37 protein-coding genes (1 of these 37 running past the window's edge) are annotated in these 57,671 nt (G+C 72.7%); 17 read left to right on the top strand and 20 right to left on the bottom strand.

The features are described 5' to 3' along the window. The 4 genes in view from ACFRCG_RS17255 to ACFRCG_RS17240 are tightly spaced (at most 17 nt apart) and all read left to right on the top strand, a layout consistent with a single transcriptional unit that may run on beyond the window. Positions 1-2,014: the 3' portion of an amino acid adenylation domain-containing protein gene (locus tag ACFRCG_RS17255; RefSeq protein WP_380032317.1), read on the top strand. 1,280 nt of this gene lie to the left of the window's left edge; 2,014 of the gene's 3,294 nt are visible here — the last part of the coding sequence; the start codon falls outside the window, past its left edge; it ends in the stop codon at positions 2,012-2,014. Continuing rightward, a complete protein-coding gene (locus tag ACFRCG_RS17250; protein WP_380032315.1) occupies positions 2,007-3,038 on the top strand; it encodes an aldo/keto reductase in 1,032 nt (343 codons plus the stop codon). The genes ACFRCG_RS17255 and ACFRCG_RS17250 overlap by 8 nt, the downstream gene beginning before the upstream one ends. A gap of 17 nt (positions 3,039-3,055) precedes the next feature. Beyond that, the gene (locus ACFRCG_RS17245; protein ID WP_380032313.1) at positions 3,056-9,979 is read left to right on the top strand and encodes an amino acid adenylation domain-containing protein; all 6,924 of its coding nucleotides are present in this window, start codon (positions 3,056-3,058) and stop codon (positions 9,977-9,979) included. A gap of 12 nt (positions 9,980-9,991) precedes the next feature. Beyond that, complete coding sequence (locus ACFRCG_RS17240) at positions 9,992-10,903, top strand: pyridoxal-phosphate dependent enzyme (RefSeq protein WP_380032311.1); 912 nt, start codon at positions 9,992-9,994, stop codon at positions 10,901-10,903. Between the two features lie 38 nt (positions 10,904-10,941). On the opposite strand, the gene ACFRCG_RS17235 is transcribed toward ACFRCG_RS17240, so the two are convergent. Genes ACFRCG_RS17235 through ACFRCG_RS17200 form a run of 8 tightly spaced genes read right to left on the bottom strand, consistent with a single transcriptional unit; the run spans position 10,942 to position 20,543 of the window. Next, positions 10,942-11,814 (bottom strand): ABC transporter permease, encoded by an 873-nt coding sequence (locus ACFRCG_RS17235; protein WP_380032309.1) that lies wholly within the window; start codon positions 11,812-11,814, stop codon positions 10,942-10,944. After that, the gene (locus ACFRCG_RS17230; protein WP_380032308.1) at positions 11,811-12,812 is read right to left on the bottom strand and encodes an ATP-binding cassette domain-containing protein; all 1,002 of its coding nucleotides are present in this window, start codon (positions 12,810-12,812) and stop codon (positions 11,811-11,813) included. The genes ACFRCG_RS17235 and ACFRCG_RS17230 overlap by 4 nt, the downstream gene beginning before the upstream one ends. Further along, positions 12,788-13,582: a thioesterase II family protein gene (locus tag ACFRCG_RS17225; RefSeq protein ID WP_380032306.1), complete on the bottom strand. Its 795-nt coding sequence runs from the start codon at positions 13,580-13,582 to the stop codon at positions 12,788-12,790. Before ACFRCG_RS17225 ends, ACFRCG_RS17230 begins: the two co-directional genes overlap by 25 nt. After that, a complete protein-coding gene (locus tag ACFRCG_RS17220; RefSeq protein WP_380032304.1) occupies positions 13,579-15,147 on the bottom strand; it encodes a lyase family protein in 1,569 nt (522 codons plus the stop codon). The genes ACFRCG_RS17225 and ACFRCG_RS17220 overlap by 4 nt, the downstream gene beginning before the upstream one ends. Continuing rightward, positions 15,144-16,373: an ATP-grasp domain-containing protein gene (locus ACFRCG_RS17215; protein WP_380032302.1), complete on the bottom strand. Its 1,230-nt coding sequence runs from the start codon at positions 16,371-16,373 to the stop codon at positions 15,144-15,146. Before ACFRCG_RS17215 ends, ACFRCG_RS17220 begins: the two co-directional genes overlap by 4 nt. After that, positions 16,370-17,470: a cysteine synthase family protein gene (locus tag ACFRCG_RS17210; protein WP_380032300.1), complete on the bottom strand. Its 1,101-nt coding sequence runs from the start codon at positions 17,468-17,470 to the stop codon at positions 16,370-16,372. Before ACFRCG_RS17210 ends, ACFRCG_RS17215 begins: the two co-directional genes overlap by 4 nt. Further along, positions 17,467-18,720 (bottom strand): cytochrome P450, encoded by a 1,254-nt coding sequence (locus ACFRCG_RS17205; RefSeq protein WP_380032298.1) that lies wholly within the window; start codon positions 18,718-18,720, stop codon positions 17,467-17,469. Before ACFRCG_RS17205 ends, ACFRCG_RS17210 begins: the two co-directional genes overlap by 4 nt. After that, positions 18,720-20,543: an amino acid adenylation domain-containing protein gene (locus tag ACFRCG_RS17200; protein WP_380032296.1), complete on the bottom strand. Its 1,824-nt coding sequence runs from the start codon at positions 20,541-20,543 to the stop codon at positions 18,720-18,722. Before ACFRCG_RS17200 ends, ACFRCG_RS17205 begins: the two co-directional genes overlap by 1 nt. Before the next feature lie 257 nt (positions 20,544-20,800). On the opposite strand from ACFRCG_RS17200, the gene ACFRCG_RS17195 reads away from it, so the two are divergent. The 4 genes from ACFRCG_RS17195 to ACFRCG_RS17180 all read left to right on the top strand — a co-directional run bounded on the left by ACFRCG_RS17195 (position 20,801) and on the right by ACFRCG_RS17180 (position 24,801). Next, positions 20,801-21,592, top strand: a complete 792-nt coding sequence (locus ACFRCG_RS17195) for an SDR family NAD(P)-dependent oxidoreductase (protein WP_380032294.1) — start codon at positions 20,801-20,803, stop codon at positions 21,590-21,592. Between the two features lie 140 nt (positions 21,593-21,732). Continuing rightward, positions 21,733-22,614: a class I SAM-dependent methyltransferase gene (locus tag ACFRCG_RS17190; protein WP_380032293.1), complete on the top strand. Its 882-nt coding sequence runs from the start codon at positions 21,733-21,735 to the stop codon at positions 22,612-22,614. Positions 22,615-22,771: 157 nt separating this feature from the next. Continuing rightward, positions 22,772-24,025 carry a pyridoxal phosphate-dependent aminotransferase gene (locus ACFRCG_RS17185; RefSeq protein ID WP_380032291.1) on the top strand — a complete coding sequence of 418 codons (1,254 nt, stop codon included), beginning with the start codon at positions 22,772-22,774 and terminating at the stop codon, positions 24,023-24,025. Continuing rightward, positions 24,022-24,801, top strand: a complete 780-nt coding sequence (locus ACFRCG_RS17180) for a tryptophan 2,3-dioxygenase family protein (RefSeq protein ID WP_380032289.1) — start codon at positions 24,022-24,024, stop codon at positions 24,799-24,801. The genes ACFRCG_RS17185 and ACFRCG_RS17180 overlap by 4 nt, the downstream gene beginning before the upstream one ends. A 93-nt stretch (positions 24,802-24,894) precedes the next feature. On the opposite strand, the gene ACFRCG_RS17175 is transcribed toward ACFRCG_RS17180, so the two are convergent. Further along, a complete protein-coding gene (locus tag ACFRCG_RS17175) occupies positions 24,895-26,418 on the bottom strand; it encodes an alpha/beta hydrolase (RefSeq protein ID WP_380032287.1) in 1,524 nt (507 codons plus the stop codon). A 165-nt stretch (positions 26,419-26,583) separates the two neighbouring features. Beyond that, positions 26,584-27,753, bottom strand: a complete 1,170-nt coding sequence (locus ACFRCG_RS17170; RefSeq protein WP_380032286.1) for a winged helix DNA-binding domain-containing protein — start codon at positions 27,751-27,753, stop codon at positions 26,584-26,586. Positions 27,754-27,970: 217 nt separating this feature from the next. Between ACFRCG_RS17170 and ACFRCG_RS17165 the strand changes: the two genes are divergently transcribed. After that, positions 27,971-31,000: an amino acid adenylation domain-containing protein gene (locus tag ACFRCG_RS17165; RefSeq protein ID WP_380032284.1), complete on the top strand. Its 3,030-nt coding sequence runs from the start codon at positions 27,971-27,973 to the stop codon at positions 30,998-31,000. 73 nt (positions 31,001-31,073) lie between these two features. Here the strand turns inward: ACFRCG_RS17165 and ACFRCG_RS17160 are convergent, their stop codons facing one another. Genes ACFRCG_RS17160 through ACFRCG_RS17135 form a run of 6 tightly spaced genes read right to left on the bottom strand, consistent with a single transcriptional unit; the run spans position 31,074 to position 38,936 of the window. Continuing rightward, entirely contained in the window at positions 31,074-31,811 is a 738-nt protein-coding gene (locus ACFRCG_RS17160; protein ID WP_380032282.1) for a class I SAM-dependent DNA methyltransferase, read from the bottom strand. Then, positions 31,808-33,031: a thioester reductase domain-containing protein gene (locus ACFRCG_RS17155; protein WP_380032280.1), complete on the bottom strand. Its 1,224-nt coding sequence runs from the start codon at positions 33,029-33,031 to the stop codon at positions 31,808-31,810. Before ACFRCG_RS17155 ends, ACFRCG_RS17160 begins: the two co-directional genes overlap by 4 nt. After that, entirely contained in the window at positions 33,028-33,231 is a 204-nt protein-coding gene (locus ACFRCG_RS17150; protein WP_380032278.1) for a hypothetical protein, read from the bottom strand. The genes ACFRCG_RS17155 and ACFRCG_RS17150 overlap by 4 nt, the downstream gene beginning before the upstream one ends. Then, positions 33,228-34,241, bottom strand: a complete 1,014-nt coding sequence (locus ACFRCG_RS17145) for a hypothetical protein (RefSeq protein ID WP_380032276.1) — start codon at positions 34,239-34,241, stop codon at positions 33,228-33,230. The genes ACFRCG_RS17150 and ACFRCG_RS17145 overlap by 4 nt, the downstream gene beginning before the upstream one ends. 1 nt (position 34,242) lies before the next feature. After that, on the bottom strand, positions 34,243-37,611 hold the full coding sequence (locus ACFRCG_RS17140; protein WP_380032274.1) for a condensation domain-containing protein: 3,369 nt from the start codon (positions 37,609-37,611) through the stop codon (positions 34,243-34,245). Next, positions 37,608-38,936, bottom strand: coding sequence for a cytochrome P450 (locus tag ACFRCG_RS17135; RefSeq protein ID WP_380032272.1), 1,329 nt, complete (start codon positions 38,934-38,936; stop codon positions 37,608-37,610). The genes ACFRCG_RS17140 and ACFRCG_RS17135 overlap by 4 nt, the downstream gene beginning before the upstream one ends. A 155-nt stretch (positions 38,937-39,091) precedes the next feature. Between ACFRCG_RS17135 and ACFRCG_RS17130 the strand changes: the two genes are divergently transcribed. Further along, a complete protein-coding gene (locus ACFRCG_RS17130) occupies positions 39,092-39,859 on the top strand; it encodes a thioesterase II family protein (RefSeq protein ID WP_380032270.1) in 768 nt (255 codons plus the stop codon). Between the two features lie 136 nt (positions 39,860-39,995). Here ACFRCG_RS17130 and ACFRCG_RS17125 read toward each other — a convergent pair whose 3' ends face one another. Together ACFRCG_RS17125 and ACFRCG_RS17120 are read right to left on the bottom strand one after the other, a co-directional pair. Next, positions 39,996-42,587, bottom strand: coding sequence for an AMP-binding protein (locus ACFRCG_RS17125; protein WP_380032268.1), 2,592 nt, complete (start codon positions 42,585-42,587; stop codon positions 39,996-39,998). Positions 42,588-42,703: 116 nt separating this feature from the next. Continuing rightward, entirely contained in the window at positions 42,704-42,910 is a 207-nt protein-coding gene (locus ACFRCG_RS17120; RefSeq protein ID WP_380032267.1) for an MbtH family protein, read from the bottom strand. A 331-nt stretch (positions 42,911-43,241) separates the two neighbouring features. On the opposite strand from ACFRCG_RS17120, the gene ACFRCG_RS17115 reads away from it, so the two are divergent. Genes ACFRCG_RS17115 through ACFRCG_RS17095 form a run of 5 tightly spaced genes read left to right on the top strand, consistent with a single transcriptional unit; the run spans position 43,242 to position 53,445 of the window. Continuing rightward, positions 43,242-44,297 (top strand): threonine aldolase family protein, encoded by a 1,056-nt coding sequence (locus ACFRCG_RS17115; protein WP_380032265.1) that lies wholly within the window; start codon positions 43,242-43,244, stop codon positions 44,295-44,297. Next, complete coding sequence (locus ACFRCG_RS17110; RefSeq protein ID WP_380032263.1) at positions 44,294-45,709, top strand: condensation domain-containing protein; 1,416 nt, start codon at positions 44,294-44,296, stop codon at positions 45,707-45,709. The genes ACFRCG_RS17115 and ACFRCG_RS17110 overlap by 4 nt, the downstream gene beginning before the upstream one ends. Further along, positions 45,706-48,903 carry a phosphopantetheine-binding protein gene (locus ACFRCG_RS17105; protein WP_380032261.1) on the top strand — a complete coding sequence of 1,066 codons (3,198 nt, stop codon included), beginning with the start codon at positions 45,706-45,708 and terminating at the stop codon, positions 48,901-48,903. Before ACFRCG_RS17110 ends, ACFRCG_RS17105 begins: the two co-directional genes overlap by 4 nt. Before the next feature lie 13 nt (positions 48,904-48,916). Then, positions 48,917-52,063, top strand: coding sequence for an amino acid adenylation domain-containing protein (locus tag ACFRCG_RS17100; RefSeq protein ID WP_380032259.1), 3,147 nt, complete (start codon positions 48,917-48,919; stop codon positions 52,061-52,063). Beyond that, the gene (locus ACFRCG_RS17095; RefSeq protein WP_380032258.1) at positions 52,060-53,445 is read left to right on the top strand and encodes a condensation domain-containing protein; all 1,386 of its coding nucleotides are present in this window, start codon (positions 52,060-52,062) and stop codon (positions 53,443-53,445) included. Before ACFRCG_RS17100 ends, ACFRCG_RS17095 begins: the two co-directional genes overlap by 4 nt. A gap of 105 nt (positions 53,446-53,550) precedes the next feature. Here ACFRCG_RS17095 and ACFRCG_RS17090 read toward each other — a convergent pair whose 3' ends face one another. Together ACFRCG_RS17090 and ACFRCG_RS17085 are read right to left on the bottom strand one after the other, a co-directional pair. Beyond that, complete coding sequence (locus ACFRCG_RS17090) at positions 53,551-53,982, bottom strand: winged helix-turn-helix domain-containing protein (protein WP_380032256.1); 432 nt, start codon at positions 53,980-53,982, stop codon at positions 53,551-53,553. A gap of 1,009 nt (positions 53,983-54,991) precedes the next feature. After that, positions 54,992-55,510: an RICIN domain-containing protein gene (locus ACFRCG_RS17085; RefSeq protein ID WP_380032254.1), complete on the bottom strand. Its 519-nt coding sequence runs from the start codon at positions 55,508-55,510 to the stop codon at positions 54,992-54,994. Between the two features lie 696 nt (positions 55,511-56,206). Here ACFRCG_RS17085 and ACFRCG_RS17080 point away from each other — a divergent pair. Together ACFRCG_RS17080 and ACFRCG_RS17075 are read left to right on the top strand one after the other, a co-directional pair. Then, complete coding sequence (locus ACFRCG_RS17080; protein ID WP_380032252.1) at positions 56,207-56,965, top strand: DUF4328 domain-containing protein; 759 nt, start codon at positions 56,207-56,209, stop codon at positions 56,963-56,965. A 247-nt stretch (positions 56,966-57,212) separates the two neighbouring features. Beyond that, on the top strand, positions 57,213-57,611 hold the full coding sequence (locus ACFRCG_RS17075) for an LAETG motif-containing sortase-dependent surface protein (RefSeq protein ID WP_380032251.1): 399 nt from the start codon (positions 57,213-57,215) through the stop codon (positions 57,609-57,611). Positions 57,612-57,671: the final 60 nt, after the last annotated feature.

Raw genomic sequence — 57,671 nt, 5'->3', positions numbered from 1 at the left:
GTTGCTGCCGGGACTGCGGGTCAGCAACGCGTACGGACCCTCGGAGGCGTCGATCGGGATGATCTTCCACGAGGTGACGACCGAGGACGGCGACGACATCCCACTGGGCCGGCCGATCGACAACTGCGTCGCCGTCGTCGTCGATGTCGACGGGCGGCCCGTGCCCCCCGGAGCGACCGGTGAGATCGTCATCGGCGGCGCCTGTGTGGGCGCCGGCTACCACGGCGAACCGCACCGCACCGCGCGACGCTTCTTCGATTCCCCGACGTTCGGCCGGATGTACCGCACCGGTGACCTCGGGCACCTCGACGCCGAGGGCCGCTTCCACTTCGGCGGACGTGTCGATCATCAGATCAAGATCGGCGGAGTACGCGTCGAGCCGGGCGAGATCGAGAACGTGGCTCTGGCCTGCAAGGGAGTTCGCCAGGCCGTCGCGCTGGTCACCGGGTCCGCCGAGAACCGTGAGCGTGAGCTGTTGCTCGTCATCACCGGAACGGCGGCCGAGGAGGCGGTGCTTGCGCACCTGCGGGCCGGGCTGCCTCGCGCCGGCGTCCCGCAACGCGTCGTGGTCGTGGCGGAGATGCCTCTCACCGAGGCGGGGAAGATCGACCGGCGACGGCTGGCCCTTCGGGTCGAGCGGCCCGACGCGCCGCCCGCCGCCGTCGGTGCCGATCCCGTGCTGGCGATTCTCCGAACCGCCCTGCGGCGCCCGGACTTCGCGGCCGACGACGACTTCTTCGCCGCAGGAGGGAACTCGCTGCAGGCGGTCGCCGCCGTGGTGGAGCTGAGCGACCGGTTCGGCACGGACATCGGCGTCCGGGACATGGTCGAACATCCGACGGCAAGCGGCCTGCGCCGACTGATCACACAGCGCGGACACGACCGCATACCGTCCTCGGCCGACCTGGTCGCCACCGATCTCGCCGGCCTCGTGGCGAAGCCCGCACCCCGTCCCGCGCGGCGCGGCCGGGCCCCGCGCACGGCGCTGCTCACCGGCGGGACCGGGTTCGTCGGCACCCGACTGCTCCACGAACTCCTCGAACGCACCGACCTGACGGTGCTCTGCCTGACCCGCGCCACCGACGATGCCCACGCGCGGCAACGGCTCCTGGACGCCCTGTCCGCGCAGGGCCTGAACCACACCGGGTACGCCGGCCGGATCACCGCGGTCGCCGGGGACCTGGCCCTCCCCGACTTCGGGCTGACGCACGCCCGCCGGCGCCGGCTCGCCGAGGAGTGCGACCTGATCGTGCACGGCGGCGCCCTGGTCAACCTCCTGTACGACTACCGCATGCACCGCGAGCCCAACGTGCTGGGCACCGCGGAGCTGATCCGCCTGGCCCGCGAAGCCGGCGGCATCCCCCTGCACCACATCTCGACGCTCGGTGTCCTGCACGACCACGCGCTGGCCGTCGGCCACCCGGTGTCCGAGGACGTGGACATCACCGCCGTGACCCCGCCGTCGAGCGGCTACAGCCTGTCGAAGTGGGTGGCCGAGCGGCTCGTCCACGCCGCCGACGACCTGCCCGTGACGGTGCTGCGCCTGGGCGAGGTGATGCCCGCCGTCGATACCACCGCCGTACCCAACCCGACCGCGCTCACCCATCTGCTGCTCACCGCCTTCGAGCGGCTGGGCGTTGTGCCCCGGGCGAGGATCCGGTCGGACTACAGCCCGCTGGACACGATCGCCCGGGCCATCGTCGAGGCCATCCGGGATCCGGCGACGCACGGACGTGCCGTTCACCTCTTCAGCCCGGGCAGCGTGCACTTCGACGAACTGGCCGACGCGCACGCGGAGCGGGTGTCCTGCTCGCTGTTCCTGTCCCGGCTGCGCACCGCCGCGGCGGCCGGGGACGCCGAACTGGGCGCGCTGCTCGCCGTCTTCGAGCACCGCGCCGCCGGCCGCGGCAACGACGAGGCCGCTCTTCGCGACGTGCTCGAAAACCTTCTGCAGGACAACCCCGCCCTGTTCACCACATCGCACACCCGCCCGAAGGAGCCTGTCGGTGCATGACGAGGAGCGACCGATGGTCGTCAACGAGCAACAGACGCCGATGCGCCGGCGCACCATGGGACGCCTGGGCTGGAGGGTCGGCGAGGTCGGCTACGGCATGTGGGGAATCGGCGGCGGCCCGGGCGGATTCACCGGCTGGGACTACGACATCGCCCCGGACGCCCTCGATCTGGCCGTGGACATGGGCTGTACGTTCTTCGACACGGCCTGGGCCTACGGACGCGGCAAGTCCGAGGAACTGCTCGGCGAACTGCGCGACCGCCGCCCCGACGCGGGAATGCGGCTGGCCACCAAGGTTCCCCCGCTCAACCGCGAATGGCCACCGCGCCCGCAGGACACCATCGAGGACGTCTTCCCCCTCGATCACATCCTCGACTACACGCGGCGCAGCCTGGACAACCTCGGCGTCGACAGGATCGACCTTCTCCAGCTCCACGTCTGGGAGGACCGCTGGGCCGCGGATCCCACCTGGCAGAAGGCCGTCACCCTGCTCAAGGAGCAGGACCTGATCGACGGATTCGGCATCAGCGTCAACCGCTGGGAGCCGACGAACTGCTTCGCCGCGCTCGACACCGGGCTGGTCGACGCGATCCAGGTCATCTACAACGTCTTCGACCAGGCCCCCGAGGACGAGCTGTTCCCCCGAGCGATCGAGGAGGGCATCGCGATCATCGCCAGGGTCCCCTTCGACGAGGGTTCGCTGACCGGGAACCTGAGCGCCGACACCGTGTTTCCCCCCGAGGACTGGCGCGCCGTCTACTTCGGGCCGGAGAACCTGCCGCCCACCATCGAACGTGTCGACGCGCTGCGCGGCCTCGTCCCCGCCGAGCAGACCCTGCCGGAACTGGCACTGCGTTTCGCACTGCACCACCCCGCCGTCTCCGTGGTCATCCCGGGCATGCGCCGCCCCGAGCACGTGCGCTCGAACCTGCGCGTGTCCGGATCGGCGCCGCTGCCGGCGCAGTTGCTCGAAGCGCTGCGCGCCCACCGCTGGGACCGGCGGCCGACGCACTGGTCGATGTGAGCACCGAGGAGATCCGGGTGACCCGAACCCAAGACACGTCGCCCGCCGCCGTCGACGGCGACGTCTGGTCGTCCCTGGCCACGCAGGCCGCCCGCACGCCGCACGCGCCGGCACTGGCCGACGCGCACGGCGAACTGGACTACGCGGCCCTGTTCGCCCTGGTCGCCGACCTGGCGGACCGACTGGCCGACGCGGGCGTACGACCGGGTGATCTCGTCGGAATCCGGCTGCCGCGCGGCCGGGACGCGGTCGTGGCGATCCTGGCGGTCCTGCGTGCCGGGGCCGGATACGTGCCCCTCGACCCGGTGTACCCGGCGGCCCGCCTGGACCTGATGATCGAGGAGACCCGGCCGCGCGCGCTGATCACGGCCGACGGTGTGCTGCCACTGGACGAGAGCGTGCGCCGACGGGACCCGGCGTACGTCATCTTCACCTCCGGCTCGACGGGTCGGCCGAAGGGCGTCCTGGTCGGGCGTCGGCAACTGCGGGACTTCACCGCCGTGTTCGCGGACCGGTTCGGCTTCGCGACGGGCGACCGGATCCTGCAGTTCGCCTCGTTGAGCTTCGATACGAGTGTCGAGGAGATCTTCTGTCCGCTGCTCCGGGGCGCCACCCTGGTCCTGCGCGACGACGACATGATCGGCAGGCCGGACCTGTTCCTCGACCGTTGCGACGCGCTCGGGATCACCGTCCTGGACCTGCCGACCGCGTACTGGCACCAACTGGTCGCGGCGCTGGACCGGGGCGAGACCAGGCTCCCGGCGGCCGTGCGGTGCGTGATCATCGGCGGCGAGACCGCGCGACCCGACGCGGTACGCCGCTGGCAGGCCGCGGTGGGCGGCGCCGCGCGGCTGTTCAACACGTACGGCCCCACCGAGACCACCGTCGGCGCCACGGCCGCGGACGTGACCGAGTGGTCGGGGGACGTGGTCCCGATCGGCCTCCCCCACCCGGGTGTGACCTGCCGGATCGGCGCCGACGACGAGCTGCTGATCGGCGGCATCGGTGTGGTCGACGGCTACCTGAACCGTCCCGAGCTGACCGCCGAGCGGTTCGTCACGACGCCGGGGCGAGGACGCGAGTACCGCACCGGGGACCGCGTGCGGCGTTCTGCCGATGGGCAGTTGGAGTTCCTGGGGCGGCTCGACGATCAGGTGAAGATCCGGGGCCACCGGGTGGAGCCGGCGGAGGTCGAGGCGACGCTGCGCACCCTCGACGGCATCACCGACGCGGTCGTCCTGGTCGACGCGCGCACCGGCCGCGCCAAGCTGATCGGGCATGTCGTCACCGAGGCCACGACCGACCTGGCGGCGGTACGGGCCGCGCTCGCGGAGCTGGTGCCGGCCCATCTCGTCCCGGCCGCGCTGGTCGGGCACCGGCGCTTTCCGCTGAACCCGCAGGGGAAGATCGACAAGACGGCCCTCGCGACCACGGCGCCGGCGCCGCGGCCGGACGCTCCGGACGTCGCCGCGACTGCGGCGGAGCGCGGCGCCGGTGCGCTGATGGAGGAGATTCTCGGCGCTCCCGTGACGAGCGCGGCCGATGATTTTCTCGCGCTCGGCGGCGATTCCCTGGACGCCGTACGGCTCATCGCCGCCCTGCGGTTGCGGCACGGCGCGGAGTTGACGCTCACCCGGTGGTACGCGGATCCGACCGTCGCCGCGCTCGCGGAGCTGATCGGCGGTGGGAAAGGCGCCGCGGACGGCCCTCCCGTCGCCACCCTGGCCGAGGGGGTCCCGCACCGGCTGAGTCCGATGCAGCGCGACTATTGGATCGCCGAGCGGCTGTGCGCCGATCTGCCCGTGTACACGCTGGGAATTCGCTACCGCTGGGCAACGCCGGTGGACGTTCCGACCCTGACCACGGCGCTCGTGGAACTCGCCCGCAGGCACCCGCTGTTGCGGGCGCGCTTCCCCGACGACGGCACCGAGCCGAGCATGGTCGTCGCACCTGCGGCGGAGATCCCGTTGACGCTGGGCGAACCGGATCGGGCGGGCATCGACGTCCGGCACGGTCCGGTCGCACACGCCTTCCTCGACGGCGACGTGCTCGTGCTGATCGTGCACCACCTCGCCTTCGACGGATGGTCGGCGGGTGTGCTGGGGCGGGAACTCGCCGCGCTGTACCGGGCCGTGCGCGAAGGCGCGGATCCGATCACCGGCGCCGGGCTGCCGCCGGCCGCCGCCGCGCCCGATCTCGCCGCGCGCGCCGCCGATGCGAAGGCCGACGCGGTACTCGTCTCGTACTGGCGGGAGCGCTTCGACGGCGCCGATCTCGACATGGAACTGCCCACCGACCGGCCGCGCCCGGCAGCGCCCTCGTACGCCGCCGGCCGCATCAGCCGTCCCCTGGATCCCGACCTGCCGGCCCGGCTGCGTTCCTACGCCGGCGAGCAGCGGGCGAGCCTGTTCATGGTGGTCCTGGCCGGGCTCCAGGTAGTCCTGCGCCGGTACACCGGGCGGACGGACGTCACCGTGCTCGCACCGGTTGCCGGGCGATCGACCGCCGAGACGGCCTCGTTGATCGGCCCCGCGTTGAACGTGCTGCCGCTGCGCGGCGATGTGTCCGGCGATCCGTCGTTCGCCGAACTCGTCGCGCGGGTACGCGACGCGGTCCTGGGCGACCTCGACCGCGGGCAACTCGCGCTGCCGGATCTGGTGGAGGCGTTGGCGCGGCCCGGCGGGGCCAAGCGGCTGAGCCCGGTGATGCTGACCGTGCACAACACGCCGACGGCGGATGACCGGCTCCTCTGCTACGCCGGGGAGTTGGCGCCGGCCGCGACCATGGTCGACCTCGCGATCGGGCTCGACTTCCCCGCCGACGGCGCGGTGCTGAACGTGGACTACGCCGCCGAACTCTTCGACGAGGCACGCGTCGAGGCGTTCGTCGACCACCTGCTGACGCTCCTCGACGCGGCGATCGGCGGGGCGAGTACGCCGGTCACGCGGCTGCCGATGCTCACCGAAGGTGAGCGTCGCCGCATCGTCGACGACTGGAACGACGTCGTCGCCCCGATACCGGATGCCATCGCCGTACACCAGCTGTTCGAACGCCACACCGCGGCCACGCCCGACGCGCCCGCGCTCAGCGTCGGGGGCGAGACCCTGGCCTACGGGGAGTTGAACCGCCGGGCCAATCGGCTCGCCCGCAGACTGCGCCGGGAGGGGGTTCGGCCGGGCCACCGGGTCGCGATCAACCTGGATCGCGGCATCGAACTCTTCACCGCGATGTGGGCGGTGCTCAAGGCGGGTGGCGCTTACGTGCCGTTGGATCCGGCCTACCCGAGCGACCGGCTGGAGTACATGCTGGCCGACAGTGGGGCGACGGTCGTGATCAACGGGGACTATCTCGCCGATGGGCTGCCCGCAGGGCTCCCCGACGACGACGGCGATCTGCCCCTGTGCAACGCGGCCGACGATCCCGCGTATGTCATCTACACCTCGGGTTCCACCGGCAGGCCCAAGGGCGTCGTGGTCACGCACGGCAACCTCGTGCACGCCGCCGGCATGTGGCGGCAGGCGTACCGGCTGCGGCCGGAGTGGACCTACCTGCAGGCGGCCAGCTTCTCCTTCGACATGTTCGTGGGCGAAACGCTCCGGGCCCATCTCAGCGGCGGCCGGCTGGTGGTGGCCCCGCGCGAGACCCTGCTCGACCCGGCCGATCTGCACGCGCTGATGAAAACCGAGCACGTGGCCTGCACCGAATTGGTGCCCGCGGTGCTGCGTGCGCTTCTGGACCACACCGAACGCGGCGGGGCGGACCTGTCGTTCGTCCGGCTGCTGATCGGCGGCGGCGAGAAGTGGCACGTCAAGGAGTACGCGTTGGCGAAACGCCTCGTCGGGCCGGGCAACCGCGTCGTCAATTCGTACGGCGTCACCGAGGGCACCGTCGACAACGTGCTGTTCGAGGGTTCGGTCGAACACCTCCCCGAGGACGCGCCGTTGCCGATCGGACGGCCCTTCCCGAACAACCGGGTCTACGTGCTCGACGCGCACCGTGAACCCGTTCCCGCTGGTGTGGTCGGCGAGTTGTATCTGGGCGGGCTCGGCGTCGTACCCGGCTATCACGATCGGCCCGAGTTGACCGCCGAGCGGTTCGTGTGCGATCCGTTCGTCGCCGCGCCCGGCGCCCGGATGTACCGCACCGGCGACTCGGCCCGGTTCCACCTCGACGGCACGGTGGACTTCCTCGGCAGGCTCGACGACCAGGTCAAGATCAACGGGTACCGGATCGAACTCGGCGAGATCGAGGCCCGACTCGCGATGATGGAGCGGGTGGCGGCGTGCGCCGTGGCCGTACACGGGCCGCCCGGCGGCATCGGCCGGCTCGTCGGCTACGTGGTGACCCGCGACGGGGCGGACGCCGACGAGGCCGCCTACCGCGAGCTACTCGCCGCCGACCTGCCCGCGCACATGGTCCCCACCCGTATCGTCACGCTGCCCGCGCTCCCGTCGACGCCGAACGGCAAACTGGACCGGCGCGCACTGCCCGCCCCGACCGGGGCCGGGCCCGAGTCCGCCGTGACACTCGCCCGGACCGGTACCGAGAAGCGGATCGCGGCGATCTGGGCGGAGGTCCTCGGGGTTCCCGAACCCGGCATCGACGACGGCTTCTTCGACCTCGGCGGCGACTCGTTCTCGGCTCTCCGGGTCGTCCGGCGCATCGAACCGGCGCCCAGCCTGGTCGAGTTCTACCGATACGCCACCATCCGTCGCCTGGCCGCGCATCTCGACGCGGGGTCGGTGACCGGATCCGCCGATCAGGGGCTGCTGCACCGGCTCACCGCCGCGGACGCCGACCCGGCGACCGGCGGGCACACCGTCGTCGCGGTGCCCTACTCCGGGGGCAGCGCCGTCGCCTATCAGCCGCTCGCCGACGCGCTTCCGGCGAACTGGGCGTTGCGGGCCGTGGAGTTGCCGGGCCACGACCGATCCAGGCCGGACGAGGAGTTGGAGCCGATCGCCGTCGTCTCCGACCGCATCGTCGAGGAAATGCGCACGATCGAGGGCCCGGTCCTGCTCTACGGACACTGCCTGGGCGTCGCACTCACGGTGGAGGTGGCGCGGCGCGCCGAGGCGGCGGGTGTCCCGCTGGCGGGCGTCGCCCTCGGGGCGGGATTTCCGACCGCCCGGCTGCCGGGACGGTTCTTCGACTGGATCTACCGGCACATACCGGTGGATCGTTTCACCTCCGACCGTGAATACCTGGCCTACCTCCGCGCGCGCGGCGGCTTCACCGATCTGGACGACGAGCAGGAGGCCTTCGTACTGCGCAACGTCCGGCACGACGCGCGCGACGCCGAGGAGTACTTCACGGCGGCGTACCGGCGGACGTACCGTCCGCTGAAGGCTCCGGTGCTCACGGTCGTCGGCGCCCGGGACCGGGTCACCGAGCACTATCAGGAACGCCACCGGGAATGGCGGCACTTCACCGAGGGCGACCTCGGCCTGGCGGTGCTGCCGCGTGCGGGGCACTTCTTCCTCAAGAGCCACGCGGAGCCGCTTGCGCAGGCCCTGGTGGCCGGGGTCGACGCCGGTGCGCGGCGGTCGGACGCCTCGCCGAACGCCGCGTCGACGGTGAAGCCGGCCATGCGCTTCCCCGCCGAGGCGCGGACCCCGGCGGCGGGGACGGCGCCCGATCTGCGCAAGTTCGCGCTGGTCGCGCTCGGTCAGCTCCTGTCGATGATGGGCAGCGGGCTGAGCACACTGGTACTGAGCATCTGGGTGCTGGACCGCACCGGCTCGCTCACCTCCTTCGCGGTGGTGAGCGCGATCGCACTGCTCCCCGGCATCCTGGTGGGACCGCTCGCCGGGGCCGTCGCCGACCGGTGGGACCGCCGCAAGGTGATGCTGGCGAGCGATACCACGGCCGGTCTCTCGATGGCGGCCCTGGTCGTCCTCATGCACGGCGACGGTCTGCACCTGTGGCACGTCTACCTGGTCGTGTCGGTGACGTCGGTGGCCGGGGCGTTCCAGCGGCCGGCCTACCTCGCGGCGGTCGCGCAGCTCGTACCCAAGCGTTATCTCGGCCACGCCGCCGGAATCGGGCAGCTCGGCGTCGGTGTCGGGCTGGTGTTCTCGCCGATGCTCGGTGCCGCGCTGATCGAGCCGATCGGTGTCGACGGTGTGCTCCTCGTCGACACGGGCACCTTCGCGATCGGGGCACTCACGCTGCTTCTCGTGCGCTTCCCGGACCTGATGTTCCGGGTACGCGAGGAGACCTTCGGCGCGGAGATCCGCAACGGCTGGCGCTACATCACCCGCCGACCCGGTCTGCGCGCGGCCCTTCGCTTCTTCGTCGTCGACCACGTCTTCTACACCCTGGGCTTCGCCGTCATCACGCCGATGTTGCTGGCGGAGCAGTCGGACGCGGTATTGGGTCTGGCGCTGGGCGCCGGCGGCGTCGGCGGGATCGTCGGCAGCGTCCTGATGGGTCTGTGGGGCGGTACCGCCCGGCGCAGTCACGGGATGCTCATCGCGATGGGCATCGGCAGTTTCGCGATGATCCTGGTCGGAGTCTCCACCGTCCCGGCGCTGATCGTCGTCGGGATGTTCCTTGTGGGGTTCGGCGAATCCCTCGCCGAAGGCCATTGGATCGCGATCGTGCAGAGCAAGGTCGGGTTCGAATTGCAGGGCCGTGTGCTGTCCCTGTTCATCACCTTGATGATGCTGACGATGCCGCTGGGTTACCTCGTGGTCGGGCCCCTGGCCGAGCGGTTCGTGCAACCACTGCTCGAATCCGAGGGCCCGGGACGGGGCCTGGCCCTGTTGATCGTCCTGAGCGGTGTGCTGCAACTGGCCTGGTCCGTCCGCGGTTGGTTCAACGACCGGTTGCGGCTGATCGAGGACGAACTGCCCGACGCCATACCGCCCGCCGAGATCGGCTCGCGCGACGACCTGCAGCGCGAAGCCGACGAACTGCTCTCCGTCCGCACCCGGTGAAGGAATACCCTCTTGTTGCCTCCGATTTCCCTCGCCCCGCCCACCGATCCGTACCTGACCCCCCTGATCGTCGCGGACGGCCTCCTGCCGGGCGTGCGCGTCTTCCTCAAGGACGAGTCCCGCTACGCCTCCGGCAGCCACAAGGAACCCGCCGCCCGCGCGGTCGTGGCCCGCGCCGTCGCCGAGGGCCACGACCGGATCGTCGTGGGATCGTGCGGCAGTTACGGGCGGGCGATGGCGACGGCGTGCGCGGCGGCGGGCCTGCGGTCCACCGTGGTGCTGCCCGCGGACTGGGGTGACGGCGGCGCCGCCGTGGCGACCGCCGGGGCCGACATCCGTTTCGTGCGCGGCGGTTATGAGGACGCCGTGGACGAATCCCGTCGTCTGGCCGTCGAGTTGGGGGCTCTGGACGGCAATGTCGACGGGCCCTGCACGGACGCGATCCTGGCGGGCCACGGACATGTCGTGCGCGTGCTGCACCGTGAACTGGGCGCCGCTCCGGCCGCGCTGTGGATCCCGGTCGGCAACGGTACGACGATCGTCGCCGCCCACCGCCAGGCCCGCCTCCTGGCCTGGCCGGTGGCCCTCCACGCCGTCGGCTCCCCCGGCAACAACCCGATCGTGACGAGTTGGCCGGGCCGGTACCGCACGCTGTCGAGCCACGAGGTGGTCACGACGGAGCACAACGAGCCACTGGTCAACCGGCACGCCCTGCACGGCCCCGAGGCCCTGGCCGCGATATCCGCCTCGGGCGGCGCGGCCCGCGCCGCGACCGACGACGAACTACTCGCCGCCCGGGCCCTGCTGGGCCGCTACGGAGTACACCCCACCGCGGCGGGCTCGGCCGGGCTCGCCGGCCTGCTGGCCCACGCCGGGACCGCCGAGGTCCACGGGGACCAGATCGTCCTGGTGACCGGCCGCTGAGACGGCGCGAGGCACGGTCCACGTGCCTCCCCCGACGATCAGGTGGATTTGTTGTGGTAGCGGGCTATGGCCAGAGGGGCGCAGATGGCGGTGATGGCGACGGTCCACGCCAGTGCCTGCCAGGGGGATGAGCCCGCGTCGGTGCCGTTGAACCAGGCGCGCATGGTGTCCACCACCACCGTTATCGGGCTGTGGTCGGCGTAGGGGCGGAGCCAGGACGGCATTGTGGAGACCGGGACGAAGATCGAGCTGATGAAGGTGAACGGGAACAACCAGGCCGTGCCGCCCGCTTGGGCGGCTTCCGGGGTGGATACCGCCATGCCGATGAGGGCGGCCAGCCACGAGAAGGCGTAGCCGAAGGCGAAGAGGAGGAGGAAGGCACCCGCCATGGGCAGGGGGTCGCCATCGAAGCGGAAGCCGACCGCCAGGCCGACGGCGACCATCACGACCACGGCCACCAGGGTGCGGGCCAGTTCGGAGAACGTGCGGCCGGCCAGCACCGCCGATCGGCTCACCGGCATCGAGCGGAAGCGGTCCATGATGCCCTTGTTCATGTCGTCGGCGAGCCCGACGGCGGTGCCCGCGACCGACCCGAACAGGACCATTTGCACGAAGATGCCGGGAAGCAGGAACTGGCCGTAGTCGCCGCCCGGGACCTCGATCGCGCCGCCCAGGACATAGCGGAACAGCAGGATGAAAATCACCGGCTGGATGAGCGCGTACATCAGGAGGTCGGGGGTGCGGTGGAGGTGTTTGAGGTTGCGGAGCGCCATTTCCCCGGCGTCGGAGAGCCACCACGTGATGCCGCCCCGGTGGACGTATGTGCCCGCGCCGGGGACCGCTTGGGTGGTTGATGTGCCCGGGTTGCGGCGCGCGATCGGTGCGGACTCTTCGCGCGAGATGCTGCTCATCGCTGCTCCGTCCCCTTGGTCGTGACCGCGGTGAGGTGTTCGGCGTCGGGAGTCGGGGGCTTGTGGTGGTCGGTCAGGGCGAAGAAGGCGTCGTCGAGGGTGGGGCGGCGGACCGCCATGTCCAGGACGGTCACCTTGGCCGCGTCCAACCGGCGGACCAGGTCGGGCATCAGCAGCGCCGCGCCGGTGGTCGTCACCGTCAGCCGACCCTTGCCGTCGTGGTTGCACGGGCTGTCGTGGATGACCGGGCGGATCGCCTGTTCGGCGCGTTCGTGGGTGGCGGGGTTGTCGAGGTGGATCTCCAGGCGTTCGCCGCCCACCCGGTCCTTGAGCTGGTCGGGAGTGCCCCGTGCGATCACCGTGCCGTGTTCGACGACCGCGACCGTGTCCGCGAGGTGGTCGGCCTCCTCCAGGTATTGGGTGGTCAGAAGGACGGTGGTGCCGGCGGCGGACAGGTCGGTGATCACCTGCCAGATCGACTCCCTGCTTCTCGGGTCCAGGCCGGTGGTGGGTTCGTCGAGGAAGATGACTTCGGGGCGGGCGATCAGGCCGGCCGCGAGGTCGAGTCGGCGGCGCATGCCGCCCGAGTAGGTGCGGACCAGGCGTTCGGCGGCGTCGGCGAGGTCGAATCGGTCGAGGAGTTCGTGCGCGCGGTTGCGGGATTCGGCGCGGCCGCGGCGGGCGAGTCGGCCGAGCATGCGCAGGTTTTCGTAGCCGGTGAGCTTCTCGTCGACCGCCGCGTACTGGCCCGTGAGGCCGATGCGGGGCCTGACCTGTTCGGGGTGACGCAGTGCGTCCACCCCGCATACGTGCACGGATCCGGAGTCGGGGCGCAGGAGCGTGGCCAGGATGCGCACGACCGTGGTCTTGCCGGCTCCGTTGGGACCCAAAAGGCCCAGGACCGTGCCCTGTTCGACGGTCAGGTCGAATCCGTCCAGCGCGTGCACGTCGCCGTACCTCTTGCACAGCGCCGCTATGGCGATGGCGTCGTCCGGCATGACTCCACGATCCTTTCGAGGGTGGTCGGGGCGGACAGTTCGCGGGCCAGGGTGGTCAGGAGAGTGCTGCGGGCGCTGTGGAGGAAGAAGTGGTCGCCCGGGAGGACGTGCAGGGCGAAGTCGGCGGTGGTTTGCTCCCGCCAGCCGGCCGCGGTCGCCTCGGTGGCCTCCGGGTCGGCGTCGCCCACGAACGCGCTGACGGGGTGGGGCAACGGAGGCCGCGCGAGGTAGATGTAGTCGTCGACCATGGCGAAATCGGAGCGCAGTACGGGTAGGACCAGTTCGCGTAGTTCCGGGTCGGCGACGACCTCGGCCGGGAGGCTGCCCATGCCTTCGATGCGGGCGATGAACTCGTCGTCGGGCAGGTCCGAGTCGCGGATCGCGGCCGGTGGATACTGGGGGGCCGGGCATCCGGACGCGAACAGCCGTACCGGGGGCGGTGCGTCGAGATCGCGCAGCCTGCGGCACAGTTCGAATGCGAGCCGGCCGCCGATGCTGTGCCCGAAGACGGCGTAGGGGCGATCGATGCTCGCGGCGACCGCGGCGGCCATCGCGTCGATGTCGATGTGCGGGGGCTCGCGGAGTCGGGTCTCGCGTCCCGGGTATTGGATCGGTGCGACCTCGAACGACCCGAGCGCGTCGAGCGCCGCGGGCCAGTCGCGGAAGGCGGAGGCGCCCGCGCCCGCGTAGGGGAGGCAGTACAGCCGCAGGTCGGCGTCGGGGCGCGGACGGGGCGATGTCACCCACGGCCCACGGCGTTGGCCGGTCATCGCGTGCTCCTTCGGTCCGAGCGGTCGTGGGGTGTCGGGCGCTTCGTGCGGCCGCGGGCGTCGATCGGGGCCGCTCCTGCCCGCCGTATCTCCGCCACCGCCGCGTCCAGGGCGGGTTCGTAGCCCATCCAGCGGTGGCGCAGCGCGCGCAGCAGGGCGAGTTGGTCGCCGAGGCGGTGGCGGGTGCCGCACAGGCAGTCGTCGAGCGCCCCGGGGCCGGGGCCGCCGCCGTATTCGGCGCTCTCGGCCACTGCGGCGGGCGAAGCGGGCGCAGTGGTAAGGCCGTTCGCCTCGGGCAGTCGGGCCAACGCGTCGGCCAGCGGTTCGCCGCCGTTGGCGAGTGCGGTACGAACCGCCCCGGCGACTGCGGCGTGCGCGGCCCGGAAGCCGAGATCCGTGTCGAGGGCGAGGCGGTTGGCGGCTTCGGTCGCCGCCGTGTAGCCGGCTTCCGCACGGGCCCTCATGCGCTCGGCGTCCGGTCGGGCCGCGCCGACCACCAGGCGCAACAGCTCCGCCGCCTGGGCGAGTTGCCATACCGCGTCCTCGACCGGGCGCATGCCCTCGGCGTGCACGGCGATGGAGTTGCTGAACGGGGCCTTGTGCATCGCGGTCGCGGCTGTGACGAACGCGCCGAGCGGTGCCGCCGCCTTGCCGGCGACGTGTTCCAGGACGAAGACGTTGCGCTTTTGCGGCATCATCGAACTGCCGCTGGTCAGTTCGTCGGGGACGGTCAACAGCCCGCTGTCCGACGTGGTCCACGACGACAGGTCGGTGGCCACGCGTGCGAGCAGCACGCCCAGGACGGCGCCGGCGGCCGAGAGCCGCAACCCCGCGTCGCGCGAGGCGACCGCCTCGACCGAATTGGCCCGTGCACCGGCGAAGCCGAGCAGTGTGGCGGTGCGGCCGGCGTCGATCGGCACCGTGGTGCCGCCCACACCGCCCGCGCCCAGCGGACTGCGGTCCAGGTCCTCGACGACGCGGGCCAGCGCGTCGATGTCGGCCGCCAACGCCACCGCGACACCGCTCAGGTAGTGGCCGTACGTGATCGGCACGGCGGGCTGGTGGTGGGTGAAGGCGGGCATCACCACGCGTGCGTATCGCCGTGCCGTGCGGGTCAGTGTGCCGAGCAGGCGCAGCGACTGCCACAGCAGGTCGAGATACGGGCCGCGCAGCCGGAGTTGCTGCAGCGTGGCGGTGAGGTCGTTGCGTGAGCGGCCGAGTTGCAGTTGACCGCCGACGTCCGGGCCCAGTCGCTCGGTCAGGAACAGTTCGTACATCAGGTACCAGCCGCGCGGGGCCGGGCGCTCGCGCAGTGACGCGAAGTCCTCGGCGCGCAGGTCGTCCACGGCGGCGAGCAGTCGGGCGGCGGCGTCCATCGGCAGGATGCCGCGTTCGGCGAGCATCACGACATGTGCCCGGTCGATCTGCGTGGTGAGCCGCAGGGCCCCGGCGAACGCCGCGTCCACTCCAGGCTGTTGGGTCAGTGCCCGTACACGCGGATGCATCGGGACGCGGCCGCCCGTGTGTACCCGGTCGTCGATGGCCTGTGGCGAATCGGCGCTCACCGCAGCGCCTCCCCCACCATCGTGCGCACCGTGAGCCTGCGCAGCGCCCGTTCGGCCAGCGCCGCCGCCGTATCCGTATCCGGCGCGGTGGCCAGCACCGCGCCGATCCGGTCGCGAAAGTCACCGTGTCGCACGGTCGGTCCGGCCGCCCGATCGATGTCGACCCGCCGCACACCCGGCATCGCGGCCGCCTCCGAAACCCCGTCGACGCCGGCCCACACGCCGCTCGCGGGCGCGAGCAGAAAACGCACGGCCGCCGCCCCCGCACGGTCCGCCGCACGCGGCGCCACCGACCGGCCCAACGCCGTGGCCAAGAGCGCGTCGATCAGGTCCACGCCATGGGCGGCGAGCACGAGTTCGGGGATATGCCCGCCCGCGAGCCGAGGGTTGACCTCGATCACCACCGGTCCGTCGGCTCCCACCCGCAGTTCGACATGTGTCGGCTGGTCGGCGAGGCCCAGCGCCGTGACCGCCGCCGTGGCGCACGAGCGCAGCGCGGCGAGCAGTTCGGGCTCGACGACGGCCGGGAAGTCGTGTCCGCTCTCCACGAAGTACGGCGGTTGGCCCAGATGTTTGGCCACGACGCCGACCACCCGGCCGCCGACCGACTCGACGGAGAACTCCGGGCCGGTCACGTACTCCTGGAGCAACACCCCGGTGGGAATCGCGAGTCCGCGCTCGTTGACGGGCGCGCCCAGCAGCGCCGCCGCGTGCCGGCGCAGTTCGTCCGCGCCCGTACACAGGCGCACGCCCACGCTGCCGCTGCCGGTGACCGGCTTGACCAGCACCGGTCCGGGACTCAGCCGACGTCGCGCGTGGTCGAGGAGCGAGACGTCGGTGACGGTGACGCCCTCGGGTACGGCCACCCCGGCCGCCGCCAGCGTGCGACGCTGTCGACCCTTGTCCCGACAGGTCGCCACGGCCCGCGGGTCGGGCCCGGGCAGGCCGAGCCGGCCGGCCAGCAGGGCGACCGTCTCGATGTAGTGGTCCGAGGTGCCGGCCACGCCGGCCACCGGGCCGGGCAGGGCTCGGACCGCCGCCACGAGCGCGTCGAGCGACCCGGTGTCGGTGACCACGACCGGGACGTCGTCCTCACGCACGTACGCGTAGCGCTCCGGTCGCGCGCACAGCAGTACCGGCCGCAGGCCCTCGCGGCGCGCGGCCCGCGCCAGGGCTCGTCCGTTGCCGGTGGTGTTGCTCTCCACCAGGACCAGGGTCGCGGTCATCGCACCGGCGCCTGTTCGTGCGGGGACCGGGCCGGATCCGGGGCGGCGCGGCGCCCCCACACCATGCGGTCCCAGTGGCCGCGCACCCGGGCGGGGTCGGTGACGGTGTGCGGTTCGGTGGGCAGTACGGACAGGTGCAGCCCGTGCCGGCGCAGCCAGTGCGGGTCGCCCGAGGTGGACTGGTAGCGGTGCCCCTCGTCGGCGAACAGCGCCAGCACTGTTCGGTCCGGGTGCCGGCGGGCCTCCCAGCGGGCGACCAGGTGTGCGGCGCCGCTGGTCGGCCCCATGAACAGCGCGTGTTCGCGGTGCAGTCGGCCGGTCGCGCCGAACGCCTCGGCGGCACCCAGCCAGTGCACGTCGTCGAAGGTGTCGTGCTCGACGTTGCCCGGCATCAGGCTGTTGCCGAGTCCGCGCAGCGTGCGGGGGCCGTCGGGCAGCCCGAAGAGCACGCTGTGGTGGGTGTCCACGGCCACCGCGCGGGTTTCGGGACGCCGGCGCCGCAGTCCGTGCGCCGTGCCGCACATCGAGCCGCCGGAGCCGACACAGCCCACCAGGGTGTCCACGGGCCCGATGCGCTCGTGGACCAGGTCGGCGACCGCCGTGTAGGCGTCGGGGTTGAGCGGGTTGTCGTATTGCGAGGGCACGAAGGCCGGCGCGTACTGCCTGCGGATCTCCTCGAGCCGGTCGAGGCGGGCGCGTTGGTGTCCGCCGACCGCCGCCGGCTCGGGGACGATCTCGACCCGGGCGCCCAGGTCCTCGAGCCTGGCCCGCAGCGGCGCGTCCAGGACCGGGTCGCTGACCAGGACCAGCGGGTAGCCGCGCAGCGCGGTCACCATGGCCAGGCCCAGTCCGAAGGTGCCGGAGCTGGTCTCCACGACGGTCATGCCCGGGCGCAGTTCGCCGCGTGCGATGGCGGTGTCCAGGATGTGCCGGGCCGGGAGCAGTTTCATCACGGTGAAGCAGGCCGCGTAGAGGTTGTGTTCGAGCCGGACCAGTCGGGGCATCTCGGTGGCGGCGACCGCGTCGCCGAGCCCGACGCTTCGCGCGCCCGGCGCCGTCCCGTTCAGCGCGTGCCCGTGCAACGCCCGGCCGTTCACCGGCTGTTCCGTTCGCGACGGTGGAAGCGCATCGGCATGGACGTGATCCCGTTGATCCAGTTGGACCGCAGGTGGGTGACCTTTCCGGTGGGTTCGACGCCTTCGAGGGCGGTGCCCAGTTCGTCGAAGAGCATCCCCAGGGCCATCCGGCTCGACGGCGCGCCGATGCAGTAGTGCGGGCCGCCGCCGAACGCCAGGTGCGGGTTGGGCGATCGGCCGGGATCGAAGGTGTAGGGGTCGGCGAACACGCTCTCGTCCCGGTTCGCCGAGGCCACCCAGGCGCACACCCACTCACCTCGGCGCAGCGTGGTCCCGGCCATCTCGGTGTCCTCGCGAACCCGGCGCACCAGGTGATTGGTCGGCGTCGTCCAGCGCGCGCCCTCCTCCACCAGCAGGGCCGTGCCGTGCTCGTCGGCCAGTGCGCCGTCCCACAGGTGCGGACGCTCGGCGAGGGCGAGCAGCGTGTGTGAAGCCACGTGCGGTGTGGTGGAGTTGGCGCCGAGCAGGAAGCTGTAGCAGTTCAGCGCGACGCGCAGGTCGTCCATCGGCGCGCCCTCGGTCTCCAGCGTGGTCAGCGCGCTGATCAGGTCCTCGCCCGGGTGGGCGCGCTTGCTTGCGATGATCTCGGCGAAGCACGCGAAGAGTTCGTGGTGGGCGCGGCGCAGTGTCTCGTGGGTGGTCTCGCCGCTGGCGTATTCGGGGTCGTCGGGCGCGATGCTGGCGGTGGTGTAGTGGGCGATGGTCTCCCAGTACGTGTCCGGGATGCCCATGAGTTCGCCGATGACCACCATCGGCAGCAGCCGCATCAGCTTCGCGAAGTCGTGTTCGCCGCCGTCGAGCAGGGGTCGGGCCAGGGCGCGGACCCGTTCACGGATTCCGGCGGCGCGTTTGCGGACGACCGCGTGACCGATGGTGCGCATCGTGGGTCGGCGGATGTCGCTGTGCAGCGGCGGGTCCATCAGCGTGATGGTGCGCCCACCGGCGCTGTCCCCGACGCCGACCGAGGCCAGGATGGTGCCGTCCTCGGAGCCGAAGACGCGGTGGTCCTTGACGATGCGGTCGCATTCGGCGTGCCGTGCGAAGCCCCAGAAGACGTCGCCGACGGCGGGCGCGGTGTGTCTGGTCACCGCCGTGTCCTCACGCATTGTGCGCCATCTGGCGTGTTGGCACTCCTCGTAGAGGGTGGGGTCGGTGACGTCGACGTCGGCGTAGGGGACGCGCAGGCCGGGAGGGGGCGCGGTGATCTCCATCAGCGGGCGCCGTCGCGGTCGCCGCCGGTGGCCGCGGCCAGTTCGGCGATGGTCTGGTGCCGGAAGAACGCCCCGGCCGAGCAGTCGATGCCGAGCCTGCGCAGGCGTTCGATGGTGTCCACGCTGAGCAGCGAGTCGCCGCCGAGCTCGTAGAAGTTGTCGTCGACGCCGACCCGGTCCAGGCGGAGCACCTCCGCCCAGACGTCGGCCATGAGCGATTCGGCCTCGCTGTGCGGTGCCCGGTATTCGGGCAGGTCGCCCAGTCGCTCGCGCGCGGTCCACGGTGCCGCGAGCGCGGACCGGTCCGGTTTGCCGTTGGGGTCGTGCGGCATCTCCTCCAGGACCAGGCAGGTGCCGGGGACCATGTGCGCGGGCAGGCGCTCGCCCAGCCACGCGCGCATCGTGGAGGCGGTGACCCGGGCGTCGCCGGCCGGTACCGCGAAGCCGACCAGCCGCTTTCCGTCCGCCTCGGTGCCGAACACGGCGACCACGGCCTCGGCCACCTCGGGGCGGCCGTTGAGCACCGCCTCGATCTCCCCCGGTTCGATCCGGAAGCCGCGGATCTTGACCTGCCGGTCGGTACGGCCGCGGAACTCGAACGCGCCGTCCTCGCGGCGCCGCGCGAGGTCGCCGGTGCGATACATCCGGCTCGCCCGGCCGCCCCGGAAGGGGTCGGGCAGGAACCGCTCCGCGGTCAGGGCCGAGCGCCGCAGGTAGCCTCGGGCGACGCCGACGCCGCCGACGTACAACTCGCCGACCTCGCCGGGCTCGACCTCGCGCAGGTCCTCGTCGAGTACGTACATCGTGCGTCCGCTCAGCGGTGTGCCGATCGGCACCCGATCCCACTGCGCGTCCGGATCGGCGGCGTGCAGCGACGCGAACGTCGTTGTCTCCGTCGGACCATACGCCGCCAGGACCCGAAGTCCCGCTACGGCGGCGGCTGTTCGTATGTGTTGCGGGGACAGCACGTCACCGCCGGTGATCAGCGTGCCGACCGGCTCCAGTGCGTGCGGCGCGTGGTCGGCCAGGACGTGGAACAGGCCCGTGGTCAGGAACAGCCAGTCGGGCCGCCGCTTGGCCAGTTCGGCCGACAGGTCCTCGACCGCGACGGGCCCGCCGCGCAGGATCTCCACCCGGCCGCCGCGGCACAGCGCGGCCCAGATCTCGAATGTCGAGGCGTCGAACGCCATCGGCGCGTACTGGGCCACCGACTGGCCGGGGCGCACCGCGATGCGTTCCTCGTCCAGGACGAGCGCGACCACGGCGGCGTGTTCGACCACGACGCCCTTGGGCACGCCGGTGGATCCGGACGTGTAGATCACGTAGGCGGCCTGGTCGGGTCGCACCCGGCCGGCCGCGAGTTCCGCGAGCGGATCGTTCGCGGCCGCGTCGCCGCCGCCCGCCTCGGCGTCGGCGTACAGCACCGGCACCCCGTCGTCCACGAAGTCCGGGACGCCGGCGCCGTGTTCGGCGACCACGGCCGACACGGCGCTGTCGCGCACCATGAAGCGTTGCCGCTCCAGGGGGAAGTCGGGGTCGATCGGCACGTACGCGGCGCCCGCGGCCAACACGCCCAGCAGGGCCACGATCGCCGTCGGGGAGCGTGGCACGGTCACCGCGACCCGATCCTCGTGGCCCACCCCGGCGGCGCGCAGACGACTCGTCAACCCGCATGCCCGGGCGTGGAGTTCGCCGTAGGTGAGGGTGTCCCCCTCGATCGAGACGACCGCGATCGCGTCCGGGTCGCGCAGTGCCTGATACTCGACCAGTTCGTGCAGTACCACCGCGTCGCGCTCCGTCGGATGCGCTTCGGACGCCGTCATATTCGTCGTTGTCATCGCCTTCCGCTCCGCTCCGCGTCGCCGAACGCCAAAGGAATGGCTTTTCGACAATTGTTCGGACGCACCTCGGGGTCAATGCCCGCGAAGGAATTCGGAAGGTAGTCGGGACGGTGCCGAGAAGGCGCGGCGCGACGGGAAACATCCGGGAAAGAATCATGGCGGCACGGCATTTCTCCGACGAACATGACGCCACGGTGGACAAGACACCGACGACACCTACGACACCGTGGACGGGCACTGTGGATTCGGCCCCGTGGGACCTCTCGATGGCGCTGACCGGCAAGGTGGTTCTCGTCACGGGAGCCGGATCCGGGATCGGTGCGGCGGTCGCGGTGCGGGCCGCGTGCGCCGGGGCCTCGGTCGCCCTGGTGGGCCGGCGGGTCGGCGCGTTGGAGGAGACCGCCGCGCTGATCCGGCGCACCGCCGGCGAGCGCACGCGAACCGCCGTACTGCCGTGGGACGTGCGCGCCGAGCCCGGCGCGGATCGACTGGTCGGCGCCGCGATCGAACGGCTGGGCCGGATCGACGGCCTGGTCAACAACGCCGGCGTGGCCCGCTTCGCGCCGTTGGAGGATGCCGCGAGCGCGGATCTGGACGCCATGCTCGACACCCACGTACGCGGCCCGGTCGCGCTGATCCGGGCCTGTCTGCCGGCGCTGCGCGCGGACCGGGGCAGCGTGGTCAACGTCTCGTCCGTGGGCGGGGTCCTGGCCATGCCGGGGCGTTGCCTCTACGGCGCGAGCAAGGCCGCGCTGAACAGCCTGACCCGTTCGCTGGCCCACGAGTTGGCGCCGGACGTACGGGTGAACGCGGTCCTGCCCGGGCCGGTGGAGACCCCGATGTACGACGACCTCGGCCTGGACGAGCCGGCGACGGCGGCGTTGCGGGCGGGCCTGCTCGCCGGCACCCCGATGGGCCGTTTCGGAACGCCCGACGAGGTCGCCCACTGGGTGTGCGCGCTGCTGGACGCCGAGCGGTCCGGGTGGATCACCGGCGTACTGCTGCCGGTCGACGGCGGACGCACCGCGTAGGGCGGCCTTCGGGCGGCGTCACCGGCCGCGGTACGCGGGGCTGCGCGCGCCCGGCACGCACCGGACCGCGGCCCGACACGGCACCGGGGCCACCAGGGCACCACGGACCACACCTCATCGACATCGCAGGAGGAGAGACCGTGACCACCACCGAAGACGCCACGACCGTATACGGACGACCCGAGTTCGCCGACATCGACATCGGCGACACGATGCGCCACGGCCACCCCGACATCACCGACGGCGACCGGTTGATCGTGGACCTGGTCCGCCGCCGGGCGCAGGCCCTGGGCCGCCCGCTGACGGTGATGGACGTCGGCTCCGGGTCCGGCGTGGTCTCGGCGATGTTGGCGCACAACCTTCCGGGACACCGGGTGATCGCCAACGAGGTCGAGCCCCGGTTGATCGCCCAGGCCCGCGCGCGGCTCGCCGACTTCGCCGGCGGCGAGGTCTTCGACCGGCCGTTCCAGGAGTGGAAGGAGCCGCTGGACGTGGTCATCTCCTGGGGCTCGCACCACCACCTGCCGAACACCTACCTCGACCATGTGCGCACGCTGCTCGTCGACGACGGTGTGCTGATCATCGGCGACGAGTTCTGCCCGGAGTACTGCGACGACAACGACGCGGCCCGGGTGACCACCGCCGAGGTGATCCACCTGGCCGACGGCCTGGTGCTGACCTCGCACCGCGAGGTGGCCGCGTACCGTGCCGAGGGCGTCGTCCCGCAGTGGTCGCGCGACCTGGAGGCCAAACGCCGACGCGCGCTGTGGCACTGGTACAAGTTCGTCGTCGACTACGCGATGGCCAAGGACAACTGGACCGTGGTGCTGGCCGAGTTGCAGATCACCCGCGACGACCTGACCACGTCGTTCGACGAGGAGCACAAGCTCTCCCCGCTGATCGTGCGCCGCGACCTGGAACTCAACGGATTCCGACCGCTGTCGACCAACGTCATCGGCAACCGGCCGTCGGACCTGCAGAGCTTCCATCTCTACGAGTTCGCACCCCGACCGCGGCGCTGACGCGCCTTCGGATCCGCCCCGCCCCGGCTCGGGAACCCTCGGGCCGTGTCGGTGGCGGCTCTCGAGGACCCGCGGCGCCGCCACCGCCGGCCGGCGCGCCTCGCGAAGCCGTCCGGCACCCGTCGCACCCACGCGTACCAGCGGAAAGAGAGCCCTCATGTCGACCTTCGAGACGAGCGCGGCACCCTTGGCCGTCTCCCGCGCGGCGTCCATCCCGCCGTCGTGTCTGCACGACGTGTTCCGCTCGGCCGAGGTGTGGGAGCGCACGCACCGCCGCGCCGCGATCCGATTGCACGTGGGCGAACCGGCGTTCGCGCCGCCGTCCGAGGCGGTCGAGGCGCTGGGCGCGGCGGCGCGCGACGGGCGCGCCGCGTACACCTCGGCCGAGGGCATGATCGAGCTGCGTGAGGCGCTGGCCGCCAAGTTGGCCACCGAGAACGGCCACCACACCGCGCCGGACCGGGTGTTCGTCTCCCCCGGCTCGTGTCAGGGCCTCGCGGCGTTGATGCAGTCGATGGCCGATCCCGGCGACGAGATCCTGTTGCCGGAGATCCACTGGCCGATCCATCTCCAGCAGGCCCTGCTGGCCGGGTTGCGGCCGAGGTTCTACCCGCTGGACCGGGACTTCCGGCCCGACGTGGACTCGCTGGCCGACGCGGGCGGCGCGGACACCCGGCTGATCCTGCTGAACACGCCCTCGAACCCCGCCGGTGTGGTGCTCGACGAGCCGTTCCTGCGGGCGGTGTTGGACCTCGCCCGGCGGCGGCGCTGGCGGATCATCAGCGACGAGGCGTACGAGCACTTCGTGTTCGAGGGCACGCACGTGTCCATGGCCGCGCTGGAGCGGGACGTGCCGGAGCGCGAGCGCCTGGTGCACTCGGCGTTCAGCTTCTCCAAGAGCTACGCGATGACGGGCTACCGGCTCGGCTACATCGCCGTGCCGAACGAGCGCGCGGCGAGCGCGCTGCGGGTGGTGCAGGAGGCGAGCATCGTGGCTCCGCCGACTCCCGTGCAGTACGCGGGACTCGCCGCGCTCGGTGCCCCCGGCGCGGCGGCGCGCAACCGCGAGACGGTGCGGGCGAATCGGGATCTGGCCCTGCCGGACCTGGTCGCGGCGGGCCTGCTGGGCCGGGTCCCGCCGGGCGGCTGGTACGCGCTGTTGGACTTGGCCTCGGTGGGCCTGGACGCGGACGTGTTCGCGGCCGAGTTGCTCGCCGAGCACGGTACGGCGGTGGCGCCGGGCCGGGGTTTCGCGCTGCGCCCGATCCTCGACGCGCAGTGCCGGGTGACCGGCCTGGGGCAGTCGCCGCGCTCACACGGGTTGTTGCGGATCGCCTTCTGCGGCGACGGCGAGTTGCTGCGGGCCGGTGTCGAACGCCTGCTCACCACGGCGTCGGGCGGTCGGGAGTGAACGGCTCCGCGGCCCGGACGTCCGCCCCGCACACCAGCGCGGCCGACGGCGCCGCCGGGCCCACCTACGACGGGTATCTGCGCCTGTCGACGATCCTGGGCGCGCAGGCCCCGACCACGGCGGAGAGCGACCGGTGTACACACGCCGCCGAACACTTCTTCATCGTGGCGCACCAGAGTTGCGAGTTGTGGCTCAAACAGGCGCTCCTCGACCTGGAGTTGGCGGCCGACGCGATCGGCTCCCGGCCGCGCGATCTGCATCTTTGTCTGGAGCAGGTTCGGCGCACCACACACGTGCTGGCCGTGATCGCCGAGCACTTCACCGTGCTGGAGCGGCTGACCGTGTCCTCCTTCGCCCGCTTTCGCGGTGCGCTCGGGCGGGCCAGCGGGGCCCAGTCGGCGCAGTTCCACGCGCTCTACCGGGCGTTGGGTCTGTACGGCGCGGAGAGCGCGCTGTTTCGCGAGTTTCTGGGCGCGCTGGCCGAGCGGGATCTGACCGTGGCCGAGGTGTATCGGCGGGCGCCGCAGTCCGGGTTGCCGTATCTGCTGGCCGAGGGTCTGGTGGACCTGTCCCAGGCGGTGCGCCGTTGCCAGTTGGCGCATGTCGAGGTGGTGGTTCGACAGATCGGCGCCCGGCCGGGTACCGGTCGCACCACCGGCGCGGACTTCCTGGCCCGGCGGTTGGCGGTGCCGTTTCCCGAACTGTGGGAGGCGCGCTCGGCGTTGCACGGGTCGCAAGCGGTCGGGGTCGGCGGGGGCGGGCGGTACGACCGATAGCTCGACGGTTCCGCCTCGACACACGCGCCGCCGGTACCGAGCCGAATGGCTCGGTACCGGCGGTCTTTCGCGGGTCGGCTCGCGGCGGCGGGGTCAACCCCCGGCGGTCGGCGCACTGGGCGCCGGCAGCGTGCACCGCGCGCCGCGATCCGGCAGCCGGCCGGACGTGAGGTAGGTCCGGACCGCGTCGTCGACGCACGCGCTGCCTCGTCCGTACGCGGTGTGCCCGTCGCCGCCGACGCTCAACAGGCGTGCGCGGCCCATCGTTTCGGTCACGTCGCGGGCCCAGGCGAGCGGGGCCAGCGGGTCGCCGTCCACGCCGATCACCAGTGCGCGGTCGTCTCCGGTGTAGCGCCAGGGGCCCTCGAAGCGGTGCGCGGCCCGGACCGGCCACTGCGCGCACTTGAGTTCGCCGTAGCCGTACAGCCGGCCGAAGTGCGCCGACGCCGCGGCGGACGCGGTGAAGTGTCGGTCGTGCACGCGCGGATCGGTGGCCACGTCCCGGTCGAGGCAGGAGTTCGCGAGTTGTTGGGCCGTCACGTCGTCCGGGCCGGTGGGTGGTTCGGTGGTGGGTACGTCCTGGGCGGCCGTCGCCGCCAGGTACGCCGCGAAGCGCGGCCAACCTTCGGAGGCGGTCAGTCCGCCGATGACCTGGGTGAGCAGCAGTCCGCCGGTGAGGATGTCGTGCCGACCCGGGTGGGCGATCCGGTTGCGTTCCAGCTTGTCCACCAGCGCGTCGAACGCCCTCGCCGGGTCGCCGGCCCCGAACGGGCACAGCGCCGGATCGCCCTTGCACCAGTTCAGGAAGCGGCCGAGCGCGAACTCGCCGGCGGCGAGTTGTTCCCGGTCGAAGCGCAGCGGCTCGAGGACGTAGTCGCGGGCGTCGATCGCCGCGTCCAGGACCATCGAACCGACCCGGTGCGGGTAGCGCGCGGCGTAGATCTGCCCGAGCACCGTGCCGTAGGACTGCCCCAGGTAGTGCAGCCGGTCGTCGCCCACGGCCCGACGCAGCAGGTCCAGGTCGGCGGCCGAGTCGGCGGTGCTCATCGTGCGCAGCAGCGTCGGATCGGTGTTGCGCGCGCATGCGGCGGTCAGCGCCTTGGCCTCGGCGAGTTTGGCCGGGCGGTCGGCGAGCGTGGGGTAGGCCGGGAGCGGTTCCTCGATCTCGCGTTCCTGCTCGTAGCTCATGCAGTGCGCGCCGGGCACGCTGTTCGACTGGCCGCGCTGATCGAAGCCGACGACGTCGTAGCGGTCCGCGAGGGCGGCGAAGGGGGCCGTGCGGGTGCGCAGCAGGGCCACGCCGTTGCCGCCCTGGAGGCCGCCGTTGACGAAGAGTGTGCCGATCCGGTGTGCCCGGTCCCGGGCGGGAACGCGGATCAGGGCCAGGTCGACGGTCTTGCCGTCGGCCACGCCCGGCCGCATCGGGACGCCGGCGCTCGCGCATTCGAAGCCGTCGCCGCAGCCGGTCCAGGTCAGCTTCGGCACCGCGGGCCCGGGGGTCGCGACGGCCGAGGACGGTACGGCCAGGGTGGTCGCCACGGCGGCCAGCACGGTGACCGTGGACACGAGCCACGAGCGGCGGCGGGACGTGGTGGGTGGTCGCGGCTGCGACTGCACGGTGGTCTCCTCGCGATCGGGCACGCCTCACCCGACCGGCGGGCGCGCGGTACGACGGACACCACCACATGCTCGACCACGGGCCGTGCGGCCGCGCGAGATCTTTGTCGGATCTGTCGCTCCCCGGGCACACCCGCTTTGTCCCGACGCGGGTCCGGCCCCGTTTCAGTCCGCGAATTCGGTCTCGGCCCGGGTGCAGCCCCGGAACGGCGCGATGTCGGCGGCGCGTTGCTCGATGCCCTCCCGGTCCGCCTTGTGCAGCCTGCGTACCGTCTCCACGGTCAGGCGCAGCGTGCGCCCGCTCTTTCGGGACCGCCACAGGGCCACGAGTTCGCCGTCGCGCAGCACCACGCCGGGGTTGCCGGTGTGCTTCCAGACCCGTTTGCGCAGCGCGCCGTCCGGGACGGCGGTCTCCCGGTCGCGCTGGTGCAGCCACGGGTCGTAGGCCGGGAGCACGCGCAGTCCGCGTGCCTCGGGCGGGTCGACGAGCGCCCGGTGGTCGTCCCGATGGATCCACGCCGTGCGGCCGTCGACGCGCACCTCGCGCATCTCGTCGGCCGCCGCCTGCCACGCCTTGGCGGCGACCTGCCACGCGGTGCCCGCCCACTCGGTGAGGTGTTCGGGGGTCGAGGGTCCGTAGGTGTGCAGGTATCGGCGGACGAACTCCTTGCGCGCGGCGGGGGCGGACCGGTGCGGCGGCTTTTGGCCCAGCCACTGGTCGGTCCGCACGAACGAGGCCTCGCGGCCCGCGCGCGGCGCGATCACGAACAGGCCGGTGAGCGAGATGGCCCGGGCCAGGATCGCGGTGAAACCGCTGAAGGTGTCCGGCTCGAACCATCCCGAGAACTCGTCGGGCATGCGTTTCCCCAGCGCGACCCCCAACTCGCGCTTGGTCAACACCTGCCCGTCCAGGGCGTCTTCGATCGCCGCCCGGGTCAGCTCCACGACGTCGACCGCCGAACGTCTCATCCCGTCGAGCATCGGCACGAAGCCCTGCACGGCCACCCGCCAGGACTCCTCGTCCTCGGGCAACATCGGCCGGGTGAACACCGGGAGGTCGCGGGTCGGGAACAGGTACGGCGACTGCCGCACCGTCCATGCCTGGAGGAGCGACTTGTCCTCGGCCAGGGCCCGGTCCACCTCGTCGACGGTCAGTCCCGGCACGCGGGCCAGCAGCGCGAGCGGCCCGTTGCCCGGTGGGGTGTTCTGGGCGCCCGCGGCGGCCGCGGCGGCCCACAGGTCGGGCGCCGCGCTCGCGTCGGTCAGCTGTTGGCCGGCCGCGCGGAACGCGAGCACCCGCTCCCGGTCCACCTGTTCGCTGTCGCCGTCATTCACGAGCGCACCTCTTCGTTCGATCGATTTCTCGGACGCGTCGGGTCGGGAATGCCTGTCGATGCTACGCCGATATCCGCCGGCGTCCGTGCCCGGGAAGGATTCCGTACAGATGTCCGACAGATTCTTTGCGGAGTTCCCCCGACCGAGGTAATCGTGCAAGTAATGCGATTTCTCCGGGAAATGAGGCGCGTGTCGAGTCGCCTCGGAACGGATGGCGATGCCTGTTCCCGATCGTGCGGACGAGCCGAGTATCGACTGCGCCGACCCGGCGATCGGGTCCCTCCCCTGGGCGGTAGCCGCGATCGCGCGCCGTTCGCCCGATCTGGCCGCCGTCTTCGACGCACACGGCGAGACCTCGTTCGCGGCCTTGGACGCGGCGGCGGACCGCTGGGCGGCGGCGGTGGCCGGGCGGGTCTCCCCCGGCGGGTGGGTGGCGGTGTGCGGGCGGCGCGGCGCGTCGTTGGTGGCCGCGGCGTTGGGTTGTATGCGGGCGGGTCGGGTGTACGTGCCACTGGATCCCGCCCATCCGGGCGAGCGCATCGCGTCGACCCTGTCGGATGCCCGTCCCGAACTCGTGCTGGTGGACGAGGTCGCGCCGGCGGCGGTGGTCGACGCGGCGCCGGCACTGCGGCTGGACGCGGAACCGCCGGGCGAACCGGGCCGCCCCACCCGTCTGTTCCCCTCGGACCCGGCGTATGTGATCTACACGTCCGGCTCGACCGGCACACCCAAGGGTGTGGTGGCCACGCACGGCGGACTGGCCACCCTGGTCCGGGCGTTGCGGGCGCGGGGCCCGGCGCTCGCCGAGGGCGACGTGGTGTTGTCGGTGGCCTCGATCGCGTTCGACATGTCCGTCACGGACATCTTCGTGCCGTTGGCGGCGGGCGCGTCGGTCGTGCTGCCGCCCGACGAGCGGACGCGTGACCCCGACGTGCTGCTCGACCTGATCGACCGGCATCGGGTCACCACCGTCCTGGCCACGCCGTCGTTGTGGCGCATGTTGGTGCTCGCGGGACTGGGGACCAACGGTCGGCGCCGGGTGCGGGCATTCGGCGGCGGGGAGAAGCTGACCGAGCGGCTGGCCCGCGAACTCCTGGAGCGGACCGCGTCGTTGCACAACGGCTACGGCCCGACGGAGACCACGGTCTACGCGACGTTCGCGCCGATCTCGGACCCGGACCGGCTGCCGCTGGGTGGTCCGATCCCGGGCACGCGGCTCTATGTCCTGGATCCGGACGGGGAGTTGTTGCCGCCGGGTCCGCGCGGTGAGCTGTACGTGGGCGGCCTCCAGGTGTCCTCCGGCTATCACCGGCGACCGGCGCTGACCGCCGAGAAGTTCGTCCCGGACCCGTTCTCGGGAGTGCGCGGCGCGCGGATGTATCGCACCGGCGACGTGGTCCGGCTGACCTGCGGCGGCGACCTGCACTTCATCGGGCGCACCGACGACCAGGTCAAGATCCGCGGCCATCGTGTCGAGCCCGGCGAGGTGGTCGCGGCGCTGGAGAAGTCGCCCACGATCCGCCAGGCGGCGGTACTGGCGCACCGGGACACGCTCGTCGGCTATCTGGTGGCCGAGCCGGGGCACGCGCCGACGGCCGCCGACGTACGCGCGCACGCGCGCCGCCTGCTGCCGGAGGCGATGGTGCCCGATCGGCTGTCGTTCCTGCCCGCGCTGCCGATGACGGCCAACGGGAAGGTCGACCACGCGGCGCTGCTCGCATGGCGGGATCCGGCCGAGGCCGCGCCGGACCCGGCCGGGCCCGACCCCGACGGGGCGCCCGACGGCCCGACCGAGAAGGCGGTGGCCGCGGTCTGGGGCGAGGTGCTCGGGCGGGCCGAGGTCGACGCCCGGGCCGGCTTCTTCGACCTGGGCGGCCACTCGCTGCTCGCCATGGAGGTGGTCTCCCGGCTGCGCACCGAGTACGCGCTGGAGTTGCCGGTGTGGGAGCTGTTCGCCGAGCCGACCGTGCGCGCGTGGGCCGCCGTGATCGATCGTGCGTCCGCGTCGCCCGCCGACGACGCCGACACGCGGGAGCGCGAGGTGGAGCTGTCGCCGGAGCAGCGGGCGCTGTGTCGGGCGGAGCGGCTGGTGCCCGGAATCACCTCCCCCGGACTGGCGGTGCGGGCCACGCTGACCGGCGCCGTGGACACCGGGCGGGTGGTCGAGGCACTGGCGGCGGTGGTGCGACGTCAGGAGTGCCTGCGTACCCGGTTCGCACCGGTCGCCGAGGACGGCAGGCAACTCGTGTCGCCCTACGTGGAATTCGACGTGTTCGAGGAGGACCTGCGGGACGCCCCGGCAAACGCGCGAGTAGACGCGGGCGGGGCGAACGAGGCGATGGATGCCCCGTTCGACCTGGCCCACGGACCGCTGTTGCGGGCGGCGCTGCGGCAGTTCGCAAACGAGCGCTTCGAGTTGGAGATCCGCGTGCACGACGCGGTGGCCGACGTCGCGTCGCTGGGGGTGATCGTGTCGCAGTTCGCGGACGCGTACGCGGGCGATCCCGCCGCCGAACCCGACGACGCCGCGCGCTTCGCCCCACTGGCCCGGGCTCGCCGCGAGGCGGCGTCCCGGACCGCCCTGGCCGACGCGGTCGCCGCGTTCCGCGCCGCGTCGGACACTCTCGTGCCGGTCCCCGAGGGCGGCTACGACACCGGCCTGGTGCCGGTCCGGCTGGACGCGGCGGCGGCAGCCGGCCCGGCGCGGGAGAGTGTGTTGACGCGGGCGCTGCTGCGCGTGTTGCCCCGGGACTGGGGGGCGTCGATGGTACTCGCCCGGGTCGAGTCGGGGCGTTCGGCGGATACCGATGACCTGGTCGCGCCGCTGGCCGGCCTGACGTTGTCGACGTGGGATCGGCCGTCGGGCGGCGATCCGGTCCCGGCGTCGGCCGCGTCGGCGGTGCCCGCGCAGGTCCTCCTGGACGAGGACGGCTTCGGCGGCATGCCGGAGCTGCGTCGAGCCCTGCCCTGGTCGGCCCTGACCCTGCGCGAGCCCCTGCCCGCGCCGCGCGAGATCGGCCCCGGGGTGTGGTTGGAGCCGGTGTCGCCGCGACCGGAGGCGGCGCCGAGCGAGGGCGCCCAGCGCACCGCGCTGCCGGTGACGGTGGACCTGTGGGCGGACGGCGACGACCTCGTCGGCCTGCTGCAGTACCGCGTCGACCTGCTCGCCCCGGACGCGGCGCGCGAACTCGCCGCGCGCTTCGCCGAGACCGTCGCACGGGAGCGGCGGCTACCGGCCCGGACGTGAGGGCACCACGAAACGACGGCGCGGCCTCGCCCGAGAAGGGCGGGGCCACGCCGTTCGCGGGTGTGCGGCGGGATCAGGTCGCCTTGCGGAACACCGACACATGCCGCGTGCTCTTGGCCGTGAACGGCTCACCCGTCCAACCCCCGTACCGGTCGGACAATTCGAGCCCGGCCAGTTGCGCCATCAGGTCCAGTTCCGCGGGCCATACATACCGGACCTGATTGGGATACAGCCGGATGCCGCGCTCGCTCACCACGACCACCTGGGTCCGGATCCGCTGACGCACCGGGTCGTGCATGGTCGCCTCCAAGAACACCCGGTCGCGCTCGACGCTGCCGGTGGCCAGGCGTTGCCCGTCGGCGTCGGTGCGCGTCAGGTCGGGCACGTGCATCTCGGTGACCAGGGTGCCGTCCGGCTCCAGGTGCTCGGCCGCGTTGCGCAGGCAGCGCACCTGGTCGCGCTGGTCGAGCAGGCACAGGAAGGTGTTGAAGACGATGTAGACCAGGGAGAACGTGCGGTCGACCGCGACGTCGGCCATGTCCCCGAGGATCACCGGGAACGTGTCGCCGCCGGGTCGCTGTCGGAGTTTGTCGATCATCTTGTCCGCGCCTTCGATGCCGATCACCTCCAGGCCCGTGGCCGCCAGCGGCAGGGCCACCCGGCCGGTGCCGACGCCCAGTTCGAGGACCGCGCCCTTGCCCGCGCGTGCGGCCAGGAACTCCACCGTGGCGGGGGTGTCGGGCAGTGGGCCGGTCCACTCGTCGTACACCTCGGCGACGGCGTTGTACGCCGCGGCGTTCGATCCGGTCATGGTCCTCTCCTCGACGTTCGTGGTGCCGTGGCGATCGTTTCGGGGGCGATCAACTCCGCTCGGGCGACGCCGGCTTCGAAGTACCTGCGGGCCAGCGGCTCGTCCAGGACCGGGCAGCGCACGTCGAGTTCGGCCAGTGCGGCGTCGGTGCGGTCCGAGGCGACGTCCGGGATCGCCGCGGCGCCGCCCGCCGACGAGCCGGGCAGGGTGGCCGCGATCCGCCGCACCTCGTCCCGGTCCGAGGCGACGGCCGCGTCGAGCAACCGTCCTCGCCACAGGGCGAAGTCGACGGGGCGCAGCCGATGGCCGAAGCGGCGCAACCAGGAGAACAGCGTGGTGTAGCGGGTGGGTTCGGGCGCGATCAGGTGGTAGGCGGGCGGTGCCGCTCCCGTGCTCGCGTCGGTCAGCCGTACGACGGCCCGCGCCGCGTGGTCGACCGGCGCCCACCACAGCGGCGCGCCGGCCAGCGGGGCCGCGCCCATCGCGGCGCACGTGCGCAGGAACAGCCACGCGTAGTCGTTGGGGTTGGACACCCCGGTGCGGGTGTGCCCGGCCAGCGCGCCGGGGCGGAAGACCACGGCGTCCACGCCGCGTTCGCGGGCCCGGGCGACCAGGTCCTCGGCCACCCACTTGCTCAGTCCGTAGCCGCCGAGCGCGCCGGCGGGGCCGAGTTCGGCGAAGTCCGGTACGACATCCGCGGTTTCCCGGTCTCCGGGCGCTCGTCCGTAGAGCACCGACACCGTGGATACATGCGCGAGCCGTTTGGGTCGGCCCGCGCACACCAGGCGCAGTACCTCCACGGTGCCGGTGACGTTGGCGGCGCGCAGCGCCTCGTACGGGTAGCTGACGTTCACGCCCGCGCCGCAGTGGTGGATCGTGTCGACGTCGTCGAGCACCACGCGCCGGTCGGCGTCGGACAGGCCGCAGCCGGGTCGGGCCAGGTCGCCCGCGAGCGCGGTCACCCGGCCGGACCACGTGTCGCTCCACAGGTCGAAGTCGCGCAGCGCCGCCTCCAGGCGCTCCTGTGCGGTGCCGTTCCGGGGGCGCACCAGGCAGTGGATCCGTCGGTCGGTGTGCTCGGCGAGTTCGGCGACGACGGCGGCGCCGAGGAAACCGGTCGCGCCGGTCACCAGGACGGCGCCGGGGCGGTCGGAGCCGCCGGGGGTGTTGCGCGGCACGACGTCGGCGGGCAGCAGTCGGTCCTGTTCGACGGTGTTCATCGCCAACTCCACAGCGGCGAGGGCCCGTCGTCGTCCCAGCCGTCGCCCTCGGCGGGCCGGCCGGGGTCGGTCACCGGGTCCGCCGCGCCGGGTTCGGTGGACGCGGGGCCGGCCCGGCCGGCGTCCGGTTGTTCGGGCCGGGCCGGGGCCAGGATCCGTAGGTCGTCCTGGGTCAGCAGGATCGGGATCGACGTCCTCACCACCGCTCCTCACGGTTGTCCGCGTCGCACGGCCCGACCGGTGTCCCGGCCGTCGCGGACGTGGTACGAAACGACCACACGCGTCGTACTCCGGCGTCCCGCAGTCGCCGTCGGGCGTCGGCCACCCGGGCCGCCAGCTCGGGGGCGGCCGGGTCGAACAGCACGGCCAGGACCCGGCCGCTGTGCGCGACCTGGACGCCGATGCCGTCGTCCGCGCGGCAGATGCGCTCGGCGAGCGGCAGCGCGGCCTGGGGCAGGAAGCGCTGGTTGAGTCGGGCGCTGGCGGTGGCGGTGCGGGCCAGCAGCGCGCAGTCCGCCTCGGCCACCGCGCGGCGCAACATCGTCCGCAACCGCCGCAGGTGCTCGATCTCGTGTGGGCGGTACACGCGCGGCGGTTGGGCGATGGTGTCCACGTCCGGTCCGCCGACATCGAAGCCGAGCACCTCCAGGGCCGGCAGCGGGCCGCCGAGGTCCTCCAGGACGTAGCCGTCGCGGTTGGCGTACAACACGGCGCGGTGTCCGAACATCACCCCGTCCGAGGCGCCTTCGGCCCGCACGGCCAGGGCCGCCACCTCCGCCTCGGTCGGCACGCGGCCGTACGCCCGGGCCACCGCGCGGATCGTGCTGACCACGTCGGCGGTGGAGGAGCCCATGCCGCGTTCGACGGGGATCGAACTGTGCACGCTCAGCCGGCCGCCCTCACGAACGCCCAGTCGGCGCAGCGTCTCCTCGGCGGCACCCGCGGCCTTGGTCTTCCACACCGGGCTGACCGTGACGCCGAAGGCGCGCTCCGGGACGAAGGTGGCCCGGGCATGCAGCGTGGGCAGGGGCAGCGAGACGACGGCGTGTGTGAGTCGGCCGTCGTCGCGTTCGAACACGCCCTGGAGGATCTCGCCGTGGTGGGCCATCGCGCTGCCCAGGGCCACGCGGGGCCGCGCGGGCGGGCCCACCACGGTGAGCCGGCCGGCCCGGCCCCCGTCGAAGGCGGCGGGATCGACGGTGGCCGCCATGTCAGGCGTGTCCCGTGGAACGACCGGGCAGGGCGGCGTCCGGGTCCTCGACCAGCGCCCGCAGCGCGGTCTCGCAGGCCGCCGCGAAGCGCTCGACCGAGGCGCGTTCCCACAGCACCGTGCGGTACTTGACGTCGAACAGCAGCCCGTCCTCGACGATCAGCGTGGACACCTCCAGGTCGGTACTGGCCTTCGTGTTCGCCACGATGCGCCCCGGGTGCACCCGGCAGCCCGTCAGGGTGAAGCCGGATTCGGCCTGGAACACGTTGAGCGTCACATACGATCCGCGCCCGCCGACCACGAGCGAGTCGGCGCCGGCGGCCCGCAGTGCGTCACCGGCGGGGCAGGACTGGTTGGCGTAGGCCCCGGCCACCACGGCCCGGGTCCGGGTCAGGTGTTCGCGCCAGGTGGTGTCCGGGGCGAAGTCGTCGAAGCGCAGCACGAGCAGGTTGACGAACGCCCCCATCACGTCCGCCGCGTCGAGGTCGACGCGGTTCTCGCACGGGGTGAGCAACTGCACGTCGTCCTGCCCGGACCACTGCCGCAGGACCGCGGACAGCGCGGCGGCCACCACGATGAACGGGGTGACCCGTTCGCGGGCGGCGAAGGTGTACACCGCGTCGCGCACGGCCGGCGGCGCCAGTCGGTATACGACGTCCCCGTCGAAGGACGGCACCCGGGGGCGGGGGTGGTCGGTGGGCAGGGTCGATTCGCGCAGGCCGGCGAGCCGGCGGCGCCAGTAGCGGCGCTGCTCATCCGCGCCGCCCGTACCCGCGCGCCGGCGTTCGGCCGCGACGATGTCGCGGAAGGTCGTGGTGCGCGGCGCGGGCGACTCCCCCTCGCCGGTGGTGCGCCGGCGGTAATAGGCGGCGATCTGCGGGAACAGCACTTTCGTCACCGCCCAGTAGTCCATCACCAGGTGGTGGCAGGTCAGCAGCAGGTCGCGGGTGCCGGTGTCCAGACGGACCACGGTCAGCCGGATCAGCGGCGGTTCGGACACGTCGAAGCCGCGGTCGGCCCGCTCGGCGGCGATCCGCGCGGCGGCCTGCTCGCGCTCCTCGGCGGGGGTTCGGCGCAGGTCCACCACCTCGATCGTGAACGGGTGTTCGTCGTGCACCCGTCGGCTCGGGGCGGCGTCCCCCTCGCCCAGGTGGTAGGTGGTGCGCAGGATCTCCTCGCGGTCGATCGCCTGGGCGAACGCCCATTCCAGCGCGCCCTCGTCGAGTGGGCCCTCCACGCGCAGCAACAGGGTGAGGGTGTTGACCGCGCTGCCCGGGACGAACTGCTCCATCAGCCAGAACGGCTCCTCGGCCGCGCCCAGCGCGGTCGTACGCTCTCCGGGCACGGGCGGGACGAGCGGCGTGGACACGTTCGGCGCGACCTCGTCCGGCTCGTCCGCCAACGCCTCGATCTCGTCGTCGGTGAGCGTCTCCAACTCGGCCAAGGCGGCGGCGACATCGGGGTGACGTGCGGCGATCGCGGCGGCGAACGTGTGCAGTTCGGGGTGCTCGAAGACGAAGAGCAGCGGGACGTCGGCCCCGAACTCCTCGGCGAGCGTCTGGGTCATCCGCGAGGCGATCATCGAGTGCCCGCCCACCGCGAAGAAGTCGTCCTCGCCGGTGATCGTGTCGTCGTCGAGGAGTTCGCGGCACAGCGCGACGACGCGCCGCTCCACGGCCGGGGCGCGCCGCGCCGGCGCCGGGGCGGGGCCGGCCGGCGCCGACCGGTCCTCGCGGGGCGGGTCGACGATCCGCCACAGCAGGCGACCGTCCTCCATCCGGCGCACCCGAAGTGCACTGCCGTCCGGTGCGGACACCGGGGCCGCGTCGACGTGCAGCACGCCCTCCAGGCCGCAGGGGGCGGGCCGGCCGGTGGGTTCACGCACCTCGGCGCGGCCCGGAACGGCCGACACCTCGCCGCGGTCGCCGCCGGGCCAGGCCGGATCCACGCGCAGCACGACCGGCCCGGACGGGGTGGGCACAGTGTGCCCGTCGACATCGACGTCGCCGTCGGCGGCCGGTGTGGGCGGGGGTGCCGAGCCGGCCGGGGCGGGCCCCAGTTCCAGGGTGTCCAGCGTCGCGTCGGGGTCGGCCATCGCCGACTCCACGGCCGTCGCGACGTGGTCCACGAGCCGTTCGACGCCGGCCGCCGCGAAGATCGCGGTGTCGTACTCGACGGTGGCCACGACGTCGTCCCCGTGCCATTCGAGGTTGAACAGCAGGTCGAATCGGCAACGGCCGCGCGGCACATGGGCGACGCTCATGGTCAGGCCCGGGAAGGTGTCCGGGCGAAAGTGCAGCGGCGGCGCGTTGAAGACCACCTGCACCAGTGGCGAGTAGCCGGGATCGCGGCCGATCAGGCTCTCCCGCACCACCTGGCGAAAGGGGATGAACTGCCGGTCGTACGCGGTGAGCGTGGCGTCGCGGGCGGCGGTGAGCAGGTCGGCGAACGGCAGGTCGCCGGGTGTGCGCATGCGCACCGGGATCATGCAGGACAGCGGCCCGACCACGTCCCGGTACTGCTCGGGCCGGCCGTCCCCACAGATCCCGACCACCATGTCCTCGGCGCGTGTGTGCCGGTGCAGCACGGTCGTGAACGCCGCGAGCAGCGTATGGAACGGGGTGACCCGATGGCCGGCGGAGAAGCGGCGCAGGCGGGGCACCAGGCCCGCCCGGAAGGGGTGGATCGCCAGCGCGCCGCGGTTTCGTTTGGTGGGCGGTCGCGGGGCGTCCTCGGGCATCCGCAACACATGGGGCGCGCCCGTCAGTTCGGCGATCCACGCGGCGCGCTCGGCGTCCAGGTCTCCGCTGTCCAGGAGTTCGCCGTGCCATCGGGTGAAGTCGCGGTAGTCGGCGCGGACCGGCGGCAGTTCGGGACGGCGGCCCGCCCGGTGCGCGGTGTACGCGAGGGAGAGTTCGTCGAGCAGTCGCGCGGCGGCGCCGGCGTCCATCACCCCGTGGTGGAAGGCGAGCACGAGCAGGTGTTCGTCCGGGCCGAGCCGGGCCAGGCCGAACCGTACCGGCGGGTTCGCCGAGGGCCGATACGGCTCCTCCACCAACCGCCTGGCCCAGTCGAGCGCGTCGTCGGGGCGGCCGGTGAAGTCGGGCGGCGCGTCCAGGCGCACCGACCACGGGTCCACCACCGTCTGGCGCAGTCGGCCCTTGTCCACCGGCAGGATCGTGCGCAGCGCCGCGTGCCGCTCGACGAGCAGGTCGAACCCGGCTTCGAGGGCGGGCACCGAGAGTGGGCCGGTCAGCCGGAAGGCCAGGTGCTCGTTGTAGACGGCGGCCTCGCGGTCCATCTCGTCGACGAGCCACATCTGTTCCTGTACCGGTGTCGCGGGCAGAGCTTCGGTCGGGGTGGCCGTCACGACCGGGTCACCTCCTTCGCCCCGGCCGCCGCGACCGCCCCGGCTCGCGGGTGGGCCGTGATCGGCAGCCGGGTGAGTCCGTTGATGAAGTTCGAGCGCAGGTGCACCGGATCGCCGGCCGACTCGAATCGGTCGAAGCGGCGCACCAGTTCCTCCAGCAGCACGGTGAGCGCGACCCGGGCGGCGGGCCCGCCGACGCAGTAGTGCGGGCCGATGCCGAAGGCGATGTGCGGGTTGGGCGTGCGGTCGACCAGGAACGAGTAGGGGTCGGGGAACACCCGCTCGTCGCGGTTCGCGGACGCGACCCAGGCCACCACGAGTTCGCCGGCGTCGATCCGGGTCCCGGCGATCTCGACCTCGGTCAGCGTGCGGCGCATCAGGTGGTTGGTCGGCGTGGACCAGCGCAGCGCCTCCTGCACGGCCGCCGCCGCGCACTGCGGGTTCTCCTGGATCCGCCGCCACACCTCGGGGCGTTCGATCAGCGCGAGCAGCATGTGGGTACCGGTGTGCGGCGTCGTGGTGGTGGCGCCCATGACGAAGCTGTAGCAGTTGAGCAGGACCAGGCTGTCGTCCATCGGCGCGCCGTCGATCTCCACGTGCGCGAGCCGGGTGACCAGGTCGTCGCGGGGTTCGCGGCGGCGGTCGGCGATCAGTTCGCTGAACATCGCGAACAGGTCGTGGTGTGCCTCGCGCAGCGTCCGGTCGGTCCGTCCCTTGGCGAACTCCGGGTCGTCGGGCGCCACTCCGGCCATCGTCCAGTGCGGGATGTCGGCCCAGTACTGCCGGGGAATGCCCAGGATCTCGCCGACGGCGGCCATCGGCAGGTCGAACATCGTCCGGGCGAAGTCGTGTTCGCCGCCCGCTTCGAGCGGTTCGATGATCCGCAGCACGTGTTCGCGGATGCGTTCGGTGCGCTGGGCGAGGATGTTCGTGGTCATGGTGTGGAACGCGGGTGTGCGTACCGCCGTGTGCCGGGGGCGGTCCATCAGGTTGATCGTCCTGCCGCCGGCGCTGTCCCCGCCGGTGACGTCGAGGATGGTGCCGTGCTCGGAGCTGAAGCGACGCGCGTCCTTGAGCACGCGCACGACGTCGTCGTAGCGCGTGACGGACCAGAACCGGGCGCCGGAGGGGGTGTGTTGCGCCCACACGGGTGCCACCTCGCGCAGCGTCGCGAGTGCGACGTGTTGCGGATGGGTCTGGAATCGGCGTGGATCGTAGAGATCGATCGAGTCGAGCGGCACTCGCTCATCGGTCCCGGGGCCGGTCATGAGCATCGCGGAGTTCTCCCGTCCTGCGTCCAGGCGCACTCGGTGCAGCGCACGCACGGTTCGGAACGTATATCGGCGGGAGCGGCTCGGCAATGATTCTTTCTCGGTCCCGAAAGGAATCGCCGAGCGGGGTCCGCGGACTTCTTTCCGAAGTCTTTCGACAAATCCCCGATTACTTTTCGACGCGTCCTGGGCCGACTACCGTGTCCGGAATGAATACACCTGTGAAGAGCGGGAAATGGTTGCTTCGAAAGCCGCCGGATGACAGCGCGACACTGTTGTTCTGCTTCCCGTACGCGGGGGTCGGCGCCTCCTCGTACCGGCAGTGGCCGCAGTCCCTGCCCGACGGCATCGCCGTGTGCGCGCTCCAGCCGCCCGGCCGGGAGAATCGTTATCGCGAACCCGCGCCGAGCGACCACGCCGGCTTCGCCGCGGACCTCGTCGCGCAGCTCGCGCCGCTGCTGGACCGGCCGTTCGCCTTCATCGGGCACTGCGGCGCGGTGCCGTTCGCGCTGGAGACGATCCTGACCCTGGACGATCGGGGACTGCCGCTGCCCGAGCGGCTGTTCGCCTCCAGTTGGGGTGCGCCGCACCGGGGGCTGTACGGCGAGCTGAACTTCGTCGACCTGGAGACCGCCGACCTGGCGGAGGAGGTGCGGCAGCGCTACCGCCAGTCCGGGCAGGGCGAACCGCCGGAGGAGATGGCCGAACTCGGCGCCCGGGTCCTGCGCGAGGACCTGGAGGTGCAGCGGCCCTACCGCTACGACGTCGCCCGCAGGCTGCCGTGTCCGGTGACGGTGATCTCGTGGTCGGAGGACGACGTGGTGCCGCCGGAGACGGTGCCGCCGGGCTGGGCGGAGTGCGCGGACGTACGGGTGGAGGCGTTGGCGGGAAGGCATCTGGATTTCCTGCGCTGTCCGCCGGCCCTCGTCGAGGTGGTGACGCGGGACCTGGCGGTCGGCGGGGCGCCCTCCGACTGAATGCGTACGTCCGAGCGGCGCGAGGGACGGTTCACGACCGGGGATATCAGGTCGCGGACCGTCCCTCGTCTCGTTGGCTTGTTGGCTCGTTGCCTCGTTGGCTCGTTGGCTCGTCGAAGGGCTGCCGAGGCGCCGCTCAGGCCGGCAGGGCGAGTTCGCGGGCCAGTTCCGCCGGGGTCGGGTTGAGCATCAGCGCGCGGACCTTGAGCGGGACGCCGAGGCGTTCGCCGATCAGCCGCACCGCCCGTTGGGCACTCAGGGATTCGCCGCCGAGCAGGAAGAAGTCGTCGTGTACGCCCAGGTGTTCCCGGTCGAGAATCTCCTCCCACACCCGCACCAACGTCTCCTCCACCGCCGTGCGCTCCTCGGTCGGGGCACGATCGCGGCCGTCGGCGGCGCCGGTCGCGCGCCCCCAGTCGGGGATCGGCAGGGCGTTGCGATCGATCTTGTCGCCGGAGTTGAGCGGCAGCGCGTCCAGCCGCAGGAACACCTGCGGCACCATGTGGTCCGGTACCGTGCGGGCGAGTTCGCGGCGCAGCGCGGGTACGTCGAGGTCGTCGTCCGTGACCAGGCAGGCGACCAGCCGTCGAATGCCCCGAGGGTCCTCGGGCGCCGCGACCGCCGCCTCCCGCACGCCCTCGACGGCCAGCAACGCCTGTTCGACCTCGCCCACTTCGACCCGCAGGCCGGCGATCTTGAGCTGGTGGTCCACCCGGCCCCGGTGTTCCAGGACCCCGTCGGCCCGGAAGCGGACCAGGTCGCCGGTGAGGTAGAGCCGACCGCCCGGCACGTCGCCGAAGGGGTCCGGCACGAAGCGCTCGGCCGTCTGGCGGGCGGTGAGGTATCCACGGGCCTGCTCGGGCCCGGATACCGCCAACTCGCCCACCACGCCCGGCGGGACGAGCCGTAGACCGCCGTCCAGGACGTACAGCCGGGCGCCGGGCCACGGGCGTCCGATCGGCGGCGGCAGGGTGCGGTCCCGCGCGGTCGCGGTATGCGAGGTGATCGGCCGGTCTCGGGGGATCAGCGGCGAGGTGACGATGTTGACCTCGTTCGCGCCGTACCAGTTGCCCACCTCGAACGGCAGTTCCTCGGGGGCCCAGCGGCGCACCCGGTCGCTCCCGGTCAACAGGGTCCGCAGCGGCGTGCGGGCGGGCCAGTCGATCGCGACCAGCGCCTCGGCGAGCGGGGCCACCACGAAGACCTGGGTGATCGCTCGGGACAACAACCAGTCGCGCAGGTGTTCCGGCGCGGAGAGGTCCTCGTCGGCGGCGATGTGCAGCGGCGCGCCGGCGATCAGGTACGCCCACACCACCACGGTCACCGACACGTTGGTCTGCGGCGGGAAGGTCCAGCCGCCGCGTTCTCCCGCCGCCACGCCGTGCGCCCGGATCTGCGCCCGCGCGGAGTGTGTCGCGGCGCGGTGGGTGACCACGACCAGTTTGGGCGTGCCGGTGGATCCGGAGGTCTGCACCAGGAAGGCCGGATCGTCCGGGGCCGGATCGGGCAGCGGACGCTCGGGGGCCGCCGGGCCGGGCACGCGGCCCGTCGGTGTGAGGACCAGGGCGTCCTCGGCCTGCGGTGGCAGGGTGCGTTCGAAGCGGCTGGTGGTGAGTACGAGCCGGGCGTCGGCCTGGGCGAGGAAGCGGCCCAGGTACGCGTCGGGTGCCCTGGGGTCGAGCATCAGCGCGGCGGCGCCCGCCCGGTGCACGGCGAGCATCGCCACGACCAGTTCGGGGCAGCGCGGCATGCACAGCGCGACCACCGTGCCCGCCGAGGATCCCTGCGCCACGAGTCGATGGGCCAAGGCGTCGGCGCGCGCGTCGAGTTCGGCGTGGGTCACGGTCTCGCCCCGGTACTCGAGGGCCACCGCGTCGGGGGTGGCCGCCGCCCGGTCGGCGAGCAGGCGCGGGATCGTGTGCGGGGCGGCGGGGATGTCCGGGGTGGACCCCCAGGCGCGCAGCAGCGCGTGGTCGTCCGGGCCGAGCGGGTCCAGGTCGGCGACGGGTGTGTCGGGCCGGCCGGTGATGCCGTCGAGCACCCGCAGCACGTGCCGGCCGAACCGCTCGGCGGTGGCGACGTCGATCAGGTCCGCGTCGTGGGAGATCTCCAGGTGTGCGGCGTCGGGCTCGGGGTTCTCGACGAGGGTGAGCGTGAGTTCGGCGGGCTCCAGGCCCGAGGCGTCGGGTGGAGCGGCCTGCGACGCGCCGGGCGGGTGGGGTGGGCCGAGGCGCGCCCGTCGGACCCGGAAGGCGGCGGAGTGGCGAGTGGCCGGGTCCGTCGCGGCTTCGGCTTCGGCGCCGGCGCGCAGTCGCCGGTCCACCTCGGCGGCCAGCGCGGCGCCGGTATCGCGCGGGTCCCAGGCGCAGCGGATGAGGCGGTGACACGGGCCGCGTACGACCCGCGCGGTCGCGCCGTCGGGCGGGACGGCGCCCTCCGTCTCGGAAGAGCCGCCCGCCGCGTCGCGGGCCTCCGTCCCCGCGTCCACCACGACCACAGGGTCCCGGCTCCCGGTGTAGCGGTGCAGGACGACGAGGTAGGCGGCGAGTACGGTCGCCGGCGTCGCCGGCCCGGTCGGCGCGCCGGCGCGGCCGTCGACCACGTGCGTGTGGGTGCGCCGCACGGGGCCGTTGCCCCTGGCCGCCGCCATGGGCAGGTCGAGCAGGGTCGTCGGGGCGCCTCGGGTTTGGTCCTCGACGGGCAGCGTGTGGTCGGGCCTGTCGCCCATGGGTGCTCTCTCCTCCCGCCGTGGCGTCCCGCCTCCGGCCCGGGCGGGACGGCTCGATCGCTCCCCCGCACGGCCTCGACCGCAACTCCGGGCAGGCTCGCGGGTCGTACCGGGTTTCAGCCCGTCGCCAACCGCTCCCGAACACTGCGCGGTCGCATGTCGGTCCACACCCGCTCGATGTGGTCGAGGCATTCCCGCCGGGTGCCGGTGGTGCCCTCCGCGCGCCACCCGTCCGGCAGTGCGCGGTCGGCGAACCAGATGGAATATTGCTCCTCGTCGTTCACCACGACGTTGTAGACGCGGTCGTCCGCCTGCTCCTCCATCGAAGTCCCCTTGGTGTCGGGTGGGTTGTCGTCGGCTCCGATGCGCCGACGACGGGAATGAATTCCATCGCGCCCAGAATTACCCACCGGGACGGCATCCCGGAAGTGGCCGGGAAATACTCCGGAAAGGGCCGACGGGTTCCTGAAAGATAATCGGCGCCGTCGTCGATTCCGGCGCACGATGCCGGTTCGGGGCGACGCGTGCCCTCGTCCGGCGCCGCGTACCCGTGCCCCGCGTCCGTCGTGCCGGAACGAGAACGGGAAACGGGCACGAAGACGAGCACCGGCACGACGGTGACCACCGCCCCGGGCGACCCGAGGAGGCTTTCCGGTGAGCGATTCCGCACCCGTGGACCTGCGTTCGGACACGGTGACGGTACCGACCGAGCGGATGCGCGAGGCGATGGCCTCGGCACGGGTCGGCGACGACTTCTATGGCGAGGACCCCACCGTGCGCGCCCTCGAGGAGCGTGCCGCGGCGCTGACCGGCACCGAGGCGGCGCTCTTCGTGGTGAGCGGGACGATGGCCAATCTGGCCGCCGTGATGGCGCTGGTCCCACCCGGCCACGAGGTGCTCGCGGAGGCCGACTCCGACCTGGTGCGCTGGGAATCGCACTCCACCTCCGGCCTCGCCGGCGTACAACTCGCCCCGATCCACGGAATCCGGGGCGTCTTCGGCCCGGCGGACGTCGCCGATCCGCTCGCCCGCGACGACTGGCGGGCCCCGCGTACCGGCATGGTCGCGGTGGAGAACACCCACTGCGCGAGCGGCGGCGCGCTGTGGGACCTGGCCGACCTGCGCGAGTTGTCGACGGTCTGTCGCGCGGCGGGCGTCCCGCTGCACTGCGACGGCGCCCGCCTGTTCAACGCCTGTGTGGCCGGCGGGTATTCGGCCGCCGATGTCGGCGCCCTGTGCGACACCGTGACGTTCTCGCTGTACAAGGGCCTCGGCGCGCCGATGGGTTCGCTGCTGTGCTGCACCGCCGAGGTGCGTGTGCGCGCCGCCGAGATCCGGCGTCGGCTCGGCGCGACGCTGCGTCAGGTCGGCGTGGTGGCCGCGGCGGGCTCGATCGCGCTGGACGGGATCGACGACCTCGCCGCCGACCACCGACGCGCGGCCGAACTGGGGCGCGGCCTGCGCGAGGTGTTGCCCGCGTGGGCCGCCCCGGATCCGCCGCGCACCAACATCGTGACGATGCCGATCGGCCGCGCGGCGGCCCCGTTCGTGGCGGCGCTGGCCGAACACGGCGTCCTGGTCACCGAGGTGGTCCCGGGCCTGGTCCGGTTCGTCACCCACCGGGACGTCTCGGACGCGGGCGTGGAGCGGGCCGTGGCCGCCGCCGCCCACGCCGCGAGCACGCTGACCGAGGCGGTGGTGCCCGCGTGAGCACCTCAGAAGCCGCCCTCCCGCGCGCGCCGGCCCGCGCCCCCGCGGTGCCCGTCGCGGAGCGCCCCGCGCCGCTGTCCACCGCGCAGGCCCGGCTGTGGTTCGTGCACACCAGCCGACCGCCGACCGCCGAGTACAACCTGCAGGTGGCGCTGCTGCTGCGCGGGAAACCGGACCTCGACGCGCTCGTCGGCGCGATCCACCGTCTGGTGCGGCGACACGAACCGCTGCGTACCGTGGTCGAGCCGCGCCCGGACGGCCCGCCGGTCCAGCGCGTTCTGGCCGATCCGCCGGCCGTGGAGCATCGACCGGCCGCGCCCGGCGCCGACGCCATGGCCCGCGCCGTCGCGACCGCTTCCGGCGAACTCGCCCACGTCTTCGACCTGGAGCGCGAACCCCCGCTGCGGGTGCGAGTGGCCCCGCTCGACGACGCGGGCGACACCGTCGTGCTGGTACTGACCCTGCATCACCTCGCCTTCGACGGCTGGTCCACCGCGATCCTGCTGCACGAACTCGCCGAGGACTACCGCCGACGCGGCGAGCCCGCGTTGCCCGCGCCCGGGATCTCCTACAGCGACTACGCCTGGTGGGAGCGGCGCACCCTGGACCACGACCGGGAGGCGCTGTTGCGGTACTGGCGCGGTGCGCTCGAGGGTGTGCGGGAGTTGGAACTGCCCACCGACCGGCCGGGCCACGGGGTGGGCGGGCCGATGGGTACCGTGCGCCACGAGCTGTCCGCTTCGACCATGGAGCGGATCCGCGCGGTGGCCGCGCAGGCGGGCACGAGCACCTTCGCCGTCGCCCTTGCCGCGTGGTTCGCGGTGCTCGGCCGCTACGGCGGGCAGCGCGACTTCGTGGTCGGCATGCCGGTCGGCGGGCGGACGGATCTGGCTCTGGAGCCGTTGATCGGCTGCTTCGTCAACACGCTGTGCCTGCGGTCGGCGCCGCACCCGGGCGAGTCGTTCGTCGAGTCGGTGCGCCGTACCCATCTGACGCTGGCCGAGGCGATGGCCCATCAGGCTCTGCCCTTCGAGGAGTTGGTCCGCGCGCTGCGCCCGGATCGGCGGGCCGACCGTAATCCGCTCTTCCGCGCCTTCTGCTCCGGCGTGGATGCCCCACCCTCGTTCGAACTCGACGGGCTCGATTGCGAGTTCGTGGCTCCGGCCGGCACGTCGAGTCGATTCGACCTGAACGCCACGTTTGTGCTCGGCGGCCCCCGGCCGACCGTGCGACTCGACTACAGCAAGACCCTGTTCGACGACGCCACCGGAGCGGACCTGGCCCGGCGACTCGGCGTCTTCCTGGACTGGGCGGTGAGCCGGCCCGACCGCGCCGTGCGCGACGTGGCCTGGATGACGCCGGGTGAGCGGCGCCGGGTCCTGGAGACCCTGAACGGAGGCGATCTCGCATGACCGGCCCGAAGATCCCGGCACCGCAGGCCCGCCGCCGGGCACTGCGATCCGTGCTGCGCCGCATCGATGGCGAGGCGCGGGGACGGGAGTTCACCGAACCCCGTCCCGAGGGCGCCGACGTTCCGCTCACGCTGGACCAGGAGTGGCTGTACACGGCCGCGTCGGCCGTGCCGGACCTGGCCGGGATGGCGGTCACGGGCCGTCTGGAGACCGAGCACCGGCTCGACCGTGCCCGGCTGCGTGACGCGGTCGAGACGGTCGCGGCGGCAACTCCCGCGCTGGGACTGCTGGTCGAGGAGCGTGGCGGCACGCTCGTCCAGGTGCCGGGCTCGGGCGCGCGGGTGCGCTGGCACGACACGCCCGACGAGTCCGCGTGGTGCGCGCCCTTCGACCCCCGGCACGGTCCGCTGTGCCGGGCCGCGATCGGCTCGTCCGACGCCGGCTGCGCGCTGACGCTCGCCGTCGCGCGACATACGATCGACCGCGCGTCGATGGGGCTGCTCCTGGCCGCCGTCGCGGACGCCTACCGCGACGGCACGGTGCCGCCGGCGGGCGGGTTCGGCGTCGCGGATCACGCGTACTGGCACCGCCGTCGCTTCTCCCCCGAGCGCCTGGCCGAACTGCTGCCGACGGCGGCCGAGCGGCTGGGGCCGGCGCGGCCCTCGTTGTTGCCGTACGACCGGCCGCCCGTCGTCGGGCCGGCGTCCGCCGCCGGTGCCTCGCTGAGCCGCCGGGTGCCCGCGCCCGCCGAGCCCCGGGTGGCGCTGTTGGCCGCCGTCGGAGCGGCGCTGCGCGGATTCGGCGCCGCGTCGCCGCTGCGGCTCGGATTGCACGATCCCGGCCGGCACACTCCGCAGACCGCCGAACTGGTGGGCCGGCTCGGCACGGTCGGCGTATTGCCGTTGCGGATCGACGGCGGCGTGGACGCGGCGGCGCTGACCACGCGTGCCCGGGAGGCGATCGCGGCATGCGAGCGCGCGCCGTTGCCACTGGCCGCGCTCGCCGATCTGCGCCCGCAGACCTGGGAGGCCGAACCGCTGCTCCCGGTGGGTCTGGACACCGTTTCCCTGCCCGTGCCGCACCCGGGCGACGGCGCGGCCCGGATCCGGCTGCTGCCCTCGCCCGTCCCGATGTACGGCCTGGAGTTCGTGTTGGCGGTCGGCGGGGGTGAGTCCGAACTGCTCGCCGAATACGACCCCGACCTGTTCGACCCGACCACGATCGACGCGCTGACGACCCTGGTCGCCCACTTCCTGGACCCCACGGCACGTGGCATCCCGACGTCGCTCGCCGCGCCCCCGATTCCCCGCGAGCGTGCCCTCGGCGACAGCGGCCTCCTCACCGGCTGGACCGCCAGGCCGGCGGACGAGGTGCTGGTCACCGCACCGCGCGGCGAGCTGACGGGCGCGCGGGTCGTGGCGGCCGTACGCGCGATCCACACGGCGCTCACCGAAGCCGGCGCGCGCTACGGGGACACCGTCGTCATCGCCGCCGACGAATCCGCCGACAGCGCCGCCGCGCTGCTCGGCGCCCTCGCATTCGGGGCGGACGTACTGGTCCGCGACGCCGACGACCCGGCGGCCTGGTCGGACGCGGTGGCGACCGCCGCACACGCCCGGTTCGAACTGCTCCCGGACGGTACGGTCGACCACGTCGCGGAGCGGCCGGAGTCGGCGCCGTGCGCGCGGTCCGCCAAGACGTCGACGAGCGACGACGCCGACGACGCCGACGCCCCCCACGACCCGCCCGGCGCGCTCCTGGTCGGCCTGCGGGCCCGGCCGACGCCGCGCGTCCTGCGCATCCCGTCGAGCGCGCTGCTGCGCGCCGCCGATCGGCTCGCGGACGCCTTGGGAACGACCGCCTCGGACGTGTTCGCGCCCGACTTCGCCTGGGGTGGCGAGGACGCCGCGATCTGCGTACTCGCCGCCGCCCGCGCCGGCGCCACGCTGCTGCTGCCCGCCGGTGCCGAGCCGGCCGACGCGCGCTTCGACGCGCTGTCCGAGGCCGGCGCCACCATCGCCGAACTGCCTTTCTCGTTCGCCGAATCCGTCCCGGTGCACCTGCTGGAGCTGCGCGCCGCGTATCGCCGCCTCACCGAGCCCGCCTCGCCCGGTGAGGGGCGGGACGCCGCACCTCGGCGGCGCTGGTGGGCCCCCGCCGTCCCGGACGCCCTCCTGACCGGCCCGGACCCACACGCCTCGGCGTGTCCGACGCCGTACCACGTGCTCAACGACGACCTGCTGCCGGTTCCCGTCGGCGGCACCGGGACCCTGTGGGCGGCCGTCGACCCCGGCACCGGCTATCTCGACGAACCGGCGGCCTGCGCCGACGACTTCCGTCCCGATCCGGTCGGCGGCGGCGGTCGCATCGCGAACACCCGCGCGCTGGTCCGGGTCGGCGCCGACGGCACGCCGCGTCTGGTCCGCCCGCCCGACGACCGGGTCTGCGTACGCGGTCGCTCGATCCTGCTCGCGGACCTGGCCGCGACACTCGCCCAGGAGACCGGCCGGCCGGCGGTGGCGGGTGCGCAACCACTCGACTGGGGCCGGGCCGAGCATCCATACGCGGCGATCGGCGCACCCGGCGCCCGGACCCCGACGCCGGAGGACCTGCCCGATCGGCTGCGCCGCCTCCTGCCGGGCGCCGCCGTTCCCGAGACCGTGTTCGTCATCGAAAACACCGAGAACCCCGGAAACACCGAGGGCATCGAGAACACCGGGAATCCCGACAACACCGGTGGCACCGATGGCACCGACGACACCCCCCGCACCGCCCCGATCCACACCGCCGCCCTCGCCCGTGCCGCCCGAGCCGCCGCCGAACGTGCCGCCCGACTCGACGCGCGCCCGTACACGCCGCCCGCGACCGACACCGAGCGTGCCCTCGCACGGGACGTACTGGTACCGGTCCTGGGGGTGCCCCGGGTGGGCCGCGACGACAACTTCTTCGGACTGGGCGGCACCTCGCTTCAGTTGATCCAGGTCCTGGCCCGGGTACACGCGGCCCACGGCGTGGACGTCGCGTTGGCCGACGTGTTCGCGGCGCCCACGTTGCGCCGGCTCGCCGAATCGCTCGACCACGCACGCGCCGTCGAATCCCGGGACCTGGACACCATCGGCGAACTGCTCACCACCGTCGAAGACGCGCCCGACGACGCCCCGACCGACCCGACCGACCCGACCCGACTCTCGTGAGGTCACCGTGGCAATGGTCACCCCCGCGGACGAACCGCCCGTTCCCGACCGCATCCCCCTCTCCCCCGCCAGACAGGACATCCTCGTCGCGGCGGCACTCGACGGCTCGGTCCGCGGACTCGCCCGCCAGATCCGCCTCACCCTGGCCGATGCCACGACCGCCGACGTACACCGCGCCTGGGTGGAACTCATGGAACTACGACCTGAGTTGGCAGTCGGTGTCGACTGGTCACAGGCTCGCCCGACGCTTGTGCGCACCGGCGTCGCGCTGCCCTTCCGCCGCGCCCAGCACGCCCCGACCGCGCCCGACGGCGCGACGTACGAGGGCACTTCACCCGACCGCGCGAGCCACGAACGTGCGGCGACCACGGAGTTGCGGCGCGGGTTCCCGCCGGAGCTGGACACCGCGCTCGGCCGTCTCCTGTGGTCGGACGCGACCCGGGAGGCCGTGTTCACCTATCACCCGCTGCTCGTCGACGACTTGGGCGCGCACCTGCTCCTGAGCGACCTCGCGGCTCTGCTGCGCGGTGAACGACCGGTCGATCGGCCGACCGACTCCCCGGTTCGCCCCGATGCGACCGAGCGGGCCGAGGCGACCGAGTTCTGGCGGCGTTCGCTCGCGGACGTCGACGGTGCGACACCGCTGTTCCCCGAACCCGCCGCCCGTGCCGGTCGGGCGCCGGAGACGGTACGCGTCGCACTGTCGGCCCCCGCGACCGCCGCGGTCCGGGAGTTGGCCGCGACCGCCGACTCGTGCACGTTGCGCGTGGTCGCCGCCGCGTGGGCGTCCGTGGTGGCCAGGTTCCGCGGCGAACCGCTCGCGGTGATCGGCCTGTCCGTCGACACCCGGCCCCCCGCGCTGCGGGCGTGCCTGAGCCCCTTCGAGCGCACCCTGCCCACCCCCGTCCGACTGGACGACACCCCCGCCGCGGCGTGGATCGCCGCGCTGTCGCGGTGGATGGAACAGGCCCGCGCGTACGGCCGACTGCCGGGCGCGGTGCTGCACGAACTCTCCGGCGCGGAACGCGGCGTGCCGCTGTACGACTCGGTGGTCGACGCGCGCGACGACGCGGCCGTACCGGCGCCGGAGGCCGCGGGCCCACCTCTGGCCGTCGGTGTCGAGGACGACGGCGCGACGCTGACCCTGGTGGCCCGGTACGCCCCCGAGGTCGCCGACGCGGAGCGGGTCGAACGGCTGCTGCGCTGCACGGCGGCGGTGCTCACCGGGGCGGCGGCGGCTCCGGACACCCCCATGAGCCGGCTCCCCCTGGTCGACGCGGCCGAGGCGGCGGCGCTGAACGCGCACAACGACACGGCGGTGGACCACCCCCGCGACAGGTGCCTGCACCAGCACGTCGAGGACCAGGTGGACCGCACTCCGGGCCGCCCGGCCCTGGTTCACGAGGGGGTCTCGATGAGCTACGCCGAACTCGATCGCGCCGCGAACCGCCTCGCCCACCACCTGATCGACCTCGGTGTGCGACCCGACACCATCGTGGGTCTGTGCGCGGAGCCCGGGTTCGAGCTGAACGTCGCCATCCTGGCCATCCTCAAGGCGGGTGGGGCCTATGCCCCGCTGGATCCGTCCTTCCCGCCGGACCGGCTGCACTACCTGGCCCGGGACCTGGACTGCGAGGTGGTGCTCGCATCGCGCGGGTTCGTCGAACTCCTGCCGAGGCCACGCCACCTGGTGGTCCTGGACGAACCCGAGGCGTGGGCGGACCGCCCGGGTGACCGGCCGGACACCGGGGTGGCCTCGGACAACCTCGCCTACGTGATGTACACCTCCGGGTCCACGGGCCGTCCCAAGGGCGTGCTGGTGCAGCACGGCGGCGCGGTCAACTTCGTGTGGTGGATCGGGCGACTGTACGAACTGCGGCCGGAGGAAGCCGCGTTGCAGTGGACCGCGTACAGCTTCGACGCGGCCGTGTGGGAGTTGTTCTGGCCGCTGTTCGTCGGGGCCCGGGCGGTTCTCGCGCCGCCGAGGTCGCACCTGGACCTGGATCGTTTCACCGAGTTGATCCGTACCGAACGGGTCGCCACGTTGCACTTCGTCCCGGCGATGTTGCAGACCTTCCTCACCGCCGAGGACGCCGGCTCCTGCACGTCGCTGCGTTTCGTCTTCGCCAGCGGCGAGCCGATTCCACCCACCCTGGCCGAACGGTTCCATAAGACGCTCGACGCGGACCTGATCAATCTGTACGGCGTCACCGAGGTCTCCATCGACACGACGTTCCACGTGTTGCCCCGCGAGGTCGGGCTGCCGTTCGTGCCGTCGGGTCGGCCGATGAACAACGAGACGACCTACGTGCTGGACCGGCATCTGGAACCGGTGCCGTTCGGCGCGCGCGGAGAGGTGTACATCGGCGGGGAGAGTGTCACACGCGGCTACCACGGGCGTCCGGGCCTGACCGCCGACCGGTTCGTCCCGGACCCGTTCGCGGGCGGCGGGGCCCGGCTGTACCGCACCGGGGACGTGGCGACCCTGCTGCCGGACGGGAACCTGCACTTCCTGGGCCGCAGCGACGATCAGGTGAAGGTGCGCGGCATCCGGATCGAACCGCACGAGGTCGAGGCGGAGATCGCCGAGCATCCCGAGGTCCGGGAGTGCCTGGTGGTGCCGTGGGGCGACGGCAGCGAACGCAGCCTGGCGGCCTATGTCGTGCCGCGAGGCGACGATCTGGACGTGGCCGGGCTGCGGGCCTTCCTCGCCGAGCGGATGCCCGGCTACATGGTGCCGACCTCGATCGCGACGTTGTCCGCCTTCCCCCTCGGGCACACCGGCAAGATCGACCGCAAGGCGTTGCCCGCACCGCGCGGCGTGATCGACGAGCGGTTGACCGACGGGGTGGCACCGCGCACCGACACGGAACAGGAGGTCGCCCGGATCTGGCAGGAGGTGTTGCGTGTTCCGAGCGTCGGCGTGCTGGACGACTTCTTCGCCGTGGGCGGCAACTCGTTGCTCGCCACCCGGGTGATCGCCGCCGTGCGCGGCCGGTTCGGGGTACGGCTGCCGCTGCGCACGTGGTTGGAGTCCAGCGCCGTCGCGGACCTGGCCGCCGCGATCGACCGGTGCCGCGACGAGGAGGAGAGCGTGGCGGCGCTGGTCGCCGAGGTGGCCGGCCTGCCGGAGGACGAGGTGCGGGAGCCGGGACGATGAGCACGGATACCGGCGCGGAACTGCGGGCGCGGCTGAGGGCGTTGTCGCCGGCCAAGCGCGAACTGCTGGCCGCGCGGCTGGCCGAACGGGGGCTCCTGCACTACCTGGACGGCGGCCCGGAGCGGGTCGAGGGCGAGCCGGACGAGGTCACCGTCAAGCAGGAGGCGTTGTGGCGGGCCCATCGGGGCGGCGACGACGGCGACTTCCACCACGTCGGCGTGGTCTGCGGCTTCGCGCCGGACCGTACGCCCGAGGACGTCGCGCGGGCCGTGCGCGAGGCTGTCGCGCGACACGAGGCGTTGCGCTGCTCGTACCACCTGGACGGGCGAGGCGGTGTCCGGGTGCGTGGGCACGATGTCGACGACGTGTCGGTGGAGCACACCGTCGCGGCCTCGGACGATCGGGCGGGGGCCTGGCGCAGGGCCGGGGAGCTGGCCTTGCGGGATGGGAGGTTGGCGTTTCGGATGGATCGGCCGCCGGTGCGGTTCCGGGTGTTGGACGCGCGGCCGGCGGCGGTGCTGCTGAGCGTGGTGGCGCACGACATCGCGTGCGACCGGTACGGGCTGCGCACGGTCCTCCTGCCGCGGCTGTGCGGGATGCCGGTGTCGGGCCGCCTGCGCCCGCGCGACGTGGCGCACTGGCAGCGCCGCAGCCTGGAGTCGGGCGTGGTTCGTCAACAACTCGACCGCCGCGTCGTGCGGTTGGCTGCCGGTTCACCGCTCGACCTGCCCGACCTCGGCAACCGGAAAGGGGTACGGCTGCCGGTGCGGATCGACGCGGCGACGGCGCGCGGCCTCGACCGGCTCGCCCGGTCGAGCGGATCGAGCCTGTTCGCCGTGTTGTTGGCCGCCTGGGGGTCGGTGGTGGCCGAGGCCCACAACCGCGCGGACACGCTCGTGGGCTGCTGCACCTCGGGTCGCCACCGCCCGGAACTGGGCGGCGTGCTCGCCGACTTGGCCAATACGATGGTAGTGCGCGTCGCGGCCCGACCGCGGCCGGAGCAGGCCGATGCGCTCCGCGGGACCCGGGACGAGCTGACCGCCGCGCTGGGCGACGGCGACGCCCCCTTCGAGCGGGTCTTCGCCGCCCTCACCGGCCGCGACGCCGATGTGGAAGGGCCGGTCCGGGACGAGGACATCAGGGTGCGGTTGACCCTGGACGAGGAGGACGGGGCGGCGGAGTTGCCCGGTTGCCTCGGCGTCGAGGACGTGGACTTCGGCTACGCCAAGACGTCGCTGAGCCTGGAACTGGCCGTCGGGCCCGATGGCGGGTTGGCGGGTGCTCTCGCCCATCGACCGACGGACGTACCCCACGAGCGCGCGACGGAGTTGGCCGCCATGCTCCTCGCCCGGCTGGCGGCGCTGTCCCGGGTCGACGGTTGAGCGAAGTGCCGGCGGGCACGGGCGAGCGGGCCGGGCGCACGATCCCGCCCGGATCCGGTCACCCGCCCGCGACGCCTCCGCGTCTCCCGTGCCTCCCCCGGCGGCTCAGTGCCCGCCGGCGCCCGACCAGGCGAGGTCGTCTTCCCTCGGGTCGTGCAGGTCGAGCAGGTATCCGCGCCCCCACGCCGTGCGAATGGACAGGTGCAGGCAGCCGATTCGCCGACGAAGTCGCAGGATGCGCAGGTCCAGGGCATTGCGCCGCTGCGCACAATCGCCCGGCCACACCCGCCGGACCAGGCTCTCCCGGGACACCACCTCCTGGAACGACTCGACCAGGACGCGCATCAGATCCGCCTCCGCCGGGGACAGCGAGAGTCTGCGACCGCCGAAGCGCAGTACACCCTCACGATCGATGCAGGGCAACGCACCCGCCTGGGCCCTGGCCGCGAGCGCGGCCCGGCGCGCGCCGAAATCCGCTCGACTGATCGGCGGCCTGACCCAGTCCTCCAGGACGTTCAGGCCAGTGGGCGCCGACACCCCGTGCCCCTCCAGGACCAGCAGGCAGGGCAGTCCCCGTGACCTGCACACCGCGCGCTTTTCCGCCTCGGACGGCCACCGTAAAATTTTGACTTCCACGCGATCCTCATTCCAGAATGCTCATGGAAAATTCAGGCCCGCGAAGAATCGAGGTGCGCCCGCACCGCATTCACCGACAATTCATGGAGAGCCGTCGGCAAACCTTCCACCCACGTCGACGCGCCTGAACCCGGGCAGTTCCGCATATCGGACCGCAATTCGCAATCAACGAATACGCCCCACCTGTCGTGCGCCCGGCCCCACCACGCGAGCCTGCTGCTCGTATATGTCTCGTGTCGTTACGCTCCGCGCCCTCGACTCGGCCGGTACGACCAACTCACAGGCTACCGAGCCCAGTTCGCCGCCGAGGCCAACCGTTTTTCCTCGGCCCCGAGACACGGTCGCGACCCGGACCCGTCGTCCCGCCGGTCATGTCGTACGGCCGACGCCGTGTTACTCGTCGACTCTGAGCACAACCTGTCCCGATGCCATGATGCTAAACACAATTCGTTCGACGCAACCCTCCGCGACCGGATCGGAAGCCATTCCATTCAAAAATGCGCGACCGATCACACGGCGTCTTCCCTCGGGTTACTCTGCGATATCCCCGAAGCATCCGAACGAGCCGATACGGGCCGCTGCGTTAGGCCGGGCGCCACGCGGGTAGAGAGAACCGATTGCCCTCCGTCGGCCGCTGCCGGCGCCCCCGAATTCGAAACCGATTCGGCCGTCGCGTTCGCGCGCTCGGGGGCGGGTTTCGTGGGATGGCGGGACGCTCCGGCCGTGAACGGCACCGGCCCCGCCACGGTCGCCGGGTCGAAGGCGTCCGCATGGGAACCGGACGTCTCGTGTGGCGGGATGTGTGGCGGGGCCGGCCTCAGGCGGGTCCGACAGCGGATCGCGCCTGACCGAAACCGTGCTCCGTTACGACAGGTTGTGAAACGGAGCCGAACTTTTTACAGCCCTGGGCTCAGAAGCTACCGGCGGGCACGGTCCAGACCATGTTGCCGGTACGAGCGCAGGGTTCGATGTCGAGTCGGGCGCCGTTGGTCGCGTTGCCGTTGGGGACGTTGACGCAGAGGCTGGAGGCAGGGTTGTACAGGCGGTCGAAGTTGAGGCGACGCCACTCCTGATTGGCACCGCCGGTGCAGTCCCGAATGGCGAGTTGCGTCCCGGGCAGCAGATTGCCGCCGTCGAGACACTTGGCCTCGGCCACGATGGTGCCGTTGGCGATGGTCCATTGTTGTGCCGCGGAGCCGGGGCTGCAGGCGTCGAGTCGTACGGGGGTGCCGTCGATGTCGCCGGCACCGGCGACGTCCATGCACTTGCCGCTGACCCAGTGCACGATCGGACCGGTGCCGGCGAGCGGGGTGGCCCCGCCGTTCGGGCTCGATCCGACCGCGGAGGCCGTCGCGCCGGAAAGTACCAGGGCAGCGAAGGAGGTCGCGCAAACCGCTGCCGTGGTGACGAACTTGCTGGCTTTGCTCATTTCCGCCTCTTGGTGGTGGTTCGGTTCTCGGTACGGGCCGTCGCGGCGACCGAGGGCACCCCGTGGACGTTGTGCGGGTACACGATGTGGTCTTGCCCGTCCGGCGCGAACCGGGCCCGACCGAGCCGCGTCTCCCTCACCCACCGGCGGATGCCGTACACACGGAGCTTGCCTCCCTCGGGTTCGTTGACGACCTCTGGCACCGTAGGCGGATCCCGATCACCGTCACCAGGAGAGTTCAGGACAATCCCCACGCCACGGGAACCTCCCATATCACGGGAACCGCGACGCGATGCCTCCTTCGACCCGGAATGGGATCGATGGTCGACAGGTCGATGGGACAAGGCTGTTCATGATGTCGCGGCCGTACGTTCGAGATGCGGCTCACATCGACCGCGCGGACAAACCTCGTGACGTGGATCGATCAGCACGGGATGATGCCTCGGACGCCCCGCCGAACCCGTGCGGCCGACGCGGATCGGCGCCGGGACGTGACGCGGGCGGTCCGAACTCATCGACAGGAGAACCTGCTTCGTGCTGTGCCCGTTCTGTGGTGGACGACCCGTCGTTCCCGGACCCTGCGGTGCGTGCGGTGGGCGGGCGTACTCGGGTTTCCCCCCGAGTCCACCACACCCGTTCGCCTACCACCCGCCGCGGCCACGCCCGTTGCGCGGGCTCGCCGTCACGCTCTACGTCATGATGGGAATCTCCGCGCTGGCATCGGCGTCCGCGGTCGTCACCCTCGTCTACCGGGCGGGATTGTGGGACGACATCGCGCACGGCCGGCGCCCCGCTCGGGATCCGAACGAGTTCAACGACTCCCTCGCCCTGTTCTGGCGGCCCTACTCGTTCGTGCAAATCGCCCTGATGGTGGTGTTCCTGATCTGGTTCCATCGTGCGCGCCGCAACATCGACACCTACCCGGGGCAGGCGCGGCGAACACTGTCCTCCGGCTGGGCGATCGGCGGCTGGTTCTGCCCGGTGGTCAACCTGTGGTTCCCACCGCGGATCACGGTGGACGTGTGGCGGGCCAGTGACCCCCGCACACAGCACGGTGGCGCAATCACGCGGGGTGGCCTCGTTCTGGTGTGGGGTTGGTGGATCACCTTCGTCGCCGCGATGACGATCGCGCTGGGCGTGCGCTACCTCGGCCCCGATGCCGACCCCGAAATCTCCTCCCTCCTGGTCGACACCGTCGCCGACGCCGAGGCCGCCCGGACGGTGAGCCTGGTCAAGGCCGGCCTCTTCGTCGTGCAAATCGTCGCCACCGCTCTCGCGGTCGCCGTGATCGCACACATCACGACGCTGCAGAACAAACGCGAAGCGACATCGCCCGCGCCCCCGTTCGGCGTACCGGCTCCGACCTTCGCACCGTACGCCGTCGAACCCGCGACGGCAGGGGACCCCGTCCTCCCCGACGCCCCACACACACCGCCCCCACTCAGGCTTGGGTAACACCCGCGTCGCCGGGCTTGGCGGCTTCGGAAAAAACTTTGGTGGGAGTGGGAACCCCGGGGGTCGTCGGGCGTCTGGATGGCTGTCGCCGGATGGTGGCGGCCTCGGCTCCGTGTGTTCGTGGCACGGGGATCCGGGTGGGTGATGGTCCTTGAGGAGAATGGTGACTATTCGTTCGGCGCGTGTTTCGGGTTCCGTGGTCGGCTCCCCGCCGGGTGGTCGTCGAGGTCGGGTTCGGGTCGGTCGGGTGTTCGGGGCCGGGTTGTTGGCGGCGGCCTCCGCCGTGGTGTCGGCGCAGGGGGCGGCCGTGGCCGACGAGGGCGCGGCGCCTGGGTCGGCCGGGCGGGTGCCGCCGGCCACCGCCCCGCCGACCGCGGCGCCGCCGGCGACCAGGGCGCCGAACGCCGTACCGCCCAGCTCGTCGCCCCGCGGCGAGCGGTCGACCGTTGCCCCGACGCCGTCGGGCGCGGTCTCGGGTGGGCGCGAAGGTGTGCCGTCCACCGCGCCGACGACGGTGCCGCCTCGACTGGCGGAAACCGGGGGTGACGACAACACCGTCTGGTACATCGGCGGCGCGGGCGGCCTGCTGCTGCTCGGTGGCGGCGCCGTGCTCGCCGGCCGGCGGCGCGGGCGGACCGTGGCCTGATCGGCGCGGGAACCGGCCGGTGTAGCATGGCGCGGCGGGTTCCACGGAACCCGGCCGGGG

Source organism: Embleya sp. NPDC056575 (assembly GCF_042793325.1).
Classification (GTDB): Bacteria; Actinomycetota; Actinomycetes; order Streptomycetales; family Streptomycetaceae; genus Embleya.
Note: the sequence above shows the minus strand (reverse complement) of the source record. Positions and strands in the feature narration are given on the sequence as shown.

Coding starts and splice junctions, on each gene's coding strand:
- ACFRCG_RS17235 (WP_380032309.1), bottom strand. CDS start 11,814: ATGAGCAGCATCTCGCGCGAAGAGTCCGCACCGATCGCGCGCCGCAAC.
- ACFRCG_RS17230 (WP_380032308.1), bottom strand. CDS start 12,812: ATGCCGGACGACGCCATCGCCATAGCGGCGCTGTGCAAGAGGTACGGC.
- ACFRCG_RS17225 (WP_380032306.1), bottom strand. CDS start 13,582: ATGACCGGCCAACGCCGTGGGCCGTGGGTGACATCGCCCCGTCCGCGC.
- ACFRCG_RS17215 (WP_380032302.1), bottom strand. CDS start 16,373: ATGACCGCGACCCTGGTCCTGGTGGAGAGCAACACCACCGGCAACGGA.
- ACFRCG_RS17205 (WP_380032298.1), bottom strand. CDS start 18,720: ATGGAGATCACCGCGCCCCCTCCCGGCCTGCGCGTCCCCTACGCCGAC.
- ACFRCG_RS17200 (WP_380032296.1), bottom strand. CDS start 20,543: ATGACGGCGTCCGAAGCGCATCCGACGGAGCGCGACGCGGTGGTACTG.
- ACFRCG_RS17185 (WP_380032291.1), top strand. CDS start 22,772: ATGTCGACCTTCGAGACGAGCGCGGCACCCTTGGCCGTCTCCCGCGCG.
- ACFRCG_RS17165 (WP_380032284.1), top strand. CDS start 27,971: ATGCCTGTTCCCGATCGTGCGGACGAGCCGAGTATCGACTGCGCCGAC.
- ACFRCG_RS17160 (WP_380032282.1), bottom strand. CDS start 31,811: ATGACCGGATCGAACGCCGCGGCGTACAACGCCGTCGCCGAGGTGTAC.
- ACFRCG_RS17155 (WP_380032280.1), bottom strand. CDS start 33,031: ATGAACACCGTCGAACAGGACCGACTGCTGCCCGCCGACGTCGTGCCG.
- ACFRCG_RS17145 (WP_380032276.1), bottom strand. CDS start 34,241: ATGGCGGCCACCGTCGATCCCGCCGCCTTCGACGGGGGCCGGGCCGGC.
- ACFRCG_RS17130 (WP_380032270.1), top strand. CDS start 39,092: ATGAATACACCTGTGAAGAGCGGGAAATGGTTGCTTCGAAAGCCGCCG.
- ACFRCG_RS17125 (WP_380032268.1), bottom strand. CDS start 42,587: ATGGGCGACAGGCCCGACCACACGCTGCCCGTCGAGGACCAAACCCGA.
- ACFRCG_RS17120 (WP_380032267.1), bottom strand. CDS start 42,910: ATGGAGGAGCAGGCGGACGACCGCGTCTACAACGTCGTGGTGAACGAC.
- ACFRCG_RS17105 (WP_380032261.1), top strand. CDS start 45,706: ATGACCGGCCCGAAGATCCCGGCACCGCAGGCCCGCCGCCGGGCACTG.
- ACFRCG_RS17100 (WP_380032259.1), top strand. CDS start 48,917: ATGGTCACCCCCGCGGACGAACCGCCCGTTCCCGACCGCATCCCCCTC.
- ACFRCG_RS17095 (WP_380032258.1), top strand. CDS start 52,060: ATGAGCACGGATACCGGCGCGGAACTGCGGGCGCGGCTGAGGGCGTTG.
- ACFRCG_RS17085 (WP_380032254.1), bottom strand. CDS start 55,510: ATGAGCAAAGCCAGCAAGTTCGTCACCACGGCAGCGGTTTGCGCGACC.
- ACFRCG_RS17080 (WP_380032252.1), top strand. CDS start 56,207: ATGATGGGAATCTCCGCGCTGGCATCGGCGTCCGCGGTCGTCACCCTC.